At 61.2% G+C, this 57150-nt stretch carries 48 protein-coding genes and 1 riboswitch (2 of these 49 only partly in view); of the genes, 18 read left to right on the top strand and 30 right to left on the bottom strand.

Features of this window, described 5'->3' with window-relative positions; translation table 11 throughout:
- A protein-coding gene (locus AC0Z4S_RS17715; RefSeq protein WP_485623950.1) for a pyridoxal-phosphate dependent enzyme crosses the window boundary here: on the bottom strand, positions 1 to 111 show its 5' end (the start). It extends 1266 nt beyond the left edge of the window; the window shows 111 of its 1377 coding nt (coding positions 1-111); it begins with the start codon at positions 109 to 111; its stop codon lies off the left edge, out of view.
- 443 nt (positions 112 to 554) lie between these two features.
- Here AC0Z4S_RS17715 and metE point away from each other — a divergent pair, with 443 nt between their 5' ends.
- Together metE and AC0Z4S_RS17705 are read left to right on the top strand one after the other, a co-directional pair.
- Complete coding sequence (gene metE, locus AC0Z4S_RS17710) at positions 555 to 2843, top strand: 5-methyltetrahydropteroyltriglutamate--homocysteine S-methyltransferase (RefSeq protein WP_485623949.1); 2289 nt, start codon at positions 555 to 557, stop codon at positions 2841 to 2843.
- Between the two features lie 213 nt (positions 2844 to 3056).
- Positions 3057 to 3608 carry a GNAT family N-acetyltransferase gene (locus AC0Z4S_RS17705; RefSeq protein ID WP_485623948.1) on the top strand — a complete coding sequence of 184 codons (552 nt, stop codon included), beginning with the start codon at positions 3057 to 3059 and terminating at the stop codon, positions 3606 to 3608.
- On the opposite strand, the gene AC0Z4S_RS17700 is transcribed toward AC0Z4S_RS17705, so the two are convergent.
- The 3 genes from AC0Z4S_RS17700 to AC0Z4S_RS17690 are packed head-to-tail and all read right to left on the bottom strand — an operon-like array spanning position 3547 to position 6334.
- Complete coding sequence (locus AC0Z4S_RS17700) at positions 3547 to 4311, bottom strand: ABC transporter ATP-binding protein (protein ID WP_253502531.1); 765 nt, start codon at positions 4309 to 4311, stop codon at positions 3547 to 3549. The genes AC0Z4S_RS17705 and AC0Z4S_RS17700 overlap by 62 nt on opposite strands.
- On the bottom strand, positions 4308 to 5324 hold the full coding sequence (locus tag AC0Z4S_RS17695) for a FecCD family ABC transporter permease (protein ID WP_485623947.1): 1017 nt from the start codon (positions 5322 to 5324) through the stop codon (positions 4308 to 4310). Before AC0Z4S_RS17695 ends, AC0Z4S_RS17700 begins: the two co-directional genes overlap by 4 nt.
- The gene (locus tag AC0Z4S_RS17690; RefSeq protein WP_485623945.1) at positions 5321 to 6334 is read right to left on the bottom strand and encodes an ABC transporter substrate-binding protein; all 1014 of its coding nucleotides are present in this window, start codon (positions 6332 to 6334) and stop codon (positions 5321 to 5323) included. The genes AC0Z4S_RS17695 and AC0Z4S_RS17690 overlap by 4 nt, the downstream gene beginning before the upstream one ends.
- A 140-nt stretch (positions 6335 to 6474) precedes the next feature.
- Positions 6475 to 6667, bottom strand: a riboswitch (cobalamin riboswitch).
- 115 nt (positions 6668 to 6782) lie between these two features.
- Here AC0Z4S_RS17690 and AC0Z4S_RS17685 point away from each other — a divergent pair.
- Together AC0Z4S_RS17685 and map are read left to right on the top strand one after the other, a co-directional pair.
- Complete coding sequence (locus AC0Z4S_RS17685) at positions 6783 to 7010, top strand: ParD-like family protein (protein WP_003225727.1); 228 nt, start codon at positions 6783 to 6785, stop codon at positions 7008 to 7010.
- Positions 7007 to 7798: a type I methionyl aminopeptidase gene (gene map, locus AC0Z4S_RS17680; RefSeq protein ID WP_485623944.1), complete on the top strand. Its 792-nt coding sequence runs from the start codon at positions 7007 to 7009 to the stop codon at positions 7796 to 7798. Before AC0Z4S_RS17685 ends, map begins: the two co-directional genes overlap by 4 nt.
- Positions 7799 to 7926: 128 nt before the next feature.
- Here the strand turns inward: map and AC0Z4S_RS17675 are convergent, their stop codons facing one another.
- The 5 genes from AC0Z4S_RS17675 to ribBA form a co-directional block, all read right to left on the bottom strand.
- Positions 7927 to 9081: an ABC transporter ATP-binding protein gene (locus AC0Z4S_RS17675; RefSeq protein ID WP_485623942.1), complete on the bottom strand. Its 1155-nt coding sequence runs from the start codon at positions 9079 to 9081 to the stop codon at positions 7927 to 7929.
- Positions 9082 to 9098: 17 nt separating this feature from the next.
- A complete protein-coding gene (locus AC0Z4S_RS17670) occupies positions 9099 to 9908 on the bottom strand; it encodes an ABC transporter permease (protein ID WP_007918021.1) in 810 nt (269 codons plus the stop codon).
- A gap of 6 nt (positions 9909 to 9914) precedes the next feature.
- Positions 9915 to 10823, bottom strand: a complete 909-nt coding sequence (locus tag AC0Z4S_RS17665) for an ABC transporter permease (protein WP_485623988.1) — start codon at positions 10821 to 10823, stop codon at positions 9915 to 9917.
- Entirely contained in the window at positions 10820 to 11845 is a 1026-nt protein-coding gene (locus AC0Z4S_RS17660; RefSeq protein ID WP_485623941.1) for an ABC transporter substrate-binding protein, read from the bottom strand. The genes AC0Z4S_RS17665 and AC0Z4S_RS17660 overlap by 4 nt, the downstream gene beginning before the upstream one ends.
- 365 nt (positions 11846 to 12210) lie before the next feature.
- On the bottom strand, positions 12211 to 13320 hold the full coding sequence (gene ribBA / locus AC0Z4S_RS17655; RefSeq protein ID WP_471878674.1) for a bifunctional 3,4-dihydroxy-2-butanone-4-phosphate synthase/GTP cyclohydrolase II: 1110 nt from the start codon (positions 13318 to 13320) through the stop codon (positions 12211 to 12213).
- A 68-nt stretch (positions 13321 to 13388) separates the two neighbouring features.
- Here ribBA and AC0Z4S_RS17650 point away from each other — a divergent pair, with 68 nt between their 5' ends.
- On the top strand, positions 13389 to 13685 hold the full coding sequence (locus tag AC0Z4S_RS17650) for a DUF1330 domain-containing protein (protein ID WP_485623940.1): 297 nt from the start codon (positions 13389 to 13391) through the stop codon (positions 13683 to 13685).
- Between the two features lie 123 nt (positions 13686 to 13808).
- Here AC0Z4S_RS17650 and AC0Z4S_RS17645 read toward each other — a convergent pair whose 3' ends face one another.
- The 7 genes from AC0Z4S_RS17645 to AC0Z4S_RS17615 all read right to left on the bottom strand — a co-directional run bounded on the left by AC0Z4S_RS17645 (position 13809) and on the right by AC0Z4S_RS17615 (position 19152).
- Complete coding sequence (locus tag AC0Z4S_RS17645) at positions 13809 to 14372, bottom strand: NUDIX hydrolase (protein WP_016775015.1); 564 nt, start codon at positions 14370 to 14372, stop codon at positions 13809 to 13811.
- 1 nt (position 14373) lies between these two features.
- A complete protein-coding gene (locus AC0Z4S_RS17640; protein WP_042606770.1) occupies positions 14374 to 15138 on the bottom strand; it encodes a GntR family transcriptional regulator in 765 nt (254 codons plus the stop codon).
- Positions 15139 to 15195: 57 nt separating this feature from the next.
- A complete protein-coding gene (locus AC0Z4S_RS17635; protein ID WP_039763896.1) occupies positions 15196 to 15585 on the bottom strand; it encodes a carboxymuconolactone decarboxylase family protein in 390 nt (129 codons plus the stop codon).
- Positions 15586 to 15719: 134 nt separating this feature from the next.
- Complete coding sequence (locus AC0Z4S_RS17630; RefSeq protein ID WP_485623939.1) at positions 15720 to 16205, bottom strand: flavin reductase family protein; 486 nt, start codon at positions 16203 to 16205, stop codon at positions 15720 to 15722.
- A gap of 12 nt (positions 16206 to 16217) precedes the next feature.
- Entirely contained in the window at positions 16218 to 17699 is a 1482-nt protein-coding gene (locus tag AC0Z4S_RS17625; protein ID WP_485623938.1) for an aldehyde dehydrogenase, read from the bottom strand.
- Positions 17696 to 18529 (bottom strand): alpha/beta fold hydrolase, encoded by an 834-nt coding sequence (locus tag AC0Z4S_RS17620; protein WP_485623937.1) that lies wholly within the window; start codon positions 18527 to 18529, stop codon positions 17696 to 17698. Before AC0Z4S_RS17620 ends, AC0Z4S_RS17625 begins: the two co-directional genes overlap by 4 nt.
- 32 nt (positions 18530 to 18561) lie before the next feature.
- On the bottom strand, positions 18562 to 19152 hold the full coding sequence (locus AC0Z4S_RS17615; RefSeq protein WP_007968626.1) for an amino acid synthesis family protein: 591 nt from the start codon (positions 19150 to 19152) through the stop codon (positions 18562 to 18564).
- A gap of 434 nt (positions 19153 to 19586) precedes the next feature.
- Between AC0Z4S_RS17615 and AC0Z4S_RS17610 the strand changes: the two genes are divergently transcribed.
- Together AC0Z4S_RS17610 and AC0Z4S_RS17605 are read left to right on the top strand one after the other, a co-directional pair.
- Positions 19587 to 20630: a WD40/YVTN/BNR-like repeat-containing protein gene (locus tag AC0Z4S_RS17610; protein WP_485623936.1), complete on the top strand. Its 1044-nt coding sequence runs from the start codon at positions 19587 to 19589 to the stop codon at positions 20628 to 20630.
- Entirely contained in the window at positions 20627 to 23011 is a 2385-nt protein-coding gene (locus AC0Z4S_RS17605) for an efflux RND transporter permease subunit (protein WP_137214977.1), read from the top strand. The genes AC0Z4S_RS17610 and AC0Z4S_RS17605 overlap by 4 nt, the downstream gene beginning before the upstream one ends.
- A gap of 150 nt (positions 23012 to 23161) precedes the next feature.
- On the opposite strand, the gene AC0Z4S_RS17600 is transcribed toward AC0Z4S_RS17605, so the two are convergent.
- Together AC0Z4S_RS17600 and AC0Z4S_RS17595 are read right to left on the bottom strand one after the other, a co-directional pair.
- Positions 23162 to 23881 (bottom strand): FadR/GntR family transcriptional regulator, encoded by a 720-nt coding sequence (locus tag AC0Z4S_RS17600; protein WP_485623935.1) that lies wholly within the window; start codon positions 23879 to 23881, stop codon positions 23162 to 23164.
- A gap of 186 nt (positions 23882 to 24067) precedes the next feature.
- Positions 24068 to 25804: an IlvD/Edd family dehydratase gene (locus AC0Z4S_RS17595; RefSeq protein WP_252880372.1), complete on the bottom strand. Its 1737-nt coding sequence runs from the start codon at positions 25802 to 25804 to the stop codon at positions 24068 to 24070.
- 192 nt (positions 25805 to 25996) lie between these two features.
- Between AC0Z4S_RS17595 and AC0Z4S_RS17590 the strand changes: the two genes are divergently transcribed.
- From AC0Z4S_RS17590 to AC0Z4S_RS17555, 8 genes are all read left to right on the top strand, one after another.
- Positions 25997 to 27319: an MFS transporter gene (locus tag AC0Z4S_RS17590; protein WP_065616194.1), complete on the top strand. Its 1323-nt coding sequence runs from the start codon at positions 25997 to 25999 to the stop codon at positions 27317 to 27319.
- Between the two features lie 144 nt (positions 27320 to 27463).
- Entirely contained in the window at positions 27464 to 28456 is a 993-nt protein-coding gene (araD1, locus tag AC0Z4S_RS17585; protein ID WP_485623933.1) for an AraD1 family protein, read from the top strand.
- A gap of 9 nt (positions 28457 to 28465) precedes the next feature.
- Positions 28466 to 30046, top strand: coding sequence for an aldehyde dehydrogenase (NADP(+)) (locus tag AC0Z4S_RS17580; protein ID WP_485623932.1), 1581 nt, complete (start codon positions 28466 to 28468; stop codon positions 30044 to 30046).
- 164 nt (positions 30047 to 30210) lie between these two features.
- On the top strand, positions 30211 to 30522 hold the full coding sequence (locus AC0Z4S_RS17575) for a DUF5629 family protein (RefSeq protein WP_485623930.1): 312 nt from the start codon (positions 30211 to 30213) through the stop codon (positions 30520 to 30522).
- Positions 30509 to 31684: a lactonase family protein gene (locus AC0Z4S_RS17570; RefSeq protein WP_485623929.1), complete on the top strand. Its 1176-nt coding sequence runs from the start codon at positions 30509 to 30511 to the stop codon at positions 31682 to 31684. The genes AC0Z4S_RS17575 and AC0Z4S_RS17570 overlap by 14 nt, the downstream gene beginning before the upstream one ends.
- Positions 31685 to 31840: 156 nt before the next feature.
- Entirely contained in the window at positions 31841 to 32020 is a 180-nt protein-coding gene (locus AC0Z4S_RS17565; protein WP_016775003.1) for a hypothetical protein, read from the top strand.
- Between the two features lie 262 nt (positions 32021 to 32282).
- Positions 32283 to 32495, top strand: a complete 213-nt coding sequence (locus tag AC0Z4S_RS17560; protein WP_042606783.1) for a hypothetical protein — start codon at positions 32283 to 32285, stop codon at positions 32493 to 32495.
- Positions 32492 to 32749 (top strand): hypothetical protein, encoded by a 258-nt coding sequence (locus tag AC0Z4S_RS17555; protein WP_039763921.1) that lies wholly within the window; start codon positions 32492 to 32494, stop codon positions 32747 to 32749. Before AC0Z4S_RS17560 ends, AC0Z4S_RS17555 begins: the two co-directional genes overlap by 4 nt.
- 96 nt (positions 32750 to 32845) lie before the next feature.
- Here AC0Z4S_RS17555 and AC0Z4S_RS17550 read toward each other — a convergent pair whose 3' ends face one another.
- The 12 genes from AC0Z4S_RS17550 to AC0Z4S_RS17495 all read right to left on the bottom strand — a co-directional run bounded on the left by AC0Z4S_RS17550 (position 32846) and on the right by AC0Z4S_RS17495 (position 50769).
- A complete protein-coding gene (locus AC0Z4S_RS17550; protein WP_485623928.1) occupies positions 32846 to 33442 on the bottom strand; it encodes a glutathione S-transferase in 597 nt (198 codons plus the stop codon).
- On the bottom strand, positions 33439 to 37080 hold the full coding sequence (locus AC0Z4S_RS17545; protein WP_485623926.1) for an AAA family ATPase: 3642 nt from the start codon (positions 37078 to 37080) through the stop codon (positions 33439 to 33441). Before AC0Z4S_RS17545 ends, AC0Z4S_RS17550 begins: the two co-directional genes overlap by 4 nt.
- Positions 37077 to 38321, bottom strand: coding sequence for an exonuclease SbcCD subunit D C-terminal domain-containing protein (locus AC0Z4S_RS17540; protein WP_485623924.1), 1245 nt, complete (start codon positions 38319 to 38321; stop codon positions 37077 to 37079). The genes AC0Z4S_RS17545 and AC0Z4S_RS17540 overlap by 4 nt, the downstream gene beginning before the upstream one ends.
- 77 nt (positions 38322 to 38398) lie before the next feature.
- Positions 38399 to 39529, bottom strand: coding sequence for a hypothetical protein (locus AC0Z4S_RS17535; protein ID WP_485623923.1), 1131 nt, complete (start codon positions 39527 to 39529; stop codon positions 38399 to 38401).
- Positions 39519 to 43109: a toxin VasX gene (locus AC0Z4S_RS17530; RefSeq protein ID WP_485623922.1), complete on the bottom strand. Its 3591-nt coding sequence runs from the start codon at positions 43107 to 43109 to the stop codon at positions 39519 to 39521. Before AC0Z4S_RS17530 ends, AC0Z4S_RS17535 begins: the two co-directional genes overlap by 11 nt.
- Positions 43110 to 43253: 144 nt before the next feature.
- Positions 43254 to 44885 (bottom strand): BatD family protein, encoded by a 1632-nt coding sequence (locus AC0Z4S_RS17525; protein ID WP_485623921.1) that lies wholly within the window; start codon positions 44883 to 44885, stop codon positions 43254 to 43256.
- A complete protein-coding gene (locus AC0Z4S_RS17520) occupies positions 44882 to 46618 on the bottom strand; it encodes a tetratricopeptide repeat protein (protein ID WP_485623920.1) in 1737 nt (578 codons plus the stop codon). Before AC0Z4S_RS17520 ends, AC0Z4S_RS17525 begins: the two co-directional genes overlap by 4 nt.
- Positions 46615 to 47694 carry a vWA domain-containing protein gene (locus AC0Z4S_RS17515; protein ID WP_253502462.1) on the bottom strand — a complete coding sequence of 360 codons (1080 nt, stop codon included), beginning with the start codon at positions 47692 to 47694 and terminating at the stop codon, positions 46615 to 46617. Before AC0Z4S_RS17515 ends, AC0Z4S_RS17520 begins: the two co-directional genes overlap by 4 nt.
- A complete protein-coding gene (locus tag AC0Z4S_RS17510) occupies positions 47687 to 48184 on the bottom strand; it encodes a DUF4381 domain-containing protein (RefSeq protein ID WP_485623918.1) in 498 nt (165 codons plus the stop codon). Before AC0Z4S_RS17510 ends, AC0Z4S_RS17515 begins: the two co-directional genes overlap by 8 nt.
- On the bottom strand, positions 48181 to 49125 hold the full coding sequence (locus AC0Z4S_RS17505; protein WP_065616205.1) for a DUF58 domain-containing protein: 945 nt from the start codon (positions 49123 to 49125) through the stop codon (positions 48181 to 48183). Before AC0Z4S_RS17505 ends, AC0Z4S_RS17510 begins: the two co-directional genes overlap by 4 nt.
- Positions 49126 to 49130: 5 nt before the next feature.
- Positions 49131 to 50090, bottom strand: a complete 960-nt coding sequence (locus AC0Z4S_RS17500; protein WP_007913915.1) for an AAA family ATPase — start codon at positions 50088 to 50090, stop codon at positions 49131 to 49133.
- A 325-nt stretch (positions 50091 to 50415) separates the two neighbouring features.
- Complete coding sequence (locus tag AC0Z4S_RS17495) at positions 50416 to 50769, bottom strand: hypothetical protein (RefSeq protein WP_485623917.1); 354 nt, start codon at positions 50767 to 50769, stop codon at positions 50416 to 50418.
- Here AC0Z4S_RS17495 and AC0Z4S_RS17490 point away from each other — a divergent pair.
- The 3 genes from AC0Z4S_RS17490 to AC0Z4S_RS17480 form a co-directional block, all read left to right on the top strand.
- A complete protein-coding gene (locus tag AC0Z4S_RS17490; RefSeq protein ID WP_485623916.1) occupies positions 50768 to 50983 on the top strand; it encodes a hypothetical protein in 216 nt (71 codons plus the stop codon). The two genes, AC0Z4S_RS17495 and AC0Z4S_RS17490, sit on opposite strands and share 2 nt — an antisense overlap.
- 78 nt (positions 50984 to 51061) lie before the next feature.
- A complete protein-coding gene (locus AC0Z4S_RS17485; protein ID WP_485623915.1) occupies positions 51062 to 52456 on the top strand; it encodes a hypothetical protein in 1395 nt (464 codons plus the stop codon).
- 479 nt (positions 52457 to 52935) lie between these two features.
- Positions 52936 to 57150: the 5' portion of an NAD-glutamate dehydrogenase gene (locus AC0Z4S_RS17480; protein WP_485623914.1), read on the top strand. 681 nt of this gene lie beyond the right edge of the window; only the first 4215 of its 4896 coding nucleotides appear in the window; it begins with the start codon at positions 52936 to 52938; its stop codon lies off the right edge, out of view.

The raw sequence follows: 57150 nt of genomic DNA, 5'->3' as shown, positions 1-57150 counted from the left end.
CGATTCGAGTTTGAGAAACAGCGTGCACGGTCCGGTATCAAAACGGGTGACCTGAACCAGCGGAGTATTGCCTATCAGCCCAAGCACGGCAGGGCGTGATTCCTTCGACATTTCTTCACCTCTTTATGGTGTTGATCGCGTTCCGATCGCGGGGAAAAGACTCGCGTGCAACTTAGGCGCAGACATCTTCCCTCGCAACCTTTAATCCCTCAGAAATCCAGCCATTTGGATCTAACGATAGAACGAATTTGCCAAGCTGCCGGAACAGTTCGAACGTGTTTACAGCGAGGCGTCATCGAGTATTCAAAGGGCGTCTTCGCCGCGACAAAAGCTTGATCTGGGCGTGGCAGTTATGATCGTTCCCACGCTCTGCGTGGGAATGCCGCCGGGGACGCTCTGCGTCCCGCAGCCTGAAGATCGCAGCCTTCGGCGGCACCTGCGCGCGGAATCTTGCATGAGTAGAACTTGTGATGATCAAGAATAGATTGAGTTTGTTTCATCAAGCGCCGTTCCCGACAATGGCCGCCATCGAATAAGCACCTGGAGTTGTTCTCATGGCACTGGCCCATTCCCTTGGATTTCCGCGCATCGGTCGCGACCGCGAACTGAAGAAAGCGCAAGAGGCGTTCTGGAAAGGAGAACTGAACGAAGCGGGCCTGCGTGAGGTCGGGCGTGAGCTGCGCAAGGCCCATTGGGATCTGCAGAAAAACGCCGGCATCGACTTGCTGCCGGTCGGCGATTTCGCCTGGTACGACCAGGTGCTGACCCACTCGCTGATGTTCGGCGTGATCCCCGAGCGCTTCCGCCCGCACCACGGCAAAGCTACGCTGCAAACCCTGTTCAGCATGGCCCGGGGTGTCAGCACCGCTTGCTGCGGCGGCGCTCCCGCTCAGGAGATGACCAAGTGGTTCGACACCAACTATCACTACCTCGTGCCGGAATTCAGCGCTGATCAACAGTTCCAGCTGGGTTGGGAGCAGTTGTTTGAAGAAACCGAAGAAGCCCGTGCGCTGGGGCACAACGTCAAACCGGTGATCATCGGCCCGTTGACCTATCTGTGGCTGGGCAAAACCAAAGGCGCCGATTTCGACAAGCTCGATTTGCTCGATCGCCTGCTGCCGCTGTACGGGCAGATCTTTGCGCGGCTGGCGGCACTGGGCGTGGAGTGGGTGCAGATCGATGAGCCGATCCTGGTGCTCGATCTGCCGCAGGACTGGAAGAATGCCTTCGAGCGCGCCTACAACCAGATCCAGCGCGATCCGCTGAAAAAACTGCTCGCCACCTACTTTGGTGGCCTGGAAGAAAACCTCGGCCTGGCAGCGAACCTGCCGGTCGATGGCCTGCACATCGATCTGGTGCGCGCCCCGGATCAGTACCCGACCATTCTGGATCGCCTGCCGGCCTACAAAGTGCTGTCCCTCGGTGTGGTCAACGGTCGTAACGTCTGGCGCTGCGATCTGCAGAACGCGCTGGCGACGCTGCGTCATGCCCATGAGCGTCTGGGTGATCGTTTGTGGGTGGCGCCGTCCTGTTCGTTGCTGCACAGCCCGGTGGACCTGAGTCGTGAAGACCAGCTCGATGCCGAACTGAAAAGCTGGCTGGCGTTTGCCGTGCAGAAGTGCGAAGAGGTCGCCGTGCTCGCCCAGGCGGTCAGCGAGCCGGAAGCGCCGCAGGTGCTGCGCGCATTGGCGCAGAGCCGTGCGGTGCAGACCAGTCGCGCCGCCTCGCCGCGCATTCACAAACCGGCGGTGCAAGCACGGGTAGCGGCGATCACGGCCTACGATGCGCAACGTCAATCGCCGTTTGCCCAGCGCATTGCCAAACAGCGACGCAAGCTTGATCTGCCGCTGTTCCCGACCACCACCATTGGCTCGTTTCCGCAAACGGCGGCGATTCGTCTGGCGCGTCAGGCCTACAAGCAGGGCAAGCTCAGCGCGGCAGATTACACCGACGCCATGCACAGCGAAATCCGCCACGCGGTGGAAATTCAGGAGCGCCTCGGGCTGGATGTGCTGGTGCACGGTGAGGCTGAGCGTAACGACATGGTCGAGTATTTCGCCGAACAACTCGATGGCTACGCTTTTACCCGCTTCGGCTGGGTGCAGAGCTACGGTTCGCGTTGCGTGAAACCGGCGGTGATTTTCGGCGACCTGAGCCGCCCGCAAGCAATGACGGTCGAGTGGATCCGCTACGCCCAAAGCCTGACCGACAAGATCATGAAAGGCATGCTGACCGGTCCGGTGACCATGCTCATGTGGTCGTTCCCTCGCGAAGACGTCAGCCGTGAGGTCCAGGCACGACAACTGGCGCTGGCGATCCGTGATGAAGTCAATGATCTGGAAGCCGCCGGAATCAACATCGTGCAGATCGACGAAGCGGCGTTCCGTGAGGGCTTGCCGTTACGCCGGGCGCAGTGGCCGGCGTATCTGCACTGGGCGAGCGAAGCGTTCCGCCTGTGCGCCTCCGGCGTGCGCGACGAGACGCAGATCCATACGCACATGTGCTACAGCGAGTTCAACGATGTGATCGAGTCGATCGCGGCGATGGACGCCGATGTCATCACCATCGAAACCTCACGGTCGGACATGGAACTGCTCGAGGCATTTGAAGCGTTCGCCTACCCGAACGACATCGGCCCGGGCGTGTACGACATTCACTCGCCACGCATTCCAGATGTGGCGGAGATGGTCGGGCTGCTGCGCAAAGCTGCCCGGCGCATTCCGGCTGAGCGTCTGTGGGTCAATCCGGATTGCGGCCTGAAAACCCGTGCCTGGCCAGAAACCGAAGCGGCGTTGGTGCACATGGTCACAGCCGCGCGGCAACTGCGCAAAGAGTGGGCCTGATTTTACGGTCTTGAAATACATAACCCCTGTGGGAGCGAGCCTGCTCGCGAAAGCGGTGTGTCAATCGACATCAATGTCGAATGACCTGACGCCTTCGCGAGCAGGCTCGCTCCCACAGGTTCTTGTACATGATTCGAGGGCAGGTTTGCCCATGGCATCTTGAAAGGGCAATTGTTACCGTGACCCACCGCAACCCAGGTACCTCCCGCACCCATGGACCCGCAGCCAGTCATTCAAGCCGCCTCTGAAGCCGACATCCCGGCCATCCTCGATTTCACCCTCAAGGCCCGCGCCGAGCTGTTTCCCAAACTCAGCGCCTCCGGCACGCCTGACGATCTGGCGCGTTTCGCCGAGGTTTATCTGCACGGCGCAGGCTGCTTTCTGATCGCTCGTCATGCAGGGCAGATCGTCGCCTCGATCGGTTATTTGCCCTACGACCGACGCTTCCCGGAACTCGCCTATCCCACCCTGAAAGTGGTGGAAGTCGTGCGCCTGTTCGTCCTGCCTTCTCAGCGCCGCTCGGGTCTTGCAGGCGCGCTGTATCGAGCGTTGAAGGAACACGCGCTGGCCAACGGCGTGGAGCTGATCTACCTGCACACCCATCCGTTTCTGCCGGGCGCCATCGAGTTCTGGCAGCGCCAGGGTTTCGCCATTGTTCAGGTCGATAAGGACCCGGTCTGGCAGACCACGCACATGCAATCGTTCATGAATGAAAACGCAATATCTGCGCACCATCGAACGGATCCGTCAGATAGTGCGCCCTGACCCCGAAGGTCGTTTGTAAGCGCTCCGGCGTCAGCACTTGCAGCGGCTCGCCCAATGCCACCAGCCGCCCGCGTTCCAGCACCGCCAGGCGATCGCACTTGAGTGCCTGATTGAGGTCGTGCAGGGCGATCAGCGTAGTCACCGGCAGTGCGCGCACCACTTGCAGAATGCTCAATTGATGCTGGATGTCGAGGTGGTTGGCCGGTTCGTCGAGCAGCAGAATCTGCGGGCGCTGCGCCAAGGCGCGGGCGATGTGCACGCGCTGGCGTTCACCGCCGGAGAGGCTGCGCCAGAGGCGGTTGCGCAGATGCACGGCGTCGACGTCGACCAGCGCTTGCTCGACGATGGCGTCATCGGCCGGCGACCACGGTTGCAGCGCCGACAACCACGGCGTGCGCCCGAGCGCCACGGCGTCGAACACGCGGATGCCATCGTCGGTATCGGCCTGCTGTTCAACCACGGCGAGCGTTTGCGCGATGCTGCGCCGGGACAATTTGCAAAGCGCCTGGCCGTCGAGCTGCACTTGGCCTGTGCTCGGTTCACGCAGGCCGGCGAGCAGTTTCAGCAAAGTGGATTTGCCGGAGCCGTTCGGGCCAACGATACCGAGGGTTTCGCCGCGCTGCACATCGAGACTGACATCATTGAGCAACTCGGCACCACGCACCTTGAAGCCCACACCAGCACAACTCAGAACCGGGTTCATCGCGCCGATCTCCGACCCACCAGAATCAGCGCGAACACCGGTGCGCCGACCAGCGCGGTGATCACGCCGACCGGAATCACCTGACCCTTGATCAGGGTGCGCGACAGCACATCGGCGGCAATCAGAAACACCGCGCCGCCCAGCGCACTGGCCGGCAGCAGGCGCGCATGACCTGTGCCGAGCAACAACCGCGCGGCGTGAGGAATCACCAGGCCGACGAAACCGATCGAGCCGACGATCGACACCATCACCGCCGTGACCAGCGCGGCGCAGCCAATCAATAGAATCTGCACACGGCGTACCGGAATGCCGAGAGAGGCCGCCGAATCCGCGCCAAAGGTGAACGCATCCAGCGCCCGGCGATGCCACAGGCACACCACCAGACCCAGCAGCGCTACCGGCACCGCCAGCCACACCGACGGCCAGCGCACACCACCGAGATTGCCCAACAGCCAGAACATGATGCCGCGCGCCTGTTCCGAACTGGCCGAGCGGGTGATCAGAAAAGCGGTGAGGGCGTTGAACAGCTGCGAGCCGGCGATCCCGGCAAGAATGATCTGCCCGGTGCCGCTCGCCGAGCCGCTGACCCGCGCCAACAGAATCACCAGTACGAATGCAGTCACCGCACCGGCAAAGGCACCGGCCGACAGCGAGATCGCTCCGGCGCCGACGCCGAGCAGGGCGACCATCACCGCGCCGGTCGAGGCTCCCGCGGAAATCCCCAGCAGATACGGATCGGCCAACGGATTGCGCAGCAGCGATTGCAGGATTACCCCGCACGTCGCCAAGCCGGCACCACAGGCCGCCGCGACCAGCGCGCGGGTCAGGCGATAGTTCCAGACGATGCCTTCGTCGATCGGGTCGAGCACATAACCGCCACCCCAGAGCTTGTTCGCCAGCACCTGCAACACCACGCTCGGCTCGATTGAAGTCTCACCAATGGCCACGCCGCCGAGCAGCGCGGCCGACAGCGTCAACAGAACCAGCAGGGCACGGATCAGGCGTCTGCTCATTGCGACAGGTCGTAGCCGTTGATGGCGCTAGCCAGTTGCGCGAGGCCATCGAAGGTGCGCAGGCTGGCCTGCATGGCCATGGCGTCGAGGATGATGATGCGGTTGTGCTTGACCGCGTCCATGTTGCGCGTCACCGGATCACTGCGCAGGAATGCGAGTTTCTTCTGATAATCGTCCGCCGGGAAACGCCGGCGATCCATGCGCGCGATGACCAGGAACGTCGGGTTGGCCTTGGCGATGGTTTCCCAACCAACGGTCGGCCATTCTTCATCCGACTCGACGATGTTGCGCACGCCGAGGGTGCTGAGCATGAAATCGGGAACACCTTTGTGCCCGGCCACGAACGGCTCGATGTCCATCTCGGCGCTGGAGAACCACACCAGGGCGCTGACGTCTTTGCGCTGCTGGTTTTTCGCGGTGGCGATCGATTGCGCGAGGCTGGCCTTGAGCTGCTCATTGAGCTGTTCGCCACGCACCTGCACGTCGAAAATCGCCGCCAGTTGGCTTACGCCTTTGTAGATGCTGTCGATGCGAAACGGCGCCAGCCGCGTGCCGTCCGCACCGACGAGGTTATCCTTGGCTTCGCAATCGGAGGGCAGCAGGTAGGTCGGAATCTTCAGTTCATGGAACTGCTCGCGGGTGCCGACCGCGCCTTGCGGGCCGACCATCCATTCCAGCTCGACGGCAACCAGCTCCGGGCGTTTGCCGATCACCGCTTCGAAACTCGGCTCGTTATCGGCGAGGCGCTCGATCGTATTGTTTTGCGCTTTGTATGTGCCCAGCACGTCGTTGAACCACAGCGAAGTGCCGACGACCTTGTCGCCCAGACCCAAGGCGTAGAGCATCTCGGTGCCGGCCTGGCCGATAGTTACCGTGCGAGTGGGTGCGTGTTGAAAGGTCAGGCTGCTGCCGCAGTTTTCCACGGTGAGCGGATACGCGGTCGGCGCCGCTTGCGCGAGGGCGCAAAGGCTCAGACCGGTGAGCAGGGTGGCAACGCGGGGCAGCAGCATGGGGCAGTCTCCAGGGGAACCGTACGGGAGCGGGCGGGTACGGTCTGGAAACACACCTCGGGCGCGGTCGTGGAAATTGCGCAAGGCCGGCACGGGGAAAATGCGCACGGCACGATGTCCTTCCCGGACACCCCGCCGGTTAGTCAGTCACTGTGCCGGCAGGTCTCCTGACTGATGCGTCATCGCCATGCTCCAGCCTTCCCGGGGTTAACCAGTGGCAGTCGAGGAGCAGGCTCGGCACCTACAGTTGCGGGGGCAGTTCCGATTGATGCTGTGCAAGCATTTCGGATTCCCTGTTAATTCCGTGTGGAAACCGGCGCGGGCATGTTAGTCGATCAGGCCGCTGAAGGGGAGCCGAATCTGCCGTGTTTCCATGGCGGAGCGTTTGCAATCGTGGGCAATGTTTGGCTAGTATACGAACCATATACATATCGTATTGGATTCATATATGGGCATCGTAAAGATTTCAGAGGACATGCACGAAAATCTGCGCATCTCCAGCAACGCACTCAGTCGCTCGATCAACGCGCAGGCCGAGCACTGGATGCGCATCGGCATGCTCGCCGAACTGCACCCCAACCTCGACCACAGCGCCATTTGCCGCCTGCTGATCCGCGCCGAACAGAACGGCGGACTGGATCTGCATCAACTGACCCAGGAAGCCGTCAGCGCATGAGAAACCAGATCAGGATCAACACCCCGGCCGACATCGAAAAATCCCGCGCCGCCGGCAAACTGGCTGCCGAAGTGCTGGCAATGCTGGTGCCGCATGTGAAGGCTGGCGTGACCACCGATGAGCTCGACCGACTATGCAACGATTACATCGTCAATGTGCAGAAGGCGGTGCCGGCCAACGTCGGTTATCACGGTTTCCCGAAAACCGTCTGTGCATCGGTCAACGATGTGGTGTGTCACGGGATTCCGTCGGGCTCGCCGTTGAAGGACGGCGACATCGTCAACCTCGACATCGCCGTGATCAAGGACGGCTGGTTCGGTGATACCAGCCGTATGTACGTGGTGGGTGAGGCGACCGCCGAAGCGCAGCACCTGATCAAGACCACCTACGAGGCGATGTGCGCGGGGATTCGTGCGGTGAAACCGGGCGCGACGCTGGGCGATATCGGTCACGCGATCCAGCGCCTGGCGGAGGCGGAGGGCTTCAGCGTGGTCCGCGAGTATTGCGGTCACGGCATCGGCAAGGTCTATCACGATGAACCGCAAATCCTGCATTACGGCTTTCCCGGTCAGGGACTGAAGCTCAAGGCCGGGATGATTTTCACCGTGGAACCGATGCTCAATGCCGGCAAGCGCCATGTGAAGAACATGCCGGATGGCTGGACCGTGCTGACCAAGGACGGCTCATTGTCGGCGCAGTGGGAGCATATGGTCGCGGTGACGGAGAGCGGGTTTGAAGTGCTGACGGCTTGGCCGGATGAGATTGAAGGGTATTCCCCGATCAATTGAACAATCCCGAACCTGTGGGAGCGAGCCTGCTCGCGAATGCGGTGTGTCAGTCACCATTAATGTTGAATGACACACCGCATTCGCGAGCAGGCTCGCTCCCACAGGGGAATTTCAGTGGATTGAAAATTTTAGTGAGCCCCGGCAGCCTTGTTCAAATCGCTCTCAGCCCACTCGGTATAAACACAGGCATCCGCCGTCGCCCAGCGCACTCGCACCGGTTCGCCAGCCTTGAGCGGCATGCCCGCTGCCGACAGGGCTTTCACCGTCATCGACGTCCCGCCCGCCGTCACCACGCTGCACGTCTGGCTCTCACCGAGAAACAGCACCTCTACAACGTTCGCCGAAACCTCATTCCAGCCTGCCGCCAGCGGCTCATCCAGCGCTTGCTGCGTGCTCAGCGCCAAGGCCTTTTCCGGCCGCACCATCAGCAGCACATCCTGATCAGTGTGCAACCCGGACGTCAGCCGAATCGACAATGATTGCCCCTCGAAACTCGCTGCCGCATTACCTTGGGCCTTGAGCTTGAGGAAGTTCGAATTGCCCAGAAACGACGCGACAAACGCATTCGGCGGATTCTGATAGAGGTCATAACCACTGCCCAGACCGACGATCTTGCCGTGGCTGAAAATCGCAATGCGCTGCGACAGACGCATGGCTTCTTCCTGGTCGTGGGTCACGTAAACGATGGTGATGCCCAGGCGCCGGTGCAATTGGCGCAATTCATCCTGCAAGTCCTCGCGCAGCTTCTTGTCCAGCGCGCCCAACGGTTCATCCATCAGCAGAATGCGCGGCTCGTACACCAGCGCCCGGGCGATGGCGACACGCTGTTGCTGACCACCGGACAGTTGCGAAGGGCGGCGATGGGCGAACTGTTCGAGCTGCACCAGTTTCAACATTGCATCGACGCGTTTTTCGCGCTCGGCCGCAGCCAGTTTGCGAATCGCCAAAGGGAAGGCGATGTTGTCGCGCACCGACAGATGCGGGAACAGTGAATAGCGCTGGAAGACCATGCCGATGTCGCGCTTGTGCGGCGGCACATTGACCAACGACTGGCCATTGACGAGGATCTCGCCGCTGCTCGGTGTTTCAAAGCCGGCGAGCATCGACAGCGTCGTGCTTTTTCCCGAGCCGCTGGAGCCGAGGAAGGTGAGGAATTCACCGTCCTTGATGTCCAGCGAGATATTGTCGACGGCCGCAAAATCGCCGTAGTGCTTGTTCAGGTTGCGCAGGCTGACCAGGGGTTTGTCGTTCTGCTGGGATGCGTTTTTGATCACGGCACTCATGTCGTACTCCTGGGCGCTCAGGCGCTGATTTCGTTGCGCCGGCGCAGGGCGGCGGCGATCACCATGACCAATACCGACAGGCCGATCAGCAGCGTCGAAGCGACGGCGATCACCGGGGTCAGGTCCTGGCGCAGGGTGGTCCACATTTTCACGGGAAGGGTTTGCAGGGTCGGGCTGGCCATCATCACGCTGAGCACCACTTCGTCCCACGAAACGAGAAAGGCGAAGAGGGCGCCGGCGACCATGCCCGGGCGAATCGCCGGGAACGTCACCTTGAACACCGCCTGCAAGCGCGAGGCACCGCAAATCACCGCGGCGTCTTCAATCGACTGATCGAACAGCTTCAGCGAGTTGATGATCGAAATGATGGTGAACGGCAGCGCGACGATCACATGGCTGACGACGAAAGCGAACATGGTCCCGGTGTAGCCGAGCTTGAGAAACAGCGCGTACACCGCCACAGCAATGATCACCAGTGGCACGATCATCGGCAGGGTGAACAGGCCGTAGAGCATCTCGCGGCCGGGGAAGCGTCCGCGCACCAGCGCAAACGCCGTCGGCAAACCCAGGGCCACGGCACAAATGGTGGTCAGCACGGCAACCTTGAGGCTGGCGGCAGCGGCGTTCATCCAGTCGGGGTTGGAGAAGAACTGGCCGTACCATTTCAGTGTCCAGCCCGGCGGCGGGAACACCAGCCACTGCGAGGAGCCGAACGACAGCAGCACGATGAACACGATCGGCAGCAGCAGGAACAGACCGATCAGCCCGGTGGTTGCATACAAGCCGAAGCGCATGCGCCGGCTCATGGCATTGGGAGTCAGGAGCATGTCGGCTTACCTCGCGTTACTGGCGCCAACCGGAGATTCCGGCTGAAGCTTCAGGTAGAAGTAGAACAGCACCAGGGTGATGGCGATCAGCAACGCAGCGCCGGCACTGGCCAGGCCCCAGTTGAGGAAAGATTGCACCTGCTGAATGATGAACTCCGGCAGCATCATGTTCTGCGCCCCGCCGAGCAGCGCCGGGGTGACGTAGTAACCGAGCGACATCACGAACACCATCAAACCGCCGGACGCCAGACCCGGCCGGCACAGCGGCAGGAACACCCGGAAGAAGTTGGTCCACGGACTGGCGCCGCAGATAGAGCCGGCCTGCAGGATCATCGGGTCGATGGCCTGCATGGTCGCCTGCAGCGGCAGCACGATGAACGGGATCATGATGTAGCTCATGCCGATCACCACGCCGGTCAGGTTGTGCACCATTTCCAGCGGCTGATCGATGATGCCCATGGCCAACAGCGCCTTGTTGATCACCCCCGAGGCTTGCAACAGCACCAGCCACGAATAGGTGCGCGCGAGCAGGCTGGTCCACATCGACAGCAGCACGATGTTGAGGATCCAGCGCCCCCAGCCGCGCGGCACCAGGGTGATCGCCCAGGCCAGCGGAAAGCCCAGCAGCACGCTGAACAGCGTCACCAGTCCGGCCACCGAAAAAGTGTTGAGCAGCACTCGCGCATAGGCCGAGTTGGCGAACAACTGTTCGTAGTTGCCCAGGCCAGGCACAGGTTCCAGCACACCGCGCAACAGCAGGCCGATCAACGGCGCGAGAAAGAACAGGCCGAGGAACAACAGCGCCGGGACGAGGTTGCCGGCGCCGCGCCAGCGTTGCTTGAAGGCCGAGCCGGAAGCGCCAGCGGCGCTCCCGGTGGCAGTGGAGGGACGGGGCGCAGTGGCCGCGATTTTCATTTGACCAGCCATTCGTTCCACCGTGTCGCGATAGCCGGACCGTTCTTGGCCCAGTAAGCGAAATCAAGGGTGATCTGTTCCTTGGCGTAGGCTGTCGGCAGGTTGGGCGCCAGCGTCGAATCCAGACGCTCCACACTGTCGAGGTTGACCGGGGCGTAGGCGGTCAGATTAGAGAAATCGGCCTGGCCCTTGGCGCTGCTGGCGTTGGCGAGGAATTTCATCGCCGCGTCCTTGTTCTTCGAGCCTTTGGGGATGACCAGAATGTCGGCCATGACCAGGTTCTGCTTCCAGCTCACGCCAACCGGTGCGCCGTCTTCTTGCAAAGCGTGGACGCGACCGTTCCAGAACTGGCCCATGCTCGCTTCGCCGGACGCCAGCAATTGCTGCGACTGCGCGCCGCCGCCCCACCAGACGATGTCTTTCTTGATGGTGTCGAGTTTTTTGAAGGCGCGGTCGAGGTCGAGCGGGTAGAGCTTGTCAGCCGTGACGCCGTCGGCCAGCAGCGCCAGTTCGAGCACGCCGGGGCTTGGCCATTTGTACAGAGCGCGTTTGCCCGGGTAGGTCTTGGTGTCGAACAGCGCGCTCCAGTCCTGCGGCTTGTTGGCGCCGAGCTTGCCTTCGTTGTAGCCGAGGACAAACGAGAAGAAGAACGAACCGACGCCGTGATCGCTGACGAAGCGCGGGTCGATCCTGTCGCGCTGGATGACTTTGAAATCGAGGGGTTCGAGCAGGCCTTCGGCAGCGGCGCGCAGGGCGAAATCGGCTTCGACATCGACCACATCCCATTGCACGTTGCCGCTCTCGACCATGGCCTTGAGTTTGCCGTAGTCGGTCGGCCCGTCCTGGACGACGGTGATGCCGCTGGCCTTGCTGAACGGATCGGCCCAGGCCTGTTTCTGCGCATCCTGGGTGCTACCGCCCCAGCTGACAAAATTCACGCTTTCGGCGGCCATTGCAGCCTGGCCGGTAACGCTGAGCAGTCCCGCGAAAAAGATCGCGGTCGCAGCTTTGTTCAACACCATGTTCACGCCCTCATTGTTGTGTTTTTGAGCGGGCCTTGCGTTGTTGCCCGCCTGTCGGGAGCAGTAGCTGGACGGTTTTTCAGGTCGTCCGGTCTATGGAATATCATATTATGGTATTCCAAACTTTGTGCAAGCACTTTGCCTTACCGGTTATCTGGCCGGGCGGTTTTTTCAATGGATTCGGCTTGGGATCTTTGTGGATGTCAGATCCCAGCCCCTCACCCCAGCCCTCTCCCGAGGGAGAGGGGGCCGATTGGGGGCTTTTCAAAATTGAGTTCGACTCGGTATCTCAGGTCAATGTATAGCGGGCAGACAACTCGGTCGGCTCCCTCTCCCTCCGGGAGAGGGCTGGGGTGAGGGTGGCGTCATTCAGTGAACGGAATACTCTCAACCACCTCCAGGTCATACCCGGTCAACCCCGCATATTTCAGCGGTGGCCCGAGGTGCCGCAGCTTGCCAACCCCCAGATTCTGCAGAATCTGCGCCCCGGTCCCGACTTCGGAATAGATCCGCGACTGCGAACGGCTGAACTGCCTCGGCGGCTGTGTCAGTTGCGGCACGCGCTCCAGCAGCGCCTGCGACGATTCATGGTTGGCCAGCACCACTACAACCCCATGACCTTCAGCCGCGACCCGTTGCAGCGCCGCCCACAGCGTCCAGTTCGTCGGTCCGCTGTACTCGGCGCCGACCAGATCGCGCAGCGGATCGATCACGTGCACGCGCACCAGCGTTGGCTCTTCACGGCGCAGGTCGCCCATGACCATCGCCATGTGCACGCCGCCTTCAATGCGGTCTTCGAAAGTGATCAAACGGAACGTGCCATGCACCGTCGGCAGTTCACGTTCGCCGATGCGTTCGATGGTGTGCTCGGTGCTCAGGCGATAGTGGATCAGGTCGGCGATGGTGCCGATCCTGATCCCGTGTTTGCGTGCGAACTGCTCCAGATCCGGGCGGCGGGCCATGGTGCCGTCGTCGTTCATCACTTCGACGATCACCGAGGCCGGGGTGAAACCGGCCAGCCGCGCCAGATCGCAGCCGGCCTCGGTATGCCCGGCGCGGGTCAGCACGCCACCTTCCTTGGCGCGCAACGGGAAGATGTGACCGGGCTGCACCAGGTCTTCGGCGCGGGCATTCGGCGCGACGGCGGCGGCAACGGTGCAGGCACGATCCGCCGCAGAGATGCCGGTGGTTACGCCAACCGCCGCTTCGATCGACACGGTAAACGCAGTGCTGAACACGCTGCCGTTGGCGGGTACCATTTGCTCCAGGCCCAGACGCTGGCAATGTTCGTCGGTGAGGGTCAGGCAGATCAGCCCGCGCGCTTCGCGGGCCATGAAGCTGATCGCCTCCGGCGTGCAACGATCGGCGGCCAGCAGCAGGTCGCCTTCATTCTCGCGGTCTTCGTCATCGACCAGCAGGACCATTTTGCCGAGGCGATAATCTTCGATGATTTCTTCGATGCTGTTGAAGGCCATGCTGGACTCTCAGGGTTCGTTGGAAATATATTGGTATACCATAATACAAAATCAACAAAGAGGTCACTATGAAGGCGTACTGGATTGCACACGTGGATATAACCGATGCCGAGCACTACAGCCAATACACCCAGCGCACCCCGCAGGCGATAGCCGCATTCGGCGGCAAGTTTCTCGCCAGAGGCGGGCGCAGCGAAGCGCTGGAAGGGCGGCAGACGCCGCAGCGCACGGTGATCATCGAGTTCGAGAGCTACGAACAGGCCGTGGCGTGCTACCGCTCGGCGGCGTATCAGGAAGCGAAGAGTTACCGCGAGGAATGGGCGAGGGCGGAGATCATCATCGTTGAAGGCATTGCCCCGAACTAGGAAAAACCGCTAGCCCCATGTAGGAGCTGCCGAAGGCTGCGATCTTTTGATTTTGCTTTTAAAGTCAAAGTCAAAAGATCGCAGCCTTCGGCAGCTCCTACAAGGGTAGTGCAATGATGGAAATCAGCGCATGAAATGGATTTTGCCGCTGTCGTCATTACCCATGTAAATCCCGTACACCCCGGCCTGGCGCTCTTCGATATAGCGCTCGAGAATCTGCCGGATCGCCGGGTAGTAGATCTGCTCCCAGGGAATCTCTTCCGGGGCAAAGAACTTGTAATCCATGGTCTCCGGCCCGTACTGCCCGGTGATCTCCAGGGCGATGGCGCGGAAGATGATGTACACCTCGCTGATCTTCGGCACGCTGAAGATCGAATACGGCGAGACGATTTCCGCGCGCACGCCGCTTTCTTCCCAGACTTCACGCAGCGCCGCCTGCTCGGTGGTCTCAAAGCTTTCCATGAAGCCGGCCGGCAGCGTCCAGGTGCCCGGGCGCGGGGGGATCGCACGTTGGCACAAGAGGTATTTGCCGTCCTGCTCGATGATGCAGCCGGCAATGATCTTCGGATTGACGTAGTGGATATAACCGCAGCCGCGGCACATCAGGCGCTCGTGCGTATCGCCCGGCGGCGTCTGCTGACCGAGGTCAGGGCCACCGCATTTCGGGCAAAAGCTCGGGCTGAACATGTCATTGACCTATGCGCGGTTCTTTCAGCGCGATCGGCAGGGTGATCGCCGGGGTACCTTTGACGGCGACGCCGGTTTCTTCCTGTTTGCGCTTGAGGTAATCGAGGGCCACGGCAGCGGCCGCGCGGACGTGATCGACACACGCCTGATGCGCCGCCAGCGGATCACCGCTCTTGATCGCCTCGACCATTTTTTCCATCTCGTGATTACTCGCGCCGCGGCGGTTTTCCTGGGACACCGAGGTCGCGCGCAGGTAGCTGATGCGCGCCTGCAACTGGCGCAACTGGGTGGCAGCGACATGGTTGCCCGAGCCTTCCAGCAGCACGTCGTAGAAGCCCTGCACCGAGTCGATCACCTGTTGCAACTCGCCGTCCTTCAACGCCTTGCGGTTGTCATCGAGGGCTTTTTCCAGCGCCTTGATGTCCTTGGCTTTGGCACGCAGGGTGAACAACTGCACGATCAGACCTTCGAGCACGCAACGCAATTCGTAGATATCGACGGCATCGGCGAGGGTGATGATGGCCACGCGCGGGCCTTTGGCGTCGGCGAATTCCACCAGGCCTTCGGATTCGAGGTGACGCAAGGCTTCGCGCACCGAAGTGCGGCTGACGCCGAGGCGATCGCACAGGTCGCGTTCGACCAGGCGATCACCTGGCATGAGCTGGAAATTCATGATCGCGCTACGCAGTTTGTCCAGCACGATTTCGCGCAGGGTAACGGGGTTGCGATTGACCTTGAAGCTGTCGTCGAGTGGCTGGCGTTTCATGGGGTCCGCTCTTGAGCTTGGCTGTCCATGCCAGACGGGCATCAAAACAGCCGAGGGTTAACTGGAGGCCTCGGCGTCGGCTTCGGCAAAGGCTTCACGGGCCAGCCGGAAACTGTCCACGGCCGCCGGAACGCCGCAATAAATGCCGACCTGAAGCAGAATTTCGCGTATTTGCTCACGACTCAGGCCGTTACGCAAGGCGCCACGCACATGCAGCTTGAGTTCGTGCGGGCGGTTGAGCGCCGAGATCATCGCCAGGTTGATCATGCTGCGCTCCTTGAGCGACAGACCCTCGCGCCCCCAGACATGGCCCCAGCAGTATTCGGTGACCATTTCCTGCAGCGGACGGGTGAAGTCGTCGGCGTTGTCTATCGAACGCTGGACGTAGGCTTCGCCGAGCACCTGCGTGCGGATCTGCAGGCCTTTTTCGTACTTTTCGTTACTCATTATTCCTCCAGTCACCACAGATCCCTCGTGTAGGAGCTGCCGAAGGCTGCGATCTTTTGACTTTGACTTTTGAAAACAAGATCAAAAGATCGCAGCCTTCGGCAGCTCCTACACAGGGGATTTGTGTGAATCCTTCAGGTCAGGGTGGGCAACGCACCCAACTTGCCCTTGTGATAAATCATCGGTGTCACCGGTTGCTCGGGCAGGATCAGGTTCTTCACTGCGCCGACGATGATTGCGTGATCACCACCGTCGTACTCACGCCACAACTCGCACTCGATGATCGCCGTCGCCTTGGCCAGAATCGGGTTTCCCAAATCGCTCAAATGCCACTCGATGCCCTTGGCCTTTTCCTTGCCCTTGCCGGCGAACGCGTAGGCTTCGGCGGTCTGCTCGGCAGAGAGCAAGTGGATAGCGAATTTCTTGCTGTCGCGCAGCACCGGGTAGGTGTCGGACGCATAGTTGGGGCAGAACAGCACCAGCGCCGGGTCGATCGACAGCGCGCTGAAGGCGCTGGCAGTAATGCCGACGATGCCGCCCTCCGGGTCAAGGGTGGTGACCACCGTGACGCCGGACGGAAACGAGCTCATGACGTCTTTGTAAATGCCGGGTTCGATCATTTCGCAGGACTCCTAGCGCATCACAAACGGATCAGGCATTGGCGCCTGGGAAAGGTTGATCCACACCGTTTTCAGTTCGGTGTAGGCCAGCACCGAGTCGATGCCGCTTTCGCGTCCATAGCCACTGTTCTTGAAGCCGCCGATCGGCGCCATCGCCGACACTGCGCGGTAAGTGTTGACCCAGATAATTCCCGAGCGCACATCGCGCGCCAGTCGGTGGGCGCGGCCCAGGTCACGGGTCCAGATGCCGGCGGCGAGGCCGAACTGCGAGTCGTTGGCGATCGCCAGTGCTTCGGCTTCGTCTTTGAAACGAATCACCGACGCCACCGGGCCGAATACTTCTTCCTGCATGATCTTCATCGAATTGCGGTCGCATTCGAACAGCGTCGGCTCGTAGAACCAGCCTTCGCCGAGATCTGCCGGGCGCTTGCCACCGGTGCGCAAACGCGCGCCTTCGGCAATGGCATCGGCGACCAGACCTTCGACCACCGCCAGTTGCTGCGCGGTGGCCATCGGGCCCATCTCGCTATGGTCTTCCTGCGGGTTGCCGATGCGAATGCGCTGGGCGCGCTCGACCAGACGATTGACGAACTCGTCGTAGATTTCGTCCTGCACCAGCAGACGCGAACCGGACACGCAACTCTGCCCGGATGCCGCGTAGATCCCGGCAATCGCGCCGTTGATCGCACTGTCCAGATCGGCGTCGGCAAAAATGATATTCGGCGACTTGCCGCCCAGTTCCAGCGACAGCCTGGCGAAGTTTTCGGCGCTGCTGCGCACCACATGCCGTGCCGTGGCCGCGCCGCCAGTGAAGGCAATCTTGCGGATCAGCGGATGGCGGGTGAGGGCGGCGCCGGTGCTCGGGCCGTAACCGGTGACGACGTTGACCACGCCCGGCGGAATCCCGGCTTCTAGGGCCAGGCGCGCCAGCTCGAGAATGGTCGCCGAAGCGTGTTCGGACGGCTTGATCACGATGGTGTTGCCGGCGGCGAGGGCCGGCGCCAGTTTGATCGCCGTCAGGTACAGCGGGCTGTTCCACGGAATGATCGCGGCGACCACACCCATGGCTTCGTGCACGGTGTAGGCAAACAGGTCTGGCTTGTCCAGCGGCAGGGTGCCGCCCTCGAGCTTGTCGGCCAGGCCTGCGGTGTAGTGGAAAAACTCCGGCAGGTAGCTGACCTGGCCACGGGTTTCGCGGATCAGCTTGCCGTTGTCGCGGCTTTCCAGCTGCGCCAGTTGTTCTTTGTTTTCGGCGATCAGGTCGCCGAGACGGCGCAGCAGTTTGCCGCGCGCGGTGGCGGTGAGGCCACGCCACGCCGGGCTGTCGAAAGCAGTCTGTGCCGCTTGCACGGCGCGTTCGACATCCGCTTCATCGGCGTCAGGCAATTCGGCCCAGGCCTGCGCGGAGGCCGGGTTGAGGCTTTCGAAGGTCTTGCCGGAGAGGGCGTCGACCCAGTCTCCGCCGATGCACATCTGGAAGCGTGCGAGTGTCATGCAACGATCCCCTTTATATGGTTTTGTCGGGAGTGTGCGAATTGGAGAAATTCCAGCAGCATCTGGTTGACCAGACGCGGCGACTCTACCGGCATCATATGCCGTTGCTCGGGCAGCACGGCAACCCTCGCACCGGGGATGCGTCGGGCCAGTTGCTCGGCCATTTCCGGCGTCGAGCCGGGGTCGAGTTCGCCGGTGGCGATCAGCGTCGGCGCCTGAATGCTGCTCAGGTCGTCGGCGCGGTACATGTCCTGGGTGGCGAACAATTCGTAGGTGGTCAGGTAACCCTGCGGATCGTTGTTGGCCAACGTCTGACGCAACGCAGCGATCTGCGCCGGGTTGGCCGCCTGATATTCACGGCTGAACCAGCGTGACAGCGCGGCTTCGGCATTGGCGTCCGGGCCATGCTCGGCGGCCTGCGCGGTGCGGGCGATAACGCCGGCGCGCTGTTCTTCGCTGCGGTTGAACACACTGTTCAACACCACCAGACTTTGCAGACGCTCCGGGTAGTGCAGGGCAAAGGCCCGCGCGACCAGGCCGCCCATGGAGAAACCGATCACCGCGGCCTGGGGCAGATTCAGGTGATCGAGCAGCTCGAGCAGTTGATCAGCATAACCGAGCAGGTCGGTGCCGCTGGCCGGACGCGGGCTGGCGCCGTGGCCGAGCATGTCGTAGGCGATCACCTGATACTGGCTGGCGAGGCCGACAATCTGCCCGCCCCACATTTCTTTGTTCAGGCCCACGCCGTGGATCAAGACCACGGGCTGGCCTTGGCCGGTCGCCAGGTAACTGGTGCCAGCCGGGGTGAGTTCAGCGGTGAGCCGAATCATGGAGCGCTCCTGCAATGCCTTTCTTGTTGTGATTACTGGGCTTTTTCGGCGGCCAGTTCTTCCAGATCGATGTAGCGGTTGCCGATGCGCGGGTGCAGGCGGCCACCGTCGGCGCAACCCAGCACGACCACGATTTCGTCGGCACGCGGCGCGTCTTCGATCTGCATTTCCAGGGTGATGTAGTGCGAACGCAGGCCCTCGTCGTCCTTGTGCATCATCGGGATCTGAATCGACGTGCCCGGTCCGCCGCGCTTGTTGGTGAAGCTCAGGTAGCTCTTGGCTTTCACCGCTTCGCGATAGTGGTTGCCGAAGCGCAGGGTGTGGATCACCGCCGAAGCGTGCTCGATCTCGCCATCAGCGCCGACCACTGCCGCTTTGCCGTAGGCCTCGATCTTCTCGGCGCCGCCGATGATGCCGACCAGACGCTCGACCATCATGGCGCCGAGGTCGGAGCAGTTGGCGCGGATCTGCGGCTTGAGGTCTTCGACAAAACCGTTGCCCACCCACGGATTCTTCATAACCACGGCGAGACCGACCATGGTCACCGGCTTGTCAGTCGCCTTGCCGCCTTCAATGAAGGTTTCTTCGACATAGCTGACGATCTTGCGAATTTCGAAACTCATGAGCTGCTCCGTTGGGATTGAGAGTGTCTGTGCGTCTGATGGTATACCATAATACCGATCCTGCAAGTCCCCCTGACGGAATTTGCCGCATCACCCCGGCGAATGGTCATGTATTCGCTTTCCGCCACACCTCGACTTCTTTGTAGGAGCTGCGGCACGCTGCGATCTTTTGATCTTTCAATACAAAATCAAAAGATCGCAGCCTCGTTTCACTCGACAGCTCCTACAAGGGGAAATCAGCGGCAATGCGGTTAACAAAAGATAACGTGGCGCTGATTGTCAGACATTTGCAAAGCCCGATAGGATGAGCCAGCTTCCGAAGGGGCTCTGGATTGCGGGTTTCAGGAGGATGCTTCTGAACTGCCAGTAGTCGAGCACCCTTGCGGCGCCCTTGAAGGCCCGATGGCCCAACAATAATAAATAGGGGAAGGTCTATGAGTCGTTGCCGCCCGCCGGCGTTACGCAACACCGCGTTGCTGGCCACAGCACTCTCGCTGCTGGGCTTTGCCACGTTATCGGCACCTGTGATTGCCGCCGAAGCCCCGGCTGATGTGGTCTATGCCACCGAATCGGCCAAGGCCGCGAAAAGCCTGATTCTCGATGTCGTCCACGCCGGCGCGCGCCTGGTCGCGGTCGGTGATCGCGGGCACATCGTCTATTCCGATGACCAGGGCAAGACCTGGACCCAGGCCAAGGTGCCGACCCGCCAGTTGCTTACCGCCGTGTATTTCGTCGACGACAAAAACGGCTGGGCGGTCGGCCACGACGCACAGATTCTCGCCAGCGCAGACGGCGGTCTGACCTGGACCAAGCAATTCGAAGACCTCGCCCGCGAATCGCCGCTGCTCGACGTCTGGTTCAAAGACGCTAACAGCGGCTTTGCCGTGGGCGCCTATGGCACGCTGCTGGAAACCACCGATGGCGGCAAGCACTGGGACGACGTCAGCGATCGCCTCGACAACGAAGACCAGTTCCACCTCAACGCCATCGCCTCTGTGAAAGATGCCGGGCTGTTCATCGTCGGCGAGTCCGGCAGCATGTTCCGCTCCGCCGACGACGGCCAGACCTGGGAAAAACTCGAAGGCCCGTACGAAGGCTCGCTGTTCGGCGTGATCGGCACGGCGCAGCCGCAGACCCTGCTGGCTTACGGCTTGCGCGGCAATCTCTACCGTTCCACCGATTTCGGCAGTAACTGGGAACAAGTCGAACTGAAAGCCGCCCGCGGTGCGCTGGAGTTCGGACTGTCCGGCGGCACGCTGCTCGAAGACGGTTCGATCGTCATCGTCGGTAACGGCGGTTCGGTGATCAGCAGCAGCGACAACGGCGAAACCTTCAGCGTGTTCAACCGCCCCGATCGCATTTCGCTGTCGTCGGTCACCGCCGCCGGCAACGGCAACCTGATTCTGACCGGGCAGGGTGGTTTGCATGTCACTCAGCCAAACGGTGCCGAGACCAATAACAAGAAGGCGGGGCTATGACTTCCTTGATCACTCCTCAGCAGGAAAAGGCGACGGTTCTCGAGCGCCTGATCTTCAACAACCGCCCGGCCGTGATCCTGATCTGCCTGGTGGTGAGCATTTTCCTGTTCTGGCAGGCGACGCTGATCCGGCCGTCGACCAGTTTCGAAAAAATGATCCCGCTGCAGCATCCCTTCATCGAAAAGATGATGGAGCACCGCAACGATCTGGCGAACCTCGGCAACACCGTGCGTATTTCGGTGGAAGCCACCGACGGCGACATCTTCTCCAAGGAATACATGGAGACCCTGCGCCAGATCAACGACGAAGTGTTCTACATTTCCGGCGTCGATCGTTCCGGCCTCAAATCGCTGTGGAGCCCGAGCGTGCGCTGGACCGAAGTGACCGAAGAGGGTTTCGCCGGCGGTGAAGTGATCCCGCAGAGCTACAACGGCTCCCAGGACAGCCTCGACCTGCTGCGCAACAACGTGCTCAAGTCCGGTCAGGTCGGGCGTCTGGTGGCCAACGATTTCAAGTCGAGCATCGTCGACATCCCGCTGCTGGAGGCGTACCCGGACCCACAGGATCAGGGCAAGCTGCTGGCGCTGGACTATCGCCAGTTCTCCCATGAGCTCGAAGACAAGATCCGCAACAAGTTCGAAGCGCAAAACCCCAACATCAAGATCCATATCGTCGGTTTCGCCAAGAAGGTCGGCGACCTGATCGACGGACTGGTGATGGTGGTCCTGTTCTTCGGTGTCGCCTTCGTCATCACCCTGATTCTGCTGCTGTGGTTCACCAACTGCCTGCGCAGCACCATCGCCGTGTTGAGTACGACGCTGGTGGCGGTGGTCTGGCAACTAGGGTTGATGCACTTCTTCGGCTTCGGGCTCGACCCGTATTCGATGCTGGTGCCGTTCCTGATTTTCGCCATTGGCATTTCCCACGGCGTGCAGAAAATCAATGGTATCGCCCTGCAATCCAGCGAGGCCGATAACGCCCTGACCGCTGCACGTCGCACCTTCCGCCAACTGTTCCTGCCGGGGATGATCGCGATTCTGGCCGATGCGGTGGGCTTCATCACCCTGCTGATCATCGACATCGGCGTGATCCGTGAACTGGCCATTGGCGCCTCCATTGGCGTGGCGGTGATCGTGTTCACCAACCTGATCCTGCTGCCGGTGGCGATTTCCTATGTCGGCATCAGCAAGCGCGCGATTGCCAAGAGCAAGAAGGACGCCAACCGCGAACACCCGTTCTGGCGCCTGCTGTCGAACTTCGCCAGCCCGAAAGTTGCGCCGATCTCGGTGGCGCTGGCGCTGATCGCCTTCGGTGGCGGCCTCTGGTACAGCCAGAACCTGAAAATCGGCGACCTCGACCAGGGCGCGCCGGAACTGCGTCCGGACTCGCGCTACAACAAGGACAACAACTTCATCATCAGCAACTACTCGACCAGCTCCGACGTGCTGGTGGTGATGGTCAAGACCAAGGCCGAAGGCTGCTCGCGCTACGAAGCCATGGCGCCGATCGATCAGCTGATGTGGAAGATGCAGAACACCGAGGGCGTGCAGTCGGCGATCTCGCTGGTGACCGTGTCCAAGCAGATGATCAAGGGCATGAACGAGGGCAACCTGAAATGGGAAACCCTGTCGCGCAACCCCGATGTGCTGAACAACTCGATCGCCCGCGCCGACGGCCTGTACAACAACAGTTGCTCGCTGGCACCGGTGCTGGTGTTTCTCAACGACCACAAGGCCGAAACCCTCGACCGTGCGGTGAGTGCGGTGCAGGAATTCGCCAAGGAAAACAACAAGGACGGCCTGGAATTCATCCTCGCCGCCGGTAACGCCGGGATCGAAGCGGCCACCAACGAAGTGATCAAACAGGCTGAGCTGACCATCCTGATTCTGGTGTACATCTGCGTCGCGGTAATGTGCATGATCACCTTCCGCTCGTGGGCGGCGACCTTGTGCATCGTCCTGCCGCTGGTGCTGACCTCGGTGCTCGGCAACGCGCTGATGGCGTTCATGGGCATCGGCGTGAAAGTCGCAACCTTGCCGGTGGTGGCGCTGGGTGTGGGGATTGGCGTCGACTACGGCATCTACATCTACAGCCGTCTGGAAAGTTTCCTGCGTGCGGGGCTGCCGTTGCAGGAAGCCTATTACCAGACCCTGAAGTCCACCGGTAAAGCCGTGCTGTTCACCGGCCTGTGCCTGGCGATCGGCGTGTGCACGTGGATCTTCTCGGCGATCAAGTTCCAGGCCGACATGGGCCTGATGCTGACCTTCATGCTGCTGTGGAACATGTTCGGTGCGCTGTGGCTGCTGCCGGCGTTGGCCAAGTTCCTGATCAAGCCGGAGAAACTGGCGGGGCAGAAGGGCAATTCGCTGTTTGCCCATTGATCTGAAAGGCTGAAATGACAAAGCCGCAACCTTTAGGGGGTGCGGCTTTTTTTATGGATCAAGATCAAAAGATCGCAGCCTTCGGCAGCTCCTACAGGGAACGCATTCCAAGGTAGGAGCTGCCGAAGGCTGCGATCTTTTGACTTTGCTCTAAGAGAGCTCAGCCCCAAGCACCACACTCAACGCACTGCGCGCATCATCCAGCTGCACCAGCGTCGCATGCCGGGCCCCGAGCGCATCGCGATTTTCGATCGCTGTGAGAATCGCCTTATGTCTGGGCAACGCCAATTCATGCAGATTCGGCCGTTGATTCGAATGCTTCAACGCCTCGGCAATCGCCACTGCCAACATGTTGCACAGGTTCGCCAGCAGGTCATTGTGGGTTGCATCGGCAATCCGGCTATGGAAATCCAGATCCGGCTGCAAAAGCGCTTCCGGGGTCGGAGCGGCTTCCATGCGTTGGTAGGCTTCGTTGATCGCAGCGATGTCGCCATCCGTCGCATGCTGGGCGGCGAGGGCGGCGGCGGCCGGTTCGATGATGCTGCGCACGCTGGTCAGCACGTTGAAGAATTCATTCTGCGGGCTGCTCTGCATCAGCCAGTGCAGCACGTCCGGATCGAGCATGTGCCATTCGCGGCGGGCCTTGACCACCGTGCCCACGCGAGGTTTTGAATACACCAGCCCCTTGGCCACCAGCACCCGCGTGGCTTCGCGCAACACCGGCCGACTGACCGCATACTCCTCGCAAAGCAGGGCTTCGGCGGGCAGTTTGTCGTCGGGCAAAAAGCGTCCGGAGACGATCTGCATGCCCAGTTCCTGGACGATGCGCGAGTGCATGCTTTTACGGTCGGAAGGTTTGCGGTAATCCATGGGGAGTGGCGCGATCCTGAGCGATGGAGATGCCGCGCATCATAGCAGGCACCAGACAATCTTGAGGCAGACACAAAACCAAATGTGGGAGCGAGCCTGCTCGCGAAGGCGGTATATCAGTCAAATAGATGTCGACTGACACTCCCTCTTCGCGAGCAGGCTCGCTCCCACAGGGGAATTGCGCTGTTAGTGAGAGTGGCGCGGGACTTCAGCGCCGCGGCAGCCGACGAGGAAGTCAAAGTCGCAACCCTGATCCGCCTGCAGCACGTGGTCGATGTACAGCTGACGATAACCGCCCACCAGCAATTGCTGCGGTGCTTGCAGATCGGCCATGCGCGCCGCCAGTTCAGCGTCGGGAATGTCCAGATGCAGACGGCCGCTGGCGCAATCGAGCTCGATCCAGTCGCCTTCCTGCACCGCCGCCAAAGGCCCGCCTGCTGCGGCTTCCGGGGCGACGTGCAGAACCACCGTGCCATACGCCGTGCCGCTCATGCGTGCATCAGAAATCCGCACCATGTCGGTCACGCCTTGCGCCAACAGTTTGGCCGGCAAGCCCATGTTGCCGACTTCGGCCATACCCGGATAACCCTTCGGCCCGCAGTTCTTCATCACCAGAATCGAATCTTTATCGACGTCCAGCTCCGGGTCGTTGATCCGCGCCTTGTACATGTCGAAGTTCTCGAACACCACGGCGCGGCCGCGATGCTGCATCAGTTCAGCGCTAGCGGCGGACGGCTTGAGCACCGCACCCAATGGCGCCAGATTGCCGCGCAACACGCAGATGCCACCGTCAGCGCGAATCGGATTGTCGAGGGTGCGGATCACTTCGTCTTCGCCATAGATCGGCGCGTCCTTGGTGTTCTCGCCGATGGATTTGCCGTTGACCGTCAAGGCATTCGGATTGGGGATCAGATTGGCTTCGCCGAGGCGACGCAGCACCGCTGGCAAGCCACCGGCGTAGTAGAACTCTTCCATCAGGAAACGCCCGGACGGTTGCAGGTCGACAATGGTCGGCATGCCGCGACCGATGCGGGTCCAGTCATCCAGGTCCAGCTCGACGCCAATGCGCCCGGCGATGGCTTTCAAGTGGATCACGGCGTTGGTCGAACCACCGATGGCAGCGTTGACGCGAATGGCGTTTTCGAAGGCTTCCTTGGTCAGGATTTTCGACAGTTTCAGGTCTTCGCGAACCATCTCCACCGCGCGCATGCCGGACATGTGCGCCAGCACGTAACGCCGCGCATCCACCGCCGGAATCGCGGCGTTGTGCGGCAGCGAAGTGCCCAGTGCTTCAGCCATGCAGGCCATGGTCGACGCGGTGCCCATGGTGTTGCAGGTGCCTGCCGAACGCGACATGCCGCCCTCGGCCGCGAGGAAGTCATCGATGGTGATGGTGCCGGCCTTGACCTGTTCGCTGAGCTGCCACACGACAGTGCCGGAACCGATGTCCTTGCCCTTGTGCTTACCGTTGAGCATCGGCCCGCCGGTGACGACGATGGCCGGCACATCGCAGCTGGCCGCGCCCATCAACAGCGCCGGTGTGGTTTTGTCGCAACCGGTAAGCAGCACGACGCCGTCGATCGGGTTGCCGCGAATCGCTTCTTCAACGTCCATGCTCGCCAGGTTGCGGGTGAGCATGGCGGTCGGGCGCAGGTTCGATTCGCCGTTGGAGAACACCGGAAATTCCACCGGAAAACCACCGGCCTCGATCACCCCGCGTTTGACGTGCTCCGCGATCTGGCGGAAGTGCGCGTTGCACGGAGTCAGTTCCGACCAGGTGTTGCAGATGCCGATGATCGGCTTGCCGTGGAACTGATGGTCGGCGATGCCCTGATTCTTCATCCAGCTGCGGTACATGAAGCCGTTCTTGTCGGCCGTGCCAAACCATTGGGCGGAGCGCAGGGTGGGTTTCTTATCAGACATGATCGATTCTCTTATTGTAAGACTATTGTTTGCGAGCTGACGCTTAATCTAAGCGCAAAATCCGCGCTTTGGAAGTGTTGTTGGGTAATTAGTATTACTATATAGTCGTTTTCGACGGAGGGATGGCCCTGGTTGTTTTGGCGAGAGGCGTCCCCCGAGGTTCTATAAAAACAACAATCGGAGACCGATCTCATGAGCCAGGAATTGCGGCTTGTCCGGCGCATCACACTGAAACTGATTCCCTTCCTGATCCTGCTGTACCTGATCGCCTATGTGGATCGCTCCGCCGTCGGCTTCGCCAAGCTGCACATGGGCGCCGACATCGGCATCGGCGACGCCGCCTATGGCCTCGGTGCCGGGCTGTTCTTCATTGGTTACTTCCTTCTCGAGATTCCCAGCAACCTGATGCTCGAACGCTTCGGCGCGCGGCGCTGGTTCGCGCGGATCATGATCACCTGGGGCGCGATCACCATCGGCATGGCCTTCGTGCAAGGGCCGCACAGCTTCTATGTGATGCGTTTTCTGCTCGGCGCGGCCGAGGCGGGCTTCTTCCCCGGCGTGCTGTACTACATCACCCAGTGGTTCCCGGTGCGCCATCGCGGCAAGATCCTCGGCCTGTTCATCCTGTCGCAACCGATCGCGATGATGATCACCGGTCCCGTGTCCGGTGGTTTGCTGGGCATGGATGGCATCCTCGGTCTGCACGGCTGGCAGTGGCTGTTCATCGTCATCGGCACCCCGGCGATCCTGCTGACCTGGCCGGTGCTGCGCTGGCTGCCGGACGGTCCGCAGCAAGTGAAATGGATGGATCAGGCGGAAAAAGACTGGCTGACCGGCGAGCTGAAAAAGGACTTGCAGGAGTACGGCCAGACCCGTCACGGCAATCCGCTGCATGCGCTGAAAGACAAACGCGTGTTGCTGCTGGCGCTGTTCTATCTGCCCGTGACCCTGAGCATTTATGGCCTCGGCCTGTGGCTGCCGACGCTGATCAAACAGTTTGGCGGCAGCGACCTGGTCACCGGTTTCGTTTCTTCAGTGCCGTACATTTTCGGGATCATCGGCCTGCTGATCATTCCGCGCAGCTCCGACCGCTTGAATGATCGCTACGGCCACCTGGCGGTGCTCTATGTACTCGGTGCGCTGGGTCTGTTCCTCAGTGCCTGGCTGTCGATGCCGGTCGCGCAACTGGCGGCGCTGTGTCTGGTGGCGTTCGCCTTGTTCTCGTGCACAGCCGTTTTCTGGACTCTGCCCGGGCGCTTCTTCGCCGGTGCAAGTGCCGCGGCGGGGATTGCCTTGATCAACTCGGTCGGCAACCTCGGTGGTTACATCGGGCCGTTTGTGATCGGCGCGTTGAAGGAATACACCGGCAATCTGGCTTCGGGGTTGTACTTTCTCTCGGGCGTGATGGTGTTCGGGCTGATTCTGACCGGCATCGTTTATCGGGTGCTGGAGCGCAAGCATGTGCTGCCCGTCGAGCAGTTCGCAGCGAGTGCGCGTGGCGCGACCCGAACCTGACTGACAACACTGGCCCCTGTGGGAGCGAGCCTGCTCGCGAAGAGGCCATTACGTTCAACGCTGTTGGTGACTGATACACCGCTTTCGCGAGCAGGCTCGCTCCCACAGGGGATAGCGGCGTTTTTGATGGAACAGGAGAAAATCATGCATCTGGTTCAATTCGAATTACCCAACGGCGAGCGCCGGGTCGGCGTGGTCGACAACGGTCAGCTCCGCGAAGTCCAGGACGCGCGCAGTGTCCGTGATCTGGCCCTGGCCGCGATCGAGGCCGGCGGCTCTCTTGAGCAGCAAGTGCAGGCCCTCGGCCTCGGCGCCAGTCACGACTACGCGCAGTTGGTCAAAGACCTGCGCATCCTGCCGCCACTCGATCACCCGGACCCGGCGCACATGCTGGTCAGCGGCACCGGCCTGACCCATTTGGGCAGTGCTTCGGCCCGCGACAAGATGCACCAGCAGGCCGGTGACGAAGCGGCGATGACCGACACCATGCGCATTTTCAAATGGGGCGTGGAGGGCGGCAAACCCGCGGCGGGGCAGGCCGGTGTGCAGCCCGAGTGGTTCTACAAGGGTGACGGCAGCATCGTCGTGCGTCCGGGGCAGCCGTTCCCGCTGCCGCCGTTTGCCGAAGACGCCGGTGAAGAGCCGGAGATGGCCGGCCTGTACATCATCGGCAACGACGGCAAGCCGTATCGCCTCGGTTTTGCGGTGGGTAACGAGTTCTCCGACCACGTCATGGAGCGCAAGAATTACCTGTACCTGGCGCACTCGAAATTGCGCAGTTGCAGTTATGGCCCGGAACTTCGTACCGGTGAATTGCCTCAACACCTTGCCGGCACCAGCCGAATCCTGCGTGACGGCGAAGTGCTCTGGCAGAACGAGTTCCTCAGCGGCGAGGCCAATATGTGCCACAGCCTGGCGAACCTCGAATACCACCACTTCAAATACAGTCAGTTCCTGCGTCCGGGCGACGTGCACATTCATTTTTTCGGCACTGCGACCCTGTCGTTTGCCGACGGCATCCGCACCCAGCCGGGCGACACGTTCGAGATCAGCCAGGCCGACTTCGGCGCTCCGCTGGTCAACGGTATCGCACCGGTCAAAGCAGCTTTTGAACCGGACAGCATCGGCACCCTTTAAGGAGATCCCATGACTCAGATTCTCGGTCACAACTACATCGGCGGTCAGCGCAGCGCCGCCGGCACCGTCAAACTGCACTCGGTCGACGCCAGCACTGGCGAGGCCTTGCCGCACGATTTCATTCAGGCCACGGCAGAAGAAGTCGACGCCGCCGCCAAAGCCGCCGCTGCGGCTTACCCGACCTATCGCAGCCTCAGCGCCGAACGTCGCGCGCAATTTCTCGATGCGGTCGCCGATGAACTCGATGCTCTTGGTGATGATTTCGTCGCCGTGGTCTGCCGCGAAACCGCGCTGCCGGCCGGACGCATTCAGGGTGAACGCGGTCGTACCAGCGGCCAGATGCGTCTGTTCGCCAAAGTCCTGCGTCGCGGTGACTTCTACGGCGCGCGCATCGATCTGGCACTGCCGGATCGTCAGCCGCTGCCACGTCCGGATCTGCGCCAATACCGCATCGGCCTCGGCCCGGTCGCGGTGTTCGGCGCGAGCAACTTCCCGCTGGCGTTCTCCACCGCTGGTGGCGATACCGCAGCGGCGCTGGCCGCCGGTTGCCCGGTGGTGTTCAAGGCCCACAGCGGCCACATGGCCACCGCTGAACTGGTCGCCGATGCGATCATTCGTGCGGCGGAAAAAACCGGCATGCCCGCCGGCGTGTTCAACATGATCTACGGGGGCGGCGTCGGCGAATGGCTGGTCAAGCATCCCGCGATTCAGGCCGTTGGTTTCACTGGCTCGCTGAAGGGCGGTCGCGCCCTGTGCGACATGGCTGCCGCACGTCCGCAACCGATCCCGGTGTTTGCCGAAATGTCGAGCATCAACCCGGTGATCGTACTGCCGCAGGCGCTTGCGACGCGTTCGGAAACCGTCGCGCGTGACCTCACCGCTTCGGTGGTGCAGGGCTGTGGTCAGTTCTGTACCAACCCGGGTCTGGTGATCGGTATCCGCTCGCCGCAGTTCAGCGCGTTTGTCCAACAGGTCGCTGCTGCGATCGGCGATCAACCGGCGCAAACCATGCTCAATGCCGGCACCCTCGGCAGCTATGGCAAAGGTCTGGAAAAACTTCTGACGCACAGCGGCATCGAGCATCTGGCCGGTAATCCGCAGCAGGGCAATCAGGCGCAGCCGCAATTGTTCAAAGCCGATGTCAGCCTGTTGATCAACGGTGACGAAGTGCTGCAGGAAGAAGTGTTCGGTCCGACCACGGTCATCGTTGAAGTGGCCGATCAGGCGCAACTGAGCGCGGCGCTGCATGGCCTGCACGGTCAATTGACCGCGACGATCATTGGTGAGCCGTCTGATTTCGAGCAATTCGCCGAGCTGACGCCGCTGCTGGAACAGAAAGTCGGGCGCATCCTGCTCAACGGTTATCCGACCGGTGTCGAAGTGTGTGATTCGATGGTGCATGGCGGCCCGTACCCGGCGACGTCCGATGCGCGCGGCACGTCGGTGGGTACGCTGGCGATCGATCGCTTCCTGCGTCCGGTGTGTTTCCAGAACTACCCGGACAACTTGCTGCCCGAGCCACTGAAAAACGCCAACCCGCTGCGTATCCAGCGCCTGGTGGATGGCAAGCCATCGCGTGAGGCGATCTAGCCAACACCGCGATTTCCTGTGTAGGAGCTGCCGCAGGCTGCGATCTTTTGATTTTGCTTTTGAAAACAAGATCAAAAGATCGCAGCCTGCGGCAGCTCCTACACAAAGTGCAGGGCGCCATAAGCTATCATTGGCCCTTTCCCCCCAAAGAAAGACTGTTTGCCATGACTGCCCAAACCCTTCTCAACGCCCTCGAACACTGCGGTATGGTCGAAATCGATGGCCTGCACGCCTTCGAATTCGCCCTCGACGAGGACGATAACCTGCACATCGAATGCATTGATGGCCGTGAAGCCAAACATTGGGAATTCACCCCGGCGCAGGTCGCGGCCGCGACGTTCGATGAGACGCTGCAGAGCTGGCTGATCGTCGGTCATGCCAGCGACACCAAGACCACGGGCGAGCATCGTCTGGTGTGTCTCGGCGACGTAGTCAGCAGCAGCGACGATGAGGAAGACAATAATGAAAATGCGTAACTTCTGGCCGTTGCTGATGGCCGGCAGCGTCGGCGCGATGGGACTCTCCAGCGCCAGCGCCGAGACCTTGCAGTTGCTGGTCGGCTCTTACACCGCCGGCTCCAGTCAGGGCATCTATCGCATGCAGTTCGACAGCGCCACCGGCCAGATCGATGCGAAGCCGCTGCAAGTGGTCAAGACTGAAAACCCATCGTGGCTGACCCTGTCGAAAGACCAGAAACGCCTGTTCGTGGTCAACGAAAACGGCCCGGGCCAGACTGACCCGGTCGGTCGCGTCAGCAGCTACGCCATCGACCCGAAAACCCATGCGCTGAGCCTGATCAATCAGGTGCAGAGCCTGGGCAACGAGCCGACCCATTCCAGCCTCAGCGCTGATGCCAAGCATCTGTTCGTCAGCAATTATTCGGTGATGGAAGATCCGGGCGGCACTCTGGCGGTATTGCCGGTCGACGCCGACGGCCAGCTGAAACCGGTGGTGCAGATGAGCGGCCACCCGGCCAGTCGGGTCAACCCTGAGCGCCAGGCTTCCAACCACGTGCACTCGACGGTGTCTTCGCCGGACGGTCGCTACGTGTTCTCCAACGACTTGGGCGCGGACAAGGTTTTCATCTATCAATACGATCCGAAGGCCAATCCGCACTTGCCGCTGACCCCGGCGAAAACCGCCTCGGTAGCCTTGCCGGCCGGCAGTGGCCCGCGTCATCTGCTGTTCAGCGCTGACGGCAAACACGCGTGGCTGACCATGGAGATGAGCGCGCAGGTTGCGGTGTTCGATTACAACGATGGCGTGCTGACTCAGACGCAATTGGTCGATCTGGCAGCGGGCCAGCCAACCTCGGACAAGGCAGGCGCTGCGCTGCATGCTTCAGCTGATGGCAAGTTTCTCTACGTGAGCAACCGTGGCACGGCCAATCAACTGGTGGTGTTCAGCATCGACCCGGCGAACGGTCAGCTCAAAGAGCTGCAAAAACGCTCGGTCGAGGGTGATCACCCGCGCGAGTTTGCCCTCGATCCAAGCGGTAAATTCGTCTTGATCGCCAACCAGAAGAGCAACCAGATTGTCGTTGTCGAACGCGATGCCAAGACCGGTCTGCTCGGCAAAACCGTGCAAAAACTGCCGATCGACGCGCCAAGCGACTTGAAATTTCTAGTGCGACAATAAGCCACAGGCCCCGGTCTGCGGGGCCTGCATCGTTGTATTAATTGCACTGATAACGGCTAATGCTACAAAAGATTTCAAGGAGGCAACCCTCGAGCGTTACGTTTGTTTCACAGCCCGACCGGGCAAACCAAGCAAACGAACACGAGGGTTACCGCCATGAACTTCAATCTCTTCTCCGTTATCGCCGCCTCCGCCATTTCTGCCACCGTGGTATTGCCAGCCGGTGCCAACGTCGAAATCGCCAGCAAAAAATCCCACACCCAGAGCTACACCCAGAAATACCTGCAACAAAGCGCCAACTTCTACGCCGCGCTGGATCACAAAACCCAAGCCTGAGCGCATCGACACAATTCCCCTGTAGGAGCTGCCGAAGGCTGCGATCTCTTGATCTTGTTTTTCAAAGCAAAATCAAAAGATCGCAGCCTTCGGCAGCTCCTACGCGCGTACGCGTTCTCCACTCATAGGTTTTTTCTCGCCGGCAAATAGAGCGGCTAAATAATCAACGAAGCTGATGTTCACCATTGCAAACCCTGAGTGGTTGCCCCGGCTTTTTTGATTGATTCTGTGGCCATCGAAACCTTTGCCCACGGAGAACACCATGGCCAGCGCAATCCTCACTTCCGCCAAACGCGGCGCCTACCTGGCCATCGGTCTGTACCTGGCCGTGGTGCTGTTCGTCAGCATCGGCGCGCAGATGGAACACAGCTTCGAAGCCCCGATCGACGTCGCCCACCCTGGCATCCAGTTCGAACTGCGCTCGCAAAGCGCAATGGTCGACAGGGCCGAACTCGCAGGAGTCGGCGGCGCATGAAAGGCTACAGACTCTGGGTCATCGCCAGTCTGGCATTGATGACCAACGGCGCCTCATTGCTGGGGTTCGGCCAGGGCTCGGTGGGCGGCTTGGCCCGGGCCATAGAGGCCAACCACAACATCGCCCACAACATTGAACGCGCCAACACGCTGGGGCTGATGGCCGGCAATCCACCGGTCAAGGTCGCGGTGGATTTTCTCGGGCCGTTTGAAGTGGACTGCATGGCACTGGGCATGTGCAACGCCTTGGCCTGACCCATGTAGGAGCTGCCGAAGGCTGCGATCTTTTGATCTTGCTTTTTATCAGGGCAAAGTCAAAAGATCGCAGCCTTCGGCAGCTCCTACATCCGGTTACTTCTTCATGATTGAGGTAAACAGTTCGGACTCAATGAAGCGCTGCAACCAGGCTTGCAAGCGAACATAAGGCGTCTGCGCGAACCACTCGCGATCGACGTGAGCGAACTGCCGGACGAAGGGCAGCAGGGCTATGTCGGCGAGGCTCGGATGATCGGCCAGCAAGTAGTCACGTCCTTCAAGCAGCTCATCCAGTTTCTGCAGAAATAACGCACCTTCAGCCCGATAAGCTTCCATCGGTTGCTCAGGGTAACGCTCGGCGTACTTGTAGCGATTCAAAGCCGATTTGAAAATCTGATCATTGCCTTCAATCAGTTTCTCCATCCACAGCGCCGCGAACGAATCACCGGCTAGCAACCAATCATCCGGATCATTCTGCGCCAACGCCCAGCGCATGATCTGCAGACTTTCATCAATCACCACGCCATCGGCATTCAGCACCGGTACTGTGCCCTTGGGCGAGAGCGCGAGCATTTCCGCCGGCTTGTTCTTGAGGCTGACCTCAACAATCTCCACCGGCACGCCCGCATAACGCAGCGCCATTCGCGCACGCATGGCGTAAGGGCAGCGGCGGAAGGAATACAGCGTGTTCATTTCACCTCCAGCGTACTCAAACCATTGCCTTGGCGCCGCACCTGAATCTGCACCGGGATCCGTTCGTGCATTTCCTGCACGTGGGAAATCACTGCGACTTTGCGTCCCTGCGCCTGCAAGCCATCGAGCGCGTCCATGGCCAGTTGCAAGGATTCCGGATCGAGGCTGCCGAAACCTTCGTCGATAAACAGCGATTCGATTTTCAGCGTGCTCGACGCCATCGAGGCCAAGCCGAGCGCAAGGGCGAGCGACACGAGGAAGGTCTCGCCGCCCGACAGCGAATGTACCGAGCGCAGTTCGTCGCCCATTTCCGTGTCCATCACCAGCAGGCCGAGCATGCTGCCGCCGCGTTTCAGGCGATAGCGTTTGACCAGTTGGCGCAGTTGCGCGTTGGCGTGATGCACCAGCAGGTCGAGGTTGTAGGCCTGGGCGATCTTGCGGAAGGTGTCGCCGGTGGCCGAACCGATCAACGCACTGAGCCGCGCCCAGCGTTGGTACTCGGCGTAGGCCTCGGCGATCTGTTGGGCCAGCGCCTGATTGGCGTTTTGCCGGCGTTGGTCTTCAACCTGTTCGGCGCGCAATTCGGCGCATTGCTGCTCACTGACGGCGAACTGGTTTTGCAGTTCGGCGAGAGCACTGTCGAGCTGTTCGGCGTCAAGATTGCCGTCCTGCCGGGCCTGATGATCGAGCAGACGCTGATCACGTTCCTGCAACAAGACCTGGGCCTGTTCGATGGCTTTTTCGTTGTGCTGAAGAGTCTGGCGCAGTTCGGCGACATGTGCGTCGTCGAAGCGCAGCAAGTCTTCGAGGCCTCCGTCATCCAGCTCCGGATGGCTGGCGCGCCACTCGGCGATCTTGCCGGCGAGTGCCTGGTGTTCAGCTTCCAGTGCTTGCAGGCGTTCCTGCTGAGACTTGAGTTCGGCGGCGATCTGCACCAACTGCGTGCGCACGCTCTGCAACTCTTCAGCGGTGCTGGTCTCGGCGCTGCGCGCCTGTTCCACCGCGTGTTCCAGCTGCTGCTGCCAATGCTCGGCGCTGCTGTGTTCGCCGAGCAGTTGGGCGAGTTTTTCCTGACAGCTTTGCTGCTGCTCGGTCAACGCCGTGAATTGCTGCTCAGCACTTTGTAGCTGCTGAGTCCGCAGCTGCTGGCGATCCTGTTCTTTCTCCAACGTTTGCTGGCGTTGCTGCTGCTCGCCCAGTTCTTCCTTTTGCTGTTCAAGCTGGGCGAGACGCTCGGCAATCTGCCGGTCCAGCTGCATGAACGTCGCGGCCGGCTCAACGCGCAGTGCTTCGAGCGTGTCAGCGGGTAGCAGCGGGCCGAACGCGTTGAGTTCCTCTTCCAGGCGCTGACGGTCGCTGTTGAGTTCATGCTGCTGATGGCTCAGCTGTTGCGTCGCTTGCTGATGCGCAGCTTCCGCCTGACGCAATTGCTGCGACAGGCGCGCGGCGTCCTGCTGCAAGGTAAGCAGCGCACTCTGACGTTGTTCGTCCTGAGTGATGCTCTGGTTCAATTGCTCGGTCTGGCGGCTGAGCCAGGCGTCGCGTTTGTCGCCGTCCTGATTGAACAGTTGCGCGGCCAGCGGATGCGCCTCAAGGCTCGGCGCCAAGGCATTCTGCTGCGCTGCCAACTGTTCCTGTTGCTGCAACAATTCTTTCTGTTGCGCGATCACGCCACCGACTTCGCCGCGCAGCTCGATCAGTTTTTCCTTGAGCTGATCGACCACTTGCTGGGCATTGGCCTGTTCGCTTTCATCGTGGCGCCCGAGGCTTTGCAGCAGCGCTTCGGGCTGATGATAGGGATGGTCGTTGCTGCCGCAGACCGGGCAGGGCTGATCGTCCTGCAACTGCGCACGCAACTCTTCGACACTGGCACTGCGCGCCAGCCGCTGCCGCTCGAGCAGTTCGCGGGTGACGCTGAGGGTTTGCTCGGCGACGGTCAGCTCGGCCTTGGTTTTCACACCGTCCTGGGTCAGGCGCTCGCGTTGTTGCTGCGCCTCGAGCTGGCGTTGTTGCAACTCGGCGCTGCGCTTGTCGAGATCCTGTTGCGAGGCCCACAGGCGCGACAGGTCTTCGATCGCGCGCAGCTGTTTGCGGTTGTCCTGCAGCAAGGTACCGAGCAGGCCGATCTGTTCAGCGACCGCATCCGGTTCAGCACCGGCCTCCTTGAACAGCACTTCCAGTTGCTGTTTGTGCGAGGCCAGCTCTTCAGCACTGCGCGTAGCGTTTTGTTCCAAACACGCCAGTTCGGTCTGGCCCTTGTTTAAACGGTTGCCGATCAGCATCAGTTGTTGCAGGCGATCGCGGTAGGCGCTCCAGGCATCGCTCAACGGCGCCAGATGCGCACTCTGCTCAAGCTCGGTGGCGATGCGTTGCAAACGCTCGGCGACCTCAGCCTGTTTTTCCTGCAAAGCCTGAATCGCGCTCTGGCCATCCTTGAACGCTTGCTCGGCTGCTTGCCGGGCATCGGCGCTGCTGGCAGTGTCCTTGATCAGGCGGGCGAGGGTGCTTTGCTCATCGAATGCCTGACGCAACAGCGGCGCGTTTTCGCTCTGCCGTTGTTGCGCTTGGCTGAGGGCGACTTTTGCTGCGTCGAGGTTTTGCGCCAGTTGCGTCTGGCGTTCTCCGAGTGCCGCGTGTTGCTGGGTGTGCGTGGCAATCTGCGCCGCCAGTGGCGTCAGCAGTGCATCGAGTTCGGCCTTGCGCGCGAACTGATGGCGCTGCGGGCCAAGCTGTTCCAGACGCGTCAGTTTCACCCGCTCGCCGGCCAGTGCCTGCCATTGCTGTTGCGCGGTTTGCAGTTGTTCGCTGGCGGCTTTTTGCGCGTCTTGCAACAGACGCAAATCCTTCAGCCAACCGTGTTGTTGCTCAAGCTGTTTGAGCTGCGCCTGTTGCGCTTTCATTTGTTGCTGCGCGGTGTTGAAGCGCTCGTCGAGTTCGGCACGAGCTTCCGGCGCCAAAGGCGTCACGCCGGTAGCCTGATCCTGCAGCAGCTTGTGCGCTTCGCGGGCCTCTTTGGTCTTGTCGAAGGCGCGGCGGCCGAGGCGGGTGTAGAGCGCGGTGTCGGTGAGTTTTTCCAGCAGTTCACTGCGGTCGTTGTCGTCAGCCTTGAGGAAGGCGCTGAACTCGCTCTGCGCCAGCAGCACAGCGCGGGTGAACTGTTCGAAGTTCAGGCCCAGCGCGGCTTCCAGCTGGGTTTTGTATTCACCTTTCTGGCTGGCGAGCAATTGATCCTGATCGATATCGCGCAGGCTCTGCCGGCTCGCTTGCAACTTGCCGCCAGCCTTGTCGCGAGCGCGGTTGGCTTCCCAACGTGCGCGATAGCGGCGGCCATCGACGCCGACGAAATCCACTTCGGCATAACCTTCGCCCGTGCCACGACGCAGCAGCGTACGCGGGTCGCCGGTGGCGATTTCACCGTCAGCATCCGGGACTTTGGCATCGCGGCCGGTGTTGTTCAGGCGCGGCACAGCGCCGAACAGTGCCAGGCACAAAGCGTCGAGCAGGGTGCTTTTGCCGGCGCCAGTTGGGCCGGTGATCGCAAACAGCCCGGCGCTGGCCAGCGGCTCAGCAGTGAAATCGATCTCGAACGGCCCGGCCAGCGAGGCGAGATTCTTCAAGCGAATGGCGAGAATCTTCATGGCTGCTCGCCCTCCAGTTGCACGTCTTGCAGCAACTCGGCGAAGTCCTTGAGCGTCTGCTCATCGACCTCGCTGCCGTAGTTGTCGAGCCAGGCGCGGCTGAACAATTCCTGCGGGGTGAGTTGGTCGAGTTCGATCAGCGTGCTGCCGTCATCGCTGCCATCGGCGCCACGATTGCCGGCGTATTCAGCGGCGATGCGCACCAGACGCACGGCTTTGCCTTGCAGCGCAGTTTCCACCTGATGGCGCAGATCCGGCTGCGGCTCGTCAAGACGCACGCGCACTTCCAGCCAGGGCTGGCGTTGGGTTTCGGCGAGCAGATCGACGTTCGGCAGGTCGGCCAGTTGCAGCAGAATCTCGGCCAGCGGCGCCGGGCCGATGCGCTGCAGATTGACCGAGCGCGGGATCAGTTTCGGCTCGACGCTGACCAGGGTTTCACCCTCGAGGACCACATCGAGAATCTGATGCTGATAACCGATTTCGGAGAACGACAGCGGAATCGGCGAGCCGCTGTAGCGGATGCGCTCCTCGCCGTTGACCTTCTGCGGCTTGTGCAAATGGCCGAGGGCGACGTAACTGATGCTTTCGCCGAACAGGCTGGCGGGCAGGGCTTCGGCATTGCCAATGATCAGGCTACGCTCGGAATCCTCCGACACCGAACCGCCCGCCATGTGCGCATGGCTGATAGCGATCAACGCCTGCCCGGGCTGCCGCTTGGCATTCGCCGCCGCAATCAGCCACTCATGCACCTGACCGATGCCGCGCAGATAGTTGTCACCCAGATGTGCGCCAGTGACTTCCGCCGGGCGCAAGAACGGCAGCGCCAGACACCACGCGGCGATTTCTCCCTGCGCATTCGGCAGCGGCAGCAACAAACGTTCGGCGTCGAGCTGCCCGTCATCCAGCCACAGCACCCGACCCAACGCGTGAGTACGCAAACGCCGCATCAACGGCGCCGGCAGCTCGATCCGCGAGCCGGAATCATGGTTGCCGGCGATCATCACGATGGTCAGCAGCGGCTGCTGTTCGTGAGCGCTGACGATGAAATCGTAAAGGCGTTCCTGAGCTTTGACCGGCGGATTGACCGTATCGAAGATGTCCCCGGCAATCAGCAGCACATCCGGCTGCGCCAGTTGCAACTGACGCAGCAGCCATTCGAGAAAACACGCGTGCTCGAAATCGCGCTCCTGGCCGTGCAGGTTTTGCCCAAGGTGCCAGTCGGAGGTGTGGAACAGACGCAAGGTGGACTCCGCATTTTGATCAAGAGGGTGGCCGCGAGGAACAAAGGGCGGCGAGAGGAGGGGAGTTTACTGGCAAATCACGCCCCTTGCCTTGTCGCGTGTCTGCTTGCACCGGCAGCGGCGAATATTTCGGTAATCGGCCGATGCGGGTAGCGCTTGTGCATCTGCCGCACCAACTCGCTCAACCGCAACAACTCTTCGCTCGGCTTGGCCCATTGCTCTTTCGGCAATGGCTCGGACCATTTGCGCATGATCTCCGGCAGCGCCTGCTTGCCGATTCTTTCGAGTCGACGAATTTCCCATTCGAGCAGACGGTTGGGAATCGTCCATAAGGTCATGACGTGATACAGGTACCAGAAGAATCCTGACAACCGCGAGCGGCGGCCTTCATGGATCTCCTGATGCATCCGCGCGCGGGCATTGCGGAAAGTATGCAGGCCTTCGTGGGGCGGGTCGTCCGGGCCTTGCAGATCCTGCAAATCCTGAATCGATTTGAGGTCGTTGACTTCGTACTCCATGTAGCCGCGAATCGCTTCCCAATGGCTGATCGCGAGCTCCAGGCCGGCGCATTGGAATTCGAGGCTGGTGAGAGTTTCGCCGTGATGAAAACCGATGCCCATGCCGTATTGGCGATGGACGCCGAACTGGGTGGCACCTTGGGCTTCGATGATCCAGGCGCTGAGCGACTCCCACGGGACAAATACCGGTTCGGTGGCGCCTTCGGGCATGAAGCAGACTTCGCGGCGTTGGCGGTTGAAGCGGGTTGGGATGAGGGAGAGGCGTTTTTTGTGGACGTGGTGCCAGACGCATAGGCCGATACCCAAGGCCATAAAACCCGTTAATAACGCCAATTTGTAAAGGGCAAGAAAAACACCCTCAATAATTTCCTTAATAAACTCCCAGTTATCTCCAAACATGAGCCCAATAAAGCCTCCCACCAGTGGATATAGAAACGCGATCATGAATGTGCCACTGAACGGTCCTCCTAAAGTCACCTGCCACATAAATACCTGCGGGTTTCCCAACCCGAAGTCCATGTAAACACTGTTTAGTTCCCCTATGTGAGGCCCGTAGGGTGGCGTTTGTGTTGGTAATGGCAAGGGCGCGAGATAGGTAATTTTTCCACTCGGAAACGGTTCAATAAATCCCGCTTGTTTCGGCAGTTCAAATGCCACTCTTGGTGTTTGTTTGTCGTTGCTATTGCGCATGGTCGGCTCGCTCCAGATACTGGATTCCGACCTTCACAAGTGGTGGCTTTTCTTTGACAAACTGAGGTGCAACTACGGCGTAGTGTCCGTCTCCACGAGGATCCAGATGGATTACTCGGGTTCGTGACTGCCACTCACCCTTTTTGTTCATAGCCTGAATGCAAACCGCCAACTCCAGTGTTTCTTTCGCCGGGACGAATTCAGAGTCGGAATTTATGGGGTATTGAAGACAGAGCACGAGTCCCTCCGAATTGGACTTGACGATGCGCAGGCTATTCACAATTTCGTTGCTGATGACATCTCTCCGCTCCCGTGGAACTCCTCTATTGTGCAGCGGAGTGGAAATGCGGTGTGCGCCGATACCTAGCCGGCAGCTTGGTTCACTGCCAAGGGGAGGCAACAAGTCATTCAGCGTCAGTCGAGGCAGCACCAGATGAATATCGCTGGTCTTGGCTCTGACCAGCAGATCTTTCAGCCAGTCGTCATGCGGATTTCTCCCAAGTTGCGCGTAAGGCGCGTGAATTACAAAAGCCAAGTAACTTTGATAGTCATCAAGAGAGTGGTCACCACGCATCTCGCCATCCCTGCTCCATGGTGTGATTGTCAGCCATTTATCGTGGGCACTGAGGTTGAAGCGGCTATACAGCCAACTGCCGCTGAGCTCCAGGACCGTAAATAGCGCGCCCGCCAAGTTGAAACGGAAGAAAACCGTAGAAAGGCGTGTACCCGCAGCGGCCCACGCGGCAGTTCGTGCAGCACCGTTTGGCGCCACAATCACGGTATAACCTGCGTACAGGGTGTGACCCAAACCATATGCGTTGACGGTTGTCATTCCGCTGGAACCCAAGGTGCCCAGTGCCGCTGCATTACCCGCCGAATGGCTTCCACTACGAATCGCCTGCTCCCAATTTTTGCGCTGCGTGACAAGACTGTTCGCAGACGATGCCAACCCTGCCAAATAGGTGAAAAAACCTAATCCCACATGCAGTTTCCCCAACTGCACATGCACGTTTTTCAGCGTCGCCTGCTGAAGATTCGTCGCCAGAAATGAACTACGGTTTTTCAAGGCTGTATCCCCAAGACTTTGCGCAGCAGTAAATCCTGCAGCCCCAGTAGCGACAATCGCATTGGCGAATGGCTGCCAAACTCGTTTATTCGCTGTTTGCCTGCGCAGTTCACGCAAAGCCCCCACCAAATTCACCACCTGCACCAACACCACCAACAACCCCATTCCCTCCGTCCGCACCAGACTCGCCTTCGAAACCCCCGCCACCCCCGCGCGAATATTTTCCAGCAACCCACGCAATTCCCCGTGCTGCGCCGGCGGAAACACCACCGTCAATCCCGCTTTCGCCGGCGTAGCGCCATACAGCCGCGCCGAGCGATCCGGCAGTTCGTCGATCGGGCTCAACGCCGCCGCCAGCCTTCCTTCGAACAAGGCCAGTTGCGTACGCACGCGGACGATTTCTTCCTGCAATTCCACCGCCCGGGCGGTTTTGTGGCCCTGGCGGTTTTTGTTGTGGGTGAGCTGGTTGCGTTCGCGGTTGAGGGTTTTCAGGTAGTCGCGTTCGCGCAGCACTTCCTTGATCGTGGCTTGCAGCGCCGCTTGTTCCGCCGGGGTGGACACGGTGAAGGTCACGCCGCTGGTTCGCGCGGCGTCGAAAACGCGCAGGCGCAGGGCTTTGGGCAAGCGCTGGAACAGTTCGTCGAGGTCGGGGATTTTCTCGCCGGCAAGGTCGAAGCCTTCCAGCGCCCGGCTAAGGCCCAGGTTCAGCGCCGGGCTGTAGGTGTCTTGCACGGCATCGGCGAGGACGCGGCTGTGTGCGGGCAGATCGTCCAGCGCGGGCAGTTGCGGCTGCTCGATGCTCTGCAATTTGGCCAGCCAGTCCGGCAGGTTGTTGAACATCGCCATGCCGGCGTTGAACAGCGTTGAATATTGCCCGGCCTGTTCGGTCTGCAAGCGCAGCGGCAAGGTGTAGAACAGCGGGCGGGTCAGTTGCGGGTGTTGCTCGAGGTAACCGAGCATTTGCTCATTGGCCGCGTCGCTGCGGCCGATGTCCTTGAGGCAGGCGTATTCGCTGGTGAAGGCCTGATCGATCTGCACCGGCAGTTGTGCGTCGAAATACCATGCCGAGCGATGGAAACGCCCGGTGCACAGCAATTGCGCGCGGTCGGCGGTGATGCGTTCGAGCAGGCGATTCCAGCGCCCGAGATTGTCGCGATGATTGTTCAGGACCTCGTCCATGGCCGGGCGGTCGACCAGGTCGTTGATGCCGCGTTTACCGCTGAGCAACGGGCCGTCGAGCACGTCCTTCATGCGCCGGCTCTGGTCCTTGCCCAGATCGACCAGTGTGCTCAGGTGGCGCTCGACGAAATCTTCTGGGGCTACTTCGAGAAAATATTCACGGGTGTAAAAGCGTCGATCCGCCTCGGCGGTGACGCGAGCGTGCGCGGTGAAATCCGGGGCGACGCCGTCGAAGCGGTTCAGCGCCAGTGACTCGTCCAATGCCTTTTCGCGCTGTTGTTGCAGTTCAGGTCGAGCCTGAGTATCGGTCGGGACAACCTCACCACCCTTGTTCAAATACTCGAGCAGCGCCTGCCGGGTGTTTTCCCGATCCGGCTCGGGCAATTGCTCCAGTTCAGCGAACAATGCCTGGGCACGCGGATCATCGCTGGCCTTGGCCAAGGAGTCGAAGTCCTGAGCGCCGAGCTGGCTCAGCGATTCGATGTAACTGGCGAGCAGATAGTCGCGCTCGTTGTTATCGGTGTTGCTCCACTGCTCGATCCAGCCGACCACCAGGTCCTGATAATCGGCCAGATCGCGCATCACCCCGAGGTCATCGTTGACCAGCAGAAACAGCGTGTCGTCCTGATAAGGCCCGCGCACCCGACCAAGAAATTCGCCGATATGAGCCTCGCGAAAACGTCGCGGGTTTTCCCACAAATAAGGTTCACGCTCATGCTCCGGCGCATCACTGACCTGCACCGCCGGCATCCGCGTGGCGTCCGCCTCGGCCAGCGGTTTCGCTGTGCAGGCCACTTCCGCCAGCCACTGTTTGGCCTGAGCCACGGTGAGCAAATGCTCGCCGCCGATCAGACAATGCACGGGGCCAAGATCGACCGCCTGCATGAAGTGCTCGCGCTCCTCCGCGCTGTCCAGCACCTGTCGGCACTTCGCCGCGCTCAACTGCACGTCGGCGAAGGTCACATAGAGAGTGCTTTTGCGCGAAAAGATCAACGCCGGACGTTGTTCAATGGCGCTGCGCTGATCCTCGCTGACGCTTTTGCCGCGATGCAGCAATGCGCTGATGACGCCGTCCAGCACGCGATATTCGTAGAGCTCGCCGCTGAGGCTGTCGACAATGTACAGCCAGCCATCGCGCAGGCGGCGGATGCCCATGGGGCGCGTGGTCAGGGTGTAAGGCAGCGTGAATTCGGTGCTGGGGTCGAAGGGTTTTTCCACCAGGCCGTAAGCGAGGGGCAGCAGTTGCACGTGGGTGTTGCGCAAGGGGCAGGCGGCTGGCGCACCAATAGGTGCTTTCGAGGCGGCAGCTGCCGCGAGGTTGGCGGGGTGCATCATTGAGCACATTTCCCTGTGTCTGTTTGTGACAGAGAAATGTGCGTGTATCTGGAAAACGACAGCAGTCAGATCTTTCTGTGTTTCGCGTAGGAAGCGGACACTTGAGACGAAGCCTACAAGCGGTCGTCCGAAATCTTACAGAGGCTACTTGGGATAAAGCGGCGGCAACCCGCTTTCACTCACCGGATCCTGCACCCGTTCCGCCGCCGGGATCGTGCGAATCGCGCGCCACAAATCCTCACCCTGCCAATGCTGCCCGGTCTCGCTGTACAGCGCGCCGTTCAACCCGTCCAACGCATCCGACAAAGGGACGAATCTCGCGGCCATGTCCGCCAGTGTCTCCGGTTGTTGCCGCGCCCAGGCGTCCAGTGCCTGGCGGGTGGCGTGGGGGTCGTTGGCCTGGCTGGCGCGTTTGATGTCGTCGAGCAGGGTGCGCGGGCTCGGGCCGGTCTGGGCGGCGCGGTGGATTGCCGGTTGCCAGCGGGCGCGCCACCAGAGGCCGAAGCCGAGCAGGGTGGTGCAGGCGAGGATCAGGGTGCTGAGTTTCCACCACCACAACACATCATTATCGACGGCGGTCGGTTGCAGGGTGCCGGCCGGGGTGTCGATTTGCAGGCTCGGGTTGTTCGCCACTTGCAGGGTGCGCGCGGGCAGGCTGCTGTGTTCGAGGTGGTCTTCGAAGGTGTTCCACCAGACCACGTCGACGGTGGGCAGGTCGATCGCGCCGCTGCGGCTCGGCACCAGGGCTTCGCGTTCTTCGCGGCTGCCGATGATGCCGCGGTCGCTGCTCTGGTTGCTCAGCACCGGTTGATCGGGGTAGCGGCGCAGGCCGTTGACGTCGGTGGCGGGCAGGGCGGGCAGCTGCGAGCTGGCGAGGCCTTCGACTTTCAGGGTCAGGCTGCGGGTCAGGGAATCGCCGACCTGGGTGTGGTCCGGTTCCGGGCTCCAGCTTTCGCTGAGGCTGAGGCTGCGTGCCGGCAGCCACGGTGCGTCGACCGGGTAGGTCAGGGGTTTCGGTTTGACCGTCAGCGGAATCGACGCCGAGCTGACGCGCATCAATTTGCCGGGCTTCGGCCCCGAGGCGTCTGGCGATGGCGCGGTATCGACCAGCGTGGCGCTGAAGGTCTGCGGGGCGATCGTCAGCAGGCCGCTGTGTTGCGGGTAGATCGCGTAGCGCACCTCGATCACGCCGTGGCGCAAGCCATTGATGTCTTTTTCGTAGGTGCGGGTGTCGCCAAGTTGTTCGATGCGCGCATCGGCGATTTGCAGCGGGCTCAGGCTGCTGTCGTCGTAGAGCGAAACCGAGTGGTAGATGCGCAAGGTCAGGATGGCCTGGGCCTGGACGTAGACGCTGGTCTGATCGACACTGGCTTCGATGAACACCGGGTCGAGGCTGTTGTTGTCTTCGCGGTTGTCGCTGGCGATTACCTGCACGGTGATCGGCTGGCTCTGCGCTTCGCCCAGTTGCAGCGGCGGAATAGTCACGCTGCCGTTCTCTTTCGGCAGCAGGGTGATGATCCAGCGCGTGGTCGCACGGGTGTCGCCGTTGAGCGTGTTGAGCTGGTTGACCTGACGCGTGCCGCGCACTTCGAACAGCGCTTCCAGCGCCGACAGGTCAGGCTTGCCGAACTGAGTGACGTCATCAGTTTCGAGGGTGAGCTCCACCGTCTCGCCGGAGTTCAGGCGACTGCGATCCACGCTGGCGGTCAGCTCGGCCGCCTGAGCGGTAAACGTGCTGATCAGCAGGGGCAGCAAGAGAGCGGTGAAGCGGGTCATCGAATGTTTTCCTGATCCTGATGTTGTTGCTGTTCGTACCAGAATTTGCGCCTGAGCAGTTCGCCCGGGTCGTCCGGGATCTTGCCCAGCCACTGCTCGAGCGCCTGACGCTGCTCGCCTTCGAGATTGTTCTCGCTCGGGCGCAGGGTCGGCACCGTGTCGGTTTCCTCTTCCTCGTTGCTGCCGGGTATTTCGTTGGGGCCTGGCAGCGGCGGGGCGGTCGGCGGCGGTTCGCTGGCCGACTCGGCCGGTTGCGCCTCGCTCTGGGTTTCGCTGCTCACCGCCGGAGGGGGCGCGGTAGTGGGCGAGGGCTCATCGCCGGGCAGACTTTGTTCGTTTGGCTGACTGTCTGGTTCGGTCGGCGGCGGGGCGTTTTTCTGCTTCAGCAGGTTTTCCACCAGCGCCTTGTTGGTCTGCGCCGGACGCAGATCCGGTTGCAATTCCAGCGCCTGTTCATAGGCATCGATCGCCGCTTCCAGCTCACCGCTTTTTGCCAGGGCGTTGCCACGATTGTAGTGGGCGCGGGCGTCGCTGCCCTCGGCGAAGCGCTGAGCGGCGCCACTGTAGTCGCCGGCCTCGTACAACGCCACCCCTTGCCACTGATGATCGTCAAAATGCTGCGCGGCCTCGGCCGGGCGTTTCTGCTTGAGCAGATGCAAACCCTGCTGGTCGGGGCGCAGCCACAAGTCTTCGAAGTCGAAAGCGTAGCTCGGTTGCGGCAGGCACCACAGCAGCGGCAGGCAGAACAGCCAGCCGCGACGCCCGGCACAAGCGGCGAGCAACAGCAGCGGCAACAGCAGCCAATAGCCCTGATCCGCCCAAGTATCCAGACGCACGGTCTGGCCATCGTCACGCAGGCTGCGCGGGCCGCTGAGCAGACCAAGGGCGCCGAGATCGGCTTCGTCGAGACGCGCCGGGTGATATTCGCCGCCGACGCTGTTGAGGAATGTCGCCAGGCCCGGGCTGTCGAGTTGCGGCACGCGAATCGCGCCTTGCTCGTCCTTGAGGAAGCTGCCGTCCTCCTGGGCAATCGGCGCGCCTTCGGCGGTGCCGATGCCGAGCATCAGCAGTTGCGTCGACTCGCCATTCAGCGCACGGCGAATACCGCGCCGTTCCTCTTCGTTGAGCGACGAACCGATCAACAGAATCCGTCCCTCACCCAGCGCACCTTGCTTGAGCAAGGCCAGTGCCTTGCTCACCGCCAGATCGGCGCGGTGACCGCTTTGCGGCATCAGCGACGGCTTCAGCGCGTCGAGCAGATTGCGACTGGTGGCCAGATCATCCGACAGCGGCACCAGCGTGTGCGCGCTGCCGGCATAAACGACGATGGCAGTCTGCGCATCGCTGCGCGCCTGCAACAGGTCGAACAGTTTGCGCCGCGCCTGTTCCAAACGTGTTGGCGGCGAGTCGGTGGCGAGCATTTCCGGGGTCAGTTCCAGCACCACCACCAATGGATCGGCGGGTTTCTGGCTGGTCTGCTCGACGCGCTCCCAGCTCGGCCCGAGCAAGGCCAGAACCGTCAGCAGCCAGGCCACACCAAGGGCAATCCACGGCAATTTGCTCTGGCGTCCGCTGCCGCCACTGAGCAGCGCCGCATGGAATGCTGGCGGCAGAATCATCTGCCAGCGACCGGCGCGTTTCTGCCGGTGCCAGAGTTGCCAAAGCAGCCAGCCGAGCAGCGGCAACAGCAACAGCCACCACGGGCGGAACCAGTGCGGCCAGAACGCGATCATCGGCGCCTCCGCAGACGCAAACGTTGCAGGCGCTCACGCCAATCCGGCAACGGACTTTGCAGATACAGTTGCCTGGTAAACAGGCGTTGCAGCGGATTGTCCGGCCACAGTTCGCGGGCTACCAGCAACAGGCTCAACCACAGCGCCAAGGCCAGAGGCCAGTGATACAAGGCTTGTGCCGGGCGTGCCTGAGTCGGTTGCTGAGTCACCGGCTCGAGCTGATCGAGAGTGTCCTTGATCGCCTGCAGCTCCAAGCCGTCATGGGCGCGGAAGTACTGGCCGCCGGTGACTTCGGCGATGGCTTTGAGCGCGGGTTCATCCAGATCGAGGCTCGGATTGACACCGAGCAGTCCAGTCGAGCCGCTGTCCTCAGGGTTGGCGCCGATGCCGATTGGATAGATTCTGACGCCTTCGCTGGCGGCCAGTTTCGCGGCGGTCAGCGGATTGATTTCGCCGCCATTGTTGGCACCGTCGGTGACCAGAATCAGCACGCGACTTTGCGCCGGCCGTAGGCGCAGGCGTTTCAAGGCCAGGCCTATGGCATCGCCAATCGCCGTGTTCTTGCCGGCGATACCGATCCGCGCCTCGTCGAGCCACACCCGCACGGTGCGTCGATCAAAGGTCAGCGGCGCTTGCAGATACGCCTGACTGCCGAACAGGATCAAGCCGACGCGGTCGCCGTCGCGACTTTCGAGGAAATCGCCGAGCAAATGCTGCACCAGCGACAGGCGACTGACTTCTTCGTCCTGCCATTGCATGTCGGGGAAATCCATCGAGCCGGAGACGTCCACCGCCACCAGCAGATCACGGCCACTGGCGGCGATCGGCAGCGGTTCGCCAAGCCATTGCGGGCGCGCGGCGGCGATCAGCAGAATCAGCCACAACAGGATGAACGGCGCCTGCTGGCGCCAGGCCGGCAAGTTGGCGCGAGCGCGGCGGCGGGCGAGGCCTTCGAGGTCGGCGAGGAAACTGACTTTGAGTGCTGGCTCGCCGCTGTCGGCCACTGGCAGGACAAGACGCATCAACCACGGCAGTGGCAACAGCACGAAAATCCACGGCCAAGCGAACTCAAACATGTTTGCGGATCCACGTGTCGACTGCCTGGGTCAGGCCGGCGATGGCTTTGTCGTCGAGTTTGCATTCCGGTTTGTACGCGCCCTCGACCAGCACCATCCAGCGCGTCAGGCCGGCGGCAGGGCAGCGGTTGTCGAGGAAGGCCAGCCATTTGCGCCCGTTGAGGGTGTGGCTCTGGCTGTACGGATAGTGGTTGCGGCACAGGCGTTTGAGCAGGCCGTTGAGTTGTTGCAGCCAGGCGCCGGCCGGCGCGCCGTCGTAGGGCTTGGGCATTTGCGCCAATTCGGCGAGGGCGGCGACGCGCACCGGATCCAACGGTTGCTCGGCGCGCACCACCGGGCGTTTCTTCATCGGAATGAAGCGGCGCAGTTTCCACACGGCGAAACCCAGCAGCGGCAACAACAGAAGCAGCAGCCACCAGCCCGGCGCCGGCGGCCAGAAGGCAATCGGCGGCGGTGAGATCAGCGGTTGCAACTGCTCGAGGCCGCTCATCGACCTTTCCCCGGACGCTGCGGATTCAAGAACTCGCGCATCTGCTCGACCATTTCACTCTGGGTGCTCAACGGCATCAGCAACACCCGCAGCTTTTGCGCGAGCAATTCCCAGCGAGCGATGCGCGCTTCGGCCTGGGCGCGGTAGGTCTGGCGCAGGTCGAAGTTCAGCGTGTCGATCTCCAGTTGCGCGCCACGTTCGGCGAAGCGCAGCAGGCCGGCGGCGGGCAGAGCGTGATCGAGTGGGTCGGACAGCGGCAACATCAGCAGATCGCAATGCCGCGCCAGCAGGCTCAGTTGCTGCTCTGCGCTGTCGGACAGCGCGCGTTCATCGCAAATGACGATGGCCAGACTGCCCGGCCGCAGCACTTCCCGCGCGCGGCGCAGGGCCACGCCGAAGGCATCGCGATCCGGCTCGCGCTCGCTGTGCAGCGACTGATTGACCTTGACCAGACGGTTGAGCAATTGCAGCAGGCTCTGCTTGCTGCGCCGAGGCTTGATTTCGTAGTGCTCGTTATCGCCAAACACCAGCCCGCCGACGCGGTCGTTGTGCCCCAGCGCGGCCCAGCCGATCAACGCCGCGACTTGTGCCGCCAGCACCGACTTGAACATCAGCCCCGAACCGAAAAACAGCCGCGTGCTCTGCTCGACCATGATGAAAATCGGCCGTTCGCGTTCTTCATGAAACAGCTTGGTGTGCGGTTCCTGGGTGCGAGCGGTGACGCGCCAGTCGATGGTGCGCACATCGTCGCCGGCCTGATACACCCGCACCTGATCGAAGTCGACGCCACGGCCACGGAATTTCGAGTGATGCAGGCCGATCAGCGGGCTGCGCTGACTCGGCGTGGAAAACAATTGCACCTCGCGCACGCGGTGACGCATCTCGATCAGCTCGGCGAGGCTGATGCGGATACCGGGTTCGGGGGGCAGGGCAGCGTTCATGGGGGTCAAGCGACGGCGACGACGTCGAGAATCCGCTGCACCACGCGATCCTGATCGATACCAGCGGCTTCGGCCTCGAACGACAGAATGATGCGGTGGCGCAACACGTCGAACAGCACGGCCTGAATGTCTTCCGGGCTGACGAAGTCGCGACCGGCCAGCCAGGCGTGGGCGCGGGCGCAGCGATCGAGGGCGATCGAACCGCGCGGACTGGCGCCATAGGCAATCCACTCGGCCATTTCCGGGTCGAACTTGGCCGGGTTGCGCGTGGCCATGACCAGTTGTACCAGGTATTCCTCCACGGCGTCGGCCATGTACAAACCGAGGATTTCCTTGCGCGCGGCGAAGATCGCCTGCTGGCTGACCCGGCGTTCGGGCTTGGTCTCGCCGTTCAGGGCCTCGCCACGGGCTTGCTGCAGAATGCGGCGCTCGACGGCGGCGTCGGGGAAGCCGATCTTGACGTGCATGAGGAAACGGTCGAGCTGGGCCTCCGGCAACGGATAGGTGCCTTCCTGTTCGATCGGGTTTTGCGTGGCCATCACCAGAAACAGCGGCGACAGTTCATACGTGCTGCGCCCGACACTGACCTGACGCTCGGCCATCGCTTCGAGCAAGGCCGATTGCACCTTGGCCGGCGCACGGTTGATTTCATCGGCCAGCACCAGGTTGTGGAAGATCGGCCCTTGCTGGAACACGAAACTGCCGGTTTCCGGGCGATAGATCTCGGTGCCGGTGATGTCGGCCGGCAGCAGGTCGGGGGTGAACTGAATTCGATGGAACTGGGCTTCGATGCCCTCGGCGAGTTCTTTGATCGCTTTGGTCTTGGCCAGGCCGGGTGCGCCCTCGACCAGCATATGGCCGTCGGCGAGCAGGGCGATGAGCAAGCGCTCGATGAGTTTTTCCTGGCCGAGAATCTGCGTTGAAAGAAAGGTTCGCAGCGCCAGCAGCGCTTCACGATGTTCCATCGGTGACTGTTCCTGGAAAGGGAGTGGCCGGGGCGTTCGGATAACGCCGGGGCTGGGGGCGTTACTTTAATCCATCGCAGGGGGCGGCGACTAACGGCATTTTGTAGAAAAGCGCAAAAGATCGCCGTCTTCGGCAGCTCCAGGATTGGAATGCAATCACCTGTAGGAGCTGCCGAAGGCTGCGATCTTTTGATCTTCCGTCAGCAGAAAATTTATCGGGCGGCAGTTCTGGCCCCTTCGCGAGCAGGCTCGCTCCCACAGGGTCTGATGTGCGCATTCCAATGTGGGAGCGAGCCTGCTCGCTAAAGGGCCAGCCCAGGCAACATCAAACCTCGCTGATGAAGGTTCCGGTCCCATCGAGGATATTCGTCAACGTCTCGACAACCTCATCCATATCCACCATATCCGGGTTGAACGCGATCTCCAGCACATCATCCCCGTTCAACGCATCGGCATCCGCCGCGGCGATCTCGATCTTCAGCAGACTCGAAGTCAGCGTGACTTTTACCCCGTCAAGCGTCGAAGGCTCGCCATCCAGAGTGATCTCCAGCTCATCTTCATCCGGATAACGGCTCATCAGGAACATCTCGCCCTTGTCGCTGTGGCAGCAGAGCATGGCCATGTTGTCTTCTTCGTCGTCGCACGGGTTGACGATCAGTAGGGCGGTGGTCATTTGCATGGGGAAAATCCTGGGCAGTGGCGGCGGTGAATCTGTTCGAAGGCGCGATTTTGCCAGTCTCAACCGGTTTGCGCTGCCTGCATCGGCAAAAAGTGGCAAAGCAGGACATTTCCGTCGTTCGTTTCCGAACAGCAAGAGGGAAGAGTCCGGCGCCGCCGTAAGGCAATTAACGAATGCCGAACATCAAGCCGTAATTGCGATTTTTCGCTTGTGATAGCCTCCTTTTTGCCGGTAGTTTCGCCGCTCTTGCGCAATGGAGTGCGTTACCAAAAGCCCAAAAAGGACCTTTGCCATGACCCAATATTTCGAACGCGCCGAAGAAATCCGTCACCTGTCCGATGAACAGGTCGAGCACCTCTACCAGCGCTATCTCGAAGGCGAAAAAACGGCCGCGCTGATGGCGGAATTTCAGATCCCTGGAACAGTGCGCAGTCTGCTCAAGGTTCTGCCTCCGTTCGTCAGTGCCGACCTCAGCTGTCCCTACTGCAAACTGCCGATGTGGGTACGCCGACACGCCAGAGGTACTCCGCTTTCGCTGCGCAGTACCTTCAAATGCGTGCGCTGTGAGCACCAGCAAAGCCTTCCCGGCGCCAGTAGCCGCCACACGACTTGCAACTGCACAGAATGTTTCAAGGTGCGCCAGCAGCAGCTTGCCGCCCGGGCCGCGCGTGATCGCCTGGAATTGGAGGCTCGATATGGCGCGCGATGCCCCGCAGTGCCTTACGCCAACCTGGGGTTCGTGCAGAAGCTGACGTTGCTCGCCTTGCTGGATGATGGTTACGGCGCAACCGTTGAATGGATTGCGCCATTGAATGCGCCATCCAGAGAAGAACTGCTCGCCCTGACGTTCGAGGCCCGTGAAGAGTTGCTCAAAAGCCTGCACGAAGCCGGGGTGCTGGCAGTTTCCACCGACTCCGACATCAACGCCTTCGATCGCAGTGAGGGCTGCAATATCCGCGAGTACAGCGCGGTGCGATGGCTGCCCAGCGTCACGCTCGACGGCGTGGCGCGCAGTACCCGCGAGAATTTGTACCGGGTGCTTTATCAGGAGTTGTCGGGCAGCGTAAAAGCTGCCTGGAAGAGCGAAATCTATTCGCTGGTCTTCAGTCTCGCCCGCGAAGCGTCCATTCAATACATCCGTGTGCTGGCCGCTGAAGTGGATTTTGCCTTCACGGCCGAAGCCCGTGCCGAAGAGGTGGTCGGGCAGTTGCTGCAGGACTTCTCGGTGAGTCAGTTGTATTACTTCGCCCGACTGGCGGTGAGGAACGCCGCGCACTTCTACGCCACCGGCAATTCCAAAGGGCGCAGTCACGCCTCCAATACCATTCCCCGCAACATGCTGAGCACGGCGCAGGACGCGCTCGCGCGTAACTGGCGCAAGAACGCCCATCGCGATGCGCGGGTGCCGCAAACAGCCTTGCAACGGTTGCTTTACGACGTCGTGCTCAAGGACAGTGGCGCCGGATTTTCGAAATCGCCGGGCATGTACTGGCGTGACGAACTGGTCCCGCAATTCTTTTCCGCCGTGGCGTTCGATAGCGACTTGCTCAGCCACCTGCGCCTGTTCTGCCGCGAATGCGATTCAAGCAACATCGACGCCAGCATGGACAAGCAGATCCTGCAAACGGTGTGCTACGACTGCGCCACGGTGAGCAAATTCAGAGCCTTCGAAGAGTTGCCGGACTGATCCGCGTCAACCGCTGGCGCTGAACCGGATGCCACGCTCAGGGTCGATAAAAAGGCTTTGGGCGTTTTCGTTTCCGGATATGTAACGCTCTTGGCGACCGTCCTGGCACGAAAGTCCCGTGAAACCGGGGTTTCGAACCTGCGTTTCAGTCCACGCCTGCTAGTGTTGAAGCAAGCGAAACCCTGCATTTACGTGCCAATGACCGAATATGTCGCAGCACCGCAAGCAGACACATTGTCGCACCCATTAAGCTGCGCAACGGATGAGCACCCGTAAAGGCATTGCCGGCGGCGCTGGCAGTCGCTTTTGCAGATGCTCATTCATGGAAGGTGAATGTGACCTGAGTGTCCCGTCCAGCTTCACCCACCTGTCTCCCTGTTTCCTCTGCCCGAGAATCAGGAACAGGGCGACACCGGCCCCGAAAGGGGTGTTGCACGCGACGCTTTCCATCAATAACAAGCTTAAGCGGAGTACCACAGATGGCGTTCTTCACCGCAGCCAGCAAAGCCGACTTCCAGCACCAACTGCAAGCGGCACTGGCGCAGCACATCAGTGAACAGGCACTGCCACAAGTGGCGCTGTTCGCTGAACAATTCTTCGGCATCATTTCCCTGGACGAGCTGACTCAACGTCGCCTCTCCGACCTCGCTGGCTGTACTCTCTCTGCGTGGCGCCTGCTTGAGCGCTTCGATCACGCGCAACCGCAAGTGCGTGTCTACAACCCCGATTACGAACGTCACGGCTGGCAGTCGACCCACACCGCGGTCGAAGTGCTGCACCACGACCTGCCATTTCTGGTCGACTCGGTGCGTACCGAGCTGAACCGTCGCGGCTACAGCATTCACACCCTGCAGACCACCGTGCTCAGCGTGCGTCGTGGCAGCAAGGGCGAACTGCTGGAAATCCTGCCAAAAGGCAGCACCGGCGAAGGCGTGCTGCACGAATCGCTGATGTACCTGGAAATCGACCGCTGCGCCAACGCGGCCGAGCTGAATGTGCTGAGCAAAGAGCTTGAGCAAGTGCTCGGTGAAGTGCGCGTCGCGGTCGCCGATTTCGAACCGATGAAAGCCAAGGTGCAGGAAATCCTCACCAAGCTCGACACCAGCGCTTTCGCCGTCGATGCCGACGAAAAGAACGAAATCAAAAGCTTCCTGGAATGGCTGGTGGGCAACCACTTCACCTTCCTCGGCTACGAAGAGTTCGTGGTCACCGATCAGGCCGATGGCGGCCACATCGAGTACGACCGGAGCTCGTTCCTCGGCCTGACCAAACTGCTGCGCACCGGCCTGACCTACGAAGACCTGCGCATCGAAGACTACGCCGTGGCCTACCTGCGCGAACCGACCCTGCTGTCGTTCGCCAAGGCCGCGCATCCGAGCCGTGTGCACCGTCCGGCCTACCCGGACTACGTGTCGATCCGTGAAATCGATGCCGACGGCAAAGTCATCAAGGAACACCGCTTCATGGGCCTCTACACCTCGTCGGTGTATGGCGAGAGCGTGCGGGTCATACCGTTCATCCGTCGCAAGGTCGAAGAGATCGAGCGCCGCTCCGGCTTCCAGTCCAAGGCTCACCTGGGCAAGGAACTGGCGCAGGTCCTCGAAGTGCTGCCGCGTGACGACCTGTTCCAGACCCCGGTCGACGAACTGTTCACCACCGTCATGTCGATCGTGCAGATCCAGGAACGCAACAAGATCCGCGTATTCCTGCGCAAAGACCCGTACGGTCGCTTCTGCTACTGCCTGGCCTACGTGCCGCGCGACATCTATTCCACCGAAGTCCGCCAGAAGATCCAGCAAGTGCTGATGGAGCGCCTGAAAGCCTCCGATTGCGAATTCTGGACGTTCTTCTCGGAATCCGTGCTGGCCCGCGTGCAACTGATCCTGCGTGTCGACCCGAAAAACCGTCTGGACATCGACCCGGTGCTGCTGGAAAAAGAAGTGGTTCAGGCCTGCCGCAGCTGGCAGGACGACTACGCCGCACTGACTGTCGAAAGCTTTGGCGAAGCCCACGGCACCAACGTGCTGGCCGACTTCCCGAAAGGCTTCCCGGCCGGCTACCGCGAGCGTTTCGCTGCGCATTCGGCCGTGGTCGACATGCAGCACTTGCTGAGCCTCAACGAAAAAAACCCGTTGGTGATGAGCTTCTATCAGCCGCTCGGTCAGGTCTCCGGCCAGCGCGAGCTGCATTGCAAGCTGTATCACGCCGACACGCCGCTGGCGCTGTCCGACGTCCTGCCGATTCTGGAAAACCTTGGTCTGCGCGTACTGGGTGAGTTCCCGTATCGCCTGCGCCACACCAACGGCCGCGAGTTCTGGATTCACGATTTCGCCTTCACCGCCGCTGAAGGTCTGGACCTCGACATCCAGCAACTCAACGACACCCTGCAGGACGCGTTCGTCCATATCGTGCGTGGCGATGCCGAGAACGATGCGTTCAACCGTCTGGTGCTGACCGCCGGTCTGCCATGGCGCGACGTGGCGCTGCTGCGTGCCTACGCCCGTTACCTGAAGCAGATTCGTCTGGGCTTCGATCTGGGTTACATCGCCAGCACGTTGAACAACCACACCGACATCGCTCGCGAGCTGACCCGGTTGTTCAAGACCCGTTTCTACCTGGCGCGCAAGCTCAGCGAAGACGATCTGGAAGACAAGCAACAGCGTCTGGAACAAGCGATTCTGACCGCACTGGACGACGTTCAGGTGCTCAACGAAGACCGCATCCTGCGTCGTTATCTGGACCTGATCAAAGCCACGCTGCGTACCAACTTCTACCAGACTGACGCCAACGGCCAGAACAAGTCGTACTTCAGCTTCAAGTTCAACCCGCATGCGATTCCTGAACTGCCGAAGCCAGTGCCGAAGTTCGAAATTTTCGTCTACTCGCCACGCGTCGAAGGCGTGCACCTGCGCTTCGGCAACGTCGCTCGTGGTGGCCTGCGCTGGTCCGACCGTGAAGAAGACTTCCGTACCGAAGTGCTCGGCCTGGTAAAAGCCCAGCAAGTGAAGAACTCGGTCATCGTGCCGGTGGGCGCGAAGGGCGGCTTCCTGCCGCGTCGTCTGCCACTGGGCGGCAGCCGTGACGAGATCGCGGCCGAGGGCATCGCCTGCTACCGCATCTTCATTTCCGGTCTGTTGGACATCACCGACAACCTGAAGGACGGCGCGCTGGTGCCGCCGGTCAATGTCGTGCGCCATGATGACGATGACCCGTACCTGGTGGTCGCGGCGGACAAGGGCACTGCGACCTTCTCCGACATCGCTAACGGCATCGCCATCGACTACGGCTTCTGGCTGGGTGACGCGTTTGCCTCCGGTGGTTCGGCCGGTTACGACCACAAGAAAATGGGCATCACCGCCAAGGGCGCGTGGGTCGGCGTACAGCGCCACTTCCGCGAGCGCGGCATCAACGTCCAGGAAGACAGCATCACCGTGGTGGGCGTCGGCGACATGGCCGGCGACGTGTTCGGTAACGGCCTGTTGATGTCCGACAAGCTGCAACTGGTGGCCGCGTTCAACCACATGCACATCTTCATCGATCCGAACCCGAACCCGGCGACCAGCTTCGTCGAGCGTCAGCGTCTGTTCGACCTGCCGCGCTCGGCCTGGACCGACTACGACACCAGCATCATGTCCGAGGGTGGCGGTATCTTCTCGCGCAGCGCGAAGAGCATCGCGATCTCGCCGCAGATGAAAGAACGCTTCGACATCCAGGCTGACAAGCTGACCCCGACCGAACTGCTCAACGCCTTGCTCAAGGCGCCGGTGGATCTGTTGTGGAACGGCGGTATCGGCACCTACGTCAAGGCCAGCACCGAAAGCCACGCCGATGTCGGCGACAAGGCCAACGATGCACTGCGCGTGAACGGCAACGAGCTGCGCTGCAAAGTGGTGGGCGAGGGCGGTAACCTCGGCATGACCCAACTGGGTCGTGTCGAATTCGGTCTCAATGGCGGCGGCTCCAACACCGACTTCATCGACAACGCCGGTGGCGTGGACTGCTCCGACCACGAAGTGAACATCAAGATCCTGCTGAACGAAGTGGTTCAGGCCGGTGACATGACCGACAAGCAACGCAATCAGTTGCTCGCGAGCATGACCGACGAAGTCGGCAATCTGGTGCTGGGCAACAACTACAAGCAGACTCAGGCCCTGTCCCTGGCGGCGCGTCGTGCCTATGCGCGCATCGCTGAGTACAAGCGTCTGATGAGCGATCTCGAGGGCCGTGGCAAGCTGGACCGCGCCATCGAGTTCCTGCCGACCGAAGAGCAACTGACCGAGCGCGTCTCTGAGGGCCACGGCCTGACCCGTCCTGAGCTGTCGGTGCTGATTTCCTACAGCAAGATCGACCTCAAGGAACAGCTGCTCGGCTCGCTGGTGCCGGACGACGACTACCTGACCCGCGACATGGAAACGGCGTTCCCGCCGACCCTGGTCAGCAAGTTCTCCGAAGCCATGCGTCGTCATCGCCTTAAGCGCGAGATCGTCAGCACCCAGATCGCCAACGATCTGGTCAACCACATGGGCATCACCTTCGTGCAACGACTCAAAGAGTCGACCGGCATGAGCCCGGCGAACGTGGCTGGCGCTTACGTGATCGTGCGTGACATCTTCCACCTCCCGCACTGGTTCCGTCAGATCGAAGCGCTGGACTACCAGGTTTCCGCTGACGTGCAGCTGGAGCTGATGGACGAG

This window comes from Pseudomonas sp. 1L-B-1-E-C1, assembly GCF_057291835.1.
This window is presented reverse-complemented; position numbering and strand designations above follow the sequence as displayed.

Excerpts from the sequence above, each read along its gene's own strand:
- metE (WP_485623949.1), top strand. The coding sequence starts at position 555 with ATGGCACTGGCCCATTCCCTTGGATTTCCGCGCATCGGTCGCGACCGC.
- AC0Z4S_RS17705 (WP_485623948.1), top strand. The coding sequence starts at position 3,057 with ATGGACCCGCAGCCAGTCATTCAAGCCGCCTCTGAAGCCGACATCCCG.
- AC0Z4S_RS17700 (WP_253502531.1), bottom strand. The coding sequence starts at position 4,311 with ATGAACCCGGTTCTGAGTTGTGCTGGTGTGGGCTTCAAGGTGCGTGGT.
- AC0Z4S_RS17695 (WP_485623947.1), bottom strand. The coding sequence starts at position 5,324 with ATGAGCAGACGCCTGATCCGTGCCCTGCTGGTTCTGTTGACGCTGTCG.
- AC0Z4S_RS17690 (WP_485623945.1), bottom strand. The coding sequence starts at position 6,334 with ATGCTGCTGCCCCGCGTTGCCACCCTGCTCACCGGTCTGAGCCTTTGC.
- AC0Z4S_RS17685 (WP_003225727.1), top strand. The coding sequence starts at position 6,783 with ATGGGCATCGTAAAGATTTCAGAGGACATGCACGAAAATCTGCGCATC.
- map (WP_485623944.1), top strand. The coding sequence starts at position 7,007 with ATGAGAAACCAGATCAGGATCAACACCCCGGCCGACATCGAAAAATCC.
- AC0Z4S_RS17675 (WP_485623942.1), bottom strand. The coding sequence starts at position 9,081 with ATGAGTGCCGTGATCAAAAACGCATCCCAGCAGAACGACAAACCCCTG.
- AC0Z4S_RS17670 (WP_007918021.1), bottom strand. The coding sequence starts at position 9,908 with ATGCTCCTGACTCCCAATGCCATGAGCCGGCGCATGCGCTTCGGCTTG.
- AC0Z4S_RS17665 (WP_485623988.1), bottom strand. The coding sequence starts at position 10,823 with ATGAAAATCGCGGCCACTGCGCCCCGTCCCTCCACTGCCACCGGGAGC.
- AC0Z4S_RS17660 (WP_485623941.1), bottom strand. The coding sequence starts at position 11,845 with ATGGTGTTGAACAAAGCTGCGACCGCGATCTTTTTCGCGGGACTGCTC.
- ribBA (WP_471878674.1), bottom strand. The coding sequence starts at position 13,320 with ATGGCCTTCAACAGCATCGAAGAAATCATCGAAGATTATCGCCTCGGC.
- AC0Z4S_RS17650 (WP_485623940.1), top strand. The coding sequence starts at position 13,389 with ATGAAGGCGTACTGGATTGCACACGTGGATATAACCGATGCCGAGCAC.
- AC0Z4S_RS17645 (WP_016775015.1), bottom strand. The coding sequence starts at position 14,372 with ATGTTCAGCCCGAGCTTTTGCCCGAAATGCGGTGGCCCTGACCTCGGT.
- AC0Z4S_RS17640 (WP_042606770.1), bottom strand. The coding sequence starts at position 15,138 with ATGAAACGCCAGCCACTCGACGACAGCTTCAAGGTCAATCGCAACCCC.
- AC0Z4S_RS17635 (WP_039763896.1), bottom strand. The coding sequence starts at position 15,585 with ATGAGTAACGAAAAGTACGAAAAAGGCCTGCAGATCCGCACGCAGGTG.
- AC0Z4S_RS17630 (WP_485623939.1), bottom strand. The coding sequence starts at position 16,205 with ATGATCGAACCCGGCATTTACAAAGACGTCATGAGCTCGTTTCCGTCC.
- AC0Z4S_RS17625 (WP_485623938.1), bottom strand. The coding sequence starts at position 17,699 with ATGACACTCGCACGCTTCCAGATGTGCATCGGCGGAGACTGGGTCGAC.
- AC0Z4S_RS17620 (WP_485623937.1), bottom strand. The coding sequence starts at position 18,529 with ATGATTCGGCTCACCGCTGAACTCACCCCGGCTGGCACCAGTTACCTG.
- AC0Z4S_RS17615 (WP_007968626.1), bottom strand. The coding sequence starts at position 19,152 with ATGAGTTTCGAAATTCGCAAGATCGTCAGCTATGTCGAAGAAACCTTC.
- AC0Z4S_RS17610 (WP_485623936.1), top strand. The coding sequence starts at position 19,587 with ATGAGTCGTTGCCGCCCGCCGGCGTTACGCAACACCGCGTTGCTGGCC.
- AC0Z4S_RS17605 (WP_137214977.1), top strand. The coding sequence starts at position 20,627 with ATGACTTCCTTGATCACTCCTCAGCAGGAAAAGGCGACGGTTCTCGAG.
- AC0Z4S_RS17600 (WP_485623935.1), bottom strand. The coding sequence starts at position 23,881 with ATGGATTACCGCAAACCTTCCGACCGTAAAAGCATGCACTCGCGCATC.
- AC0Z4S_RS17595 (WP_252880372.1), bottom strand. The coding sequence starts at position 25,804 with ATGTCTGATAAGAAACCCACCCTGCGCTCCGCCCAATGGTTTGGCACG.
- AC0Z4S_RS17590 (WP_065616194.1), top strand. The coding sequence starts at position 25,997 with ATGAGCCAGGAATTGCGGCTTGTCCGGCGCATCACACTGAAACTGATT.
- araD1 (WP_485623933.1), top strand. The coding sequence starts at position 27,464 with ATGCATCTGGTTCAATTCGAATTACCCAACGGCGAGCGCCGGGTCGGC.
- AC0Z4S_RS17580 (WP_485623932.1), top strand. The coding sequence starts at position 28,466 with ATGACTCAGATTCTCGGTCACAACTACATCGGCGGTCAGCGCAGCGCC.
- AC0Z4S_RS17575 (WP_485623930.1), top strand. The coding sequence starts at position 30,211 with ATGACTGCCCAAACCCTTCTCAACGCCCTCGAACACTGCGGTATGGTC.
- AC0Z4S_RS17570 (WP_485623929.1), top strand. The coding sequence starts at position 30,509 with ATGAAAATGCGTAACTTCTGGCCGTTGCTGATGGCCGGCAGCGTCGGC.
- AC0Z4S_RS17565 (WP_016775003.1), top strand. The coding sequence starts at position 31,841 with ATGAACTTCAATCTCTTCTCCGTTATCGCCGCCTCCGCCATTTCTGCC.
- AC0Z4S_RS17560 (WP_042606783.1), top strand. The coding sequence starts at position 32,283 with ATGGCCAGCGCAATCCTCACTTCCGCCAAACGCGGCGCCTACCTGGCC.
- AC0Z4S_RS17555 (WP_039763921.1), top strand. The coding sequence starts at position 32,492 with ATGAAAGGCTACAGACTCTGGGTCATCGCCAGTCTGGCATTGATGACC.
- AC0Z4S_RS17550 (WP_485623928.1), bottom strand. The coding sequence starts at position 33,442 with ATGAACACGCTGTATTCCTTCCGCCGCTGCCCTTACGCCATGCGTGCG.
- AC0Z4S_RS17545 (WP_485623926.1), bottom strand. The coding sequence starts at position 37,080 with ATGAAGATTCTCGCCATTCGCTTGAAGAATCTCGCCTCGCTGGCCGGG.
- AC0Z4S_RS17535 (WP_485623923.1), bottom strand. The coding sequence starts at position 39,529 with ATGCGCAATAGCAACGACAAACAAACACCAAGAGTGGCATTTGAACTG.
- AC0Z4S_RS17530 (WP_485623922.1), bottom strand. The coding sequence starts at position 43,109 with ATGATGCACCCCGCCAACCTCGCGGCAGCTGCCGCCTCGAAAGCACCT.
- AC0Z4S_RS17525 (WP_485623921.1), bottom strand. The coding sequence starts at position 44,885 with ATGACCCGCTTCACCGCTCTCTTGCTGCCCCTGCTGATCAGCACGTTT.
- AC0Z4S_RS17520 (WP_485623920.1), bottom strand. The coding sequence starts at position 46,618 with ATGATCGCGTTCTGGCCGCACTGGTTCCGCCCGTGGTGGCTGTTGCTG.
- AC0Z4S_RS17515 (WP_253502462.1), bottom strand. The coding sequence starts at position 47,694 with ATGTTTGAGTTCGCTTGGCCGTGGATTTTCGTGCTGTTGCCACTGCCG.
- AC0Z4S_RS17510 (WP_485623918.1), bottom strand. The coding sequence starts at position 48,184 with ATGAGCGGCCTCGAGCAGTTGCAACCGCTGATCTCACCGCCGCCGATT.
- AC0Z4S_RS17505 (WP_065616205.1), bottom strand. The coding sequence starts at position 49,125 with ATGAACGCTGCCCTGCCCCCCGAACCCGGTATCCGCATCAGCCTCGCC.
- AC0Z4S_RS17500 (WP_007913915.1), bottom strand. The coding sequence starts at position 50,090 with ATGGAACATCGTGAAGCGCTGCTGGCGCTGCGAACCTTTCTTTCAACG.
- AC0Z4S_RS17490 (WP_485623916.1), top strand. The coding sequence starts at position 50,768 with ATGGGGAAAATCCTGGGCAGTGGCGGCGGTGAATCTGTTCGAAGGCGC.
- AC0Z4S_RS17495 (WP_485623917.1), bottom strand. The coding sequence starts at position 50,769 with ATGCAAATGACCACCGCCCTACTGATCGTCAACCCGTGCGACGACGAA.
- AC0Z4S_RS17485 (WP_485623915.1), top strand. The coding sequence starts at position 51,062 with ATGACCCAATATTTCGAACGCGCCGAAGAAATCCGTCACCTGTCCGAT.